Here is a 51,604-nt window from a genome sequence, read left to right as displayed (position 1 = left end):
AACAAAGTCGAAAGCCTCATGCGAAAGCATGGGGCTTTTTGCTATGGGGCCAGGAAATACCGGACGCAGCTACGCTGCGCCTCAGTAATCTACATTGTCACGATCCCCAACTGCTGTAATAACGTCAGATTATCCTCAATATGCCAATTGGCGGTTATTGAGCCTTGCTTGATCTGATAGATATCTGTCGCAATAAAATCAATGGGTTCTCCCTTTCCCTGTTTACCCTGAAAACGGCCGGTAAAATGCCCGCTAAAGCGCAAATGCGCCACGACGCGATCGCCGGTGACAATCATCTGCGCTACCTCGCAACGTAAATCCGGGACGGCCTGGCGGAAGGTTTTCGAGGCCTGTAACGCACCGCGGATGCCCTGTATTCTGCCGGCGGGTAAGGTCATATCGGTAAAGTCGCTGGCCAGCGCCTGTTTTGCCAGAGCTTCATCGCCGGTATTCCAGAAGCTGTCGTAGCGTTTGGCGGCAAGTATCTGCGCCTGCAACTGTGCGGTCGGCAGGGTGTGGTCGCTAATCAACTGCAGGGGCTCGATAAGCGGGGTTGCCAGTGCGTTGCCGGCAAAGGCCAGCAATAGTAATGCCGTAGGCTGTTTCATGATTCTGTCTCTTGTATTGTTCAGAGCATCTATCTTGATTCTTGCTGCTCGAATGAAAAACCCCGATATCAGCGATGAACCTTTAAAGATTATTTACAACTGACAGAACGAGAAAAGGCCCCGAAGGGCCTTTGATTAGGGGGTGTTTGCTTTTTCACTTATTATTCGGTTAATGCGAGCTACCCTGAGAGATGCCCAGTCCGGTTTGCGAACGTACAAACTGAGAGCGGAAGCGCTCGCGCTCCTGTTGCCCGGCTAGCGAACTGTCGGTGACTGAGAACAGCCAGGTGCCCACAAACGCCACCAACATGGAGAACAGCGCCGGATATTCATAAGGGTAGATCGGTTTTTCATGGCCAAGGATCTGCACCCAAATCGTCGGGCCCAGGATCATCAGGATCACTGCGGTCAGCAAGCCAAGCCAGCCGCCGATCATCGCTCCACGGGTGGTCAGGCGTGACCAGTACATTGAAAGAATGATAATCGGGAAGTTACAGCTGGCAGCGATAGAGAAAGCCAGCCCGACCATAAAGGCGATATTCTGCTTCTCAAACAAAATTCCCAGCGCGATTGCCACGATCCCCAGGATCACTACCGTGATTTTGGAAACCCGCAGCTCATCACGTTCGGTCGCCTTGCCATCTTTAACCACGCTAGCGTACAAGTCGTGAGATACCGCAGATGCCCCCGCCAGCGTCAGGCCGGCAACCACCGCAAGGATGGTGGCAAAGGCCACTGCCGAGATAAAGCCAAGGAAGAAGTTACCGCCAACTGCATTGGCCAAATGCACTGCCGCCATATTGGTGCCGCCCAGCAACGCACCGGTGGCATCTTTGAATGCCGGGTTAGGGCTGACCAGCAAAATAGCGCCAAAGCCGATAATAAAGGTCAGGATATAGAAGTAGCCGATAAAACCGGTGGCATAGAACACGCTCTTACGCGCTTCCTTGGCGTCACTCACGGTAAAGAAGCGCATCAGAATATGCGGCAACCCGGCGGTACCGAACATCAGCGCCAGCCCCAGGGAAAGTGCCGAAATAGGATCGGAGACCAAACCACCCGGGCTCATAATGGCGATGCCCTTCGGATGCACTTTCACGGCTTCGGCGAACAGGGTGTTGAAGTCAAAGTTGACTGATTTCATCACCATCAGAGCCATAAAGCTTGCACCGGCCAGCAGCAGCACCGCTTTGATAATCTGTACCCAGGTCGTGGCCAACATACCGCCGAACAGCACGTACAACACCATCAAAATACCGACCAAAATCACCGCCACGTGGTAGTTCAACCCGAACAATAACTGGATCAACTTGCCGGCCCCGACCATCTGAGCAATCAGATACAGCGCGACCACCACCAGTGAACCGCAGGCAGAAAGTGTGCGGATCGGTTTTTGCTTCAGACGATAAGAGGCTACGTCAGCGAAAGTATAGCGGCCAAGGTTACGCAGGCGTTCGGCAATCAGGAACAGAATGATCGGCCAGCCGATCAAAAAGCCGATAGAGTAAATCAGCCCGTCATAGCCAGAGGTATACACCAGTGCGGAAATACCCAGGAAAGAAGCCGCCGACATAAAGTCACCGGCGATGGCAAGACCGTTCTGCAGGCCGGTGATTTTCCCCCCTGCGGTGTAGTAGTCCTGGCGCGAGCGGGTGCGCTTGGAGGCCCAATAGGTGATATACAACGTGGCGCCAACAAACAACACGAACATGACGATCGCCTGAATATTCAACGGCTGGCGGTGTACTTCACCACCAATGGCATCGGCAAAGGCCAACCCCGGCAGAGCCAGCAGAGCGGCGGCGGACAATAAACGCTTCATTTCTGCACCTCACGCAGGATTTCTGCAGTCAGGCGGTCGAACTCGCCATTGGCGCGGAATACGTAGATCCCGGTCAGAACGAAAGAGATAACGATCAGGCCCACACCCACCGGGATCCCACGGGTAATGGTCGATCCGACGGCGATCGGCGTGCCAAGCCACTGTGGATCGAACGCGATCAGTAAAATGAAGCCAACGTAAAGCACCAGCGTAATCAACGAAAGCAGCCAGGCGAAACGGCCACGTTTTCGTACCAGCTCTTTAAAACGCGGGTTTTCCTCAATCCTTTGATAAATGGTGTCATTCATCAGTGCGTCTCCAGTAGGTATTGATCGAGAACGCCGCGCTGACAGCCGTCCATCGGGTGATTTCCTGATGAACGGCCGGAGACGGCGGAAATTACGACGGTACTTTCATGGATTGTTTTTCTTCCAACAGCTTGTCTACTACGGCCGGGTCCGCCAGGGTTGAGGTATCCCCGAGATTGCTGGTGTCACCCGCCGCGATTTTGCGCAGGATGCGGCGCATGATCTTGCCTGAGCGCGTTTTGGGCAGGGAGTCTGTCCAGTGCAGCACGTCTGGCGTGGCGATCGGCCCTATTTCCTTGCGTACCCAGTTACGAACTTCGGTATAAAGTTCCGGTGAAGGTTCTTCACCATGATTCAGCGTGATATAGGCGTAAATCGCCTGGCCTTTAATGTTATGCGGAATACCGACTACCGCCGCTTCGGCGATTTTCGGATGCGAGACCAGGGCTGATTCGATTTCTGCGGTACCCAGACGGTGCCCGGAAACGTTCAGCACATCATCGACGCGACCTGTTATCCAGTAATATCCATCTTCATCACGGCGTGCGCCGTCACCACTGAAATACATGCCTTTAAAGGTGGAGAAGTAAGTCTGCTCAAAGCGATCATGATCGCCAAACAGCGTACGCGCCTGGCCTGGCCAGGAATCGGTGATCACCAAATTGCCTTCGCAGGCACCTTCCTGCGGTGTACCGATGTTATCGACCAAGGCAGGCTGCACGCCGAAGAACGGGCGCGTGGCAGAGCCGGCTTTCAACTCGGTTGCACCCGGCAACGGGGTAATCATAAAGCCGCCGGTTTCGGTCTGCCACCAGGTGTCGACGATCGGGCATTTGCCGTTACCTATTTTGTTGTAATACCACTCCCAGGCTTCCGGGTTGATCGGCTCCCCGACCGAACCCATGATACGCAATGAATCGCGTTTGGTGCCTTCAATCGCTTTATCGCCTTCGGCCATCAGCGCACGAATGGCGGTGGGGGCGGTATACAGGATATTGACCTGGTGCTTATCAATCACCTGCGACAGGCGGTTGACGCCAGGGTAGTTCGGCACGCCTTCGAACATCAGGGTGATGGCACCGCAGGCCAGCGGGCCGTAGAGCAGATAGCTGTGGCCTGTAACCCAGCCGACGTCGGCCGTACACCAGTACACGTCACCGTCGTGGTAGTCGAAGACGTACTTGAAGGTCATGGCGGCATACACCAGATAGCCACCGGTGGTGTGCAGCACGCCCTTGGGTTTGCCGGTCGATCCGGAGGTATAAAGGATAAACAACGGGTCTTCCGCATTCATCTCTTCCGGTGGGCAGTCGGCGGAAACGCCGTTGGTCAGTTCATGCCACCATAAATCACGGCCTTCCTGCCAATAACCCGGCTTGCCGGTACGTTGGAAAACGACCACGTTAGTGATGCTTTTCACGCCAGGGTTTTTCAGCGCGTCGTCGACGTTCTTTTTCAGCGGTACGGCGCGCCCGGCGCGCAGGCCTTCGTCAGCGGTGATAACCAGCTTGGAATTGGAGTCGATAATGCGGCCGGCGACCGCCTCTGGCGAGAAACCGCCAAAGATTACCGAGTGCACCGCACCGATACGTGCACAGGCCAGCATGGCGACCGCGGCTTCCGGCACCATGGGCATATAGATAGCCACGACGTCGCCTTTTTTGACGCCCAACTTTTTCAGTACGTTGGCGAACTGGCAGACATCGTGATGCAGTTGTTTGTAGGTCACTTGTTTCGACTGGGTGGGATCGTCGCCTTCCCAGATAATGGCGGTCTGGTCACCGCGTTCGGCCAAGTGGCGGTCGAGGCAGTTGGCCGCCAGGTTCAGGGTACCGTCTTCAAACCAGCGGATACTGATATGGCCCGGGTCGAACGACGTGTTTTTTACCCGGCTATAAGGTTTGATCCAGTCCAGGATTTTTCCTTGCTCGCCCCAGAAAGCCTCTGGGTTTTGCACAGACTGTTGATAATATTGTTGGTATTGTTCTGGGTTAATCAGGGCGTGTTCTGCAATTGCAGAGGGAATAGCGTGTTTATGCACTTGGCTCATAGCTTTTCTCCTTGAAGTTGTTAATGATATGTCAACTGAAGGTTAAGTATAGTTTGCTATGATTCTTTGTTTCTTTTTTGCGCGGCAGATCACGCAACAAAGATATTGATTTGTAATAGTTCTGTCTCATTTGCGCTGTGTATCTATCTGCTTGACGGGAAAAAGGGACCAAATAGGTGGTTTTTGTCAGAAAAGGCTATCTAAAGAACCAAAAAGAATAAACAGTCCCAGATTAAACGCACTTCCTATAGAGCATAGCGAATATAAAACTTTGTGTATTAATTTCTGCTAAATCATTTATACGTATGCTGGCTATTAGTATGCCTGCCACTATTAATAGTAGAGTTATTATCACCACTATTAGCTTAATAAGCCTGCCTGGGCGTTGTCGAGTTTGATAAATACTTTGCTGAAGACTGGTTTTAGAAGAATAATTCTCATTTGTGTTCTCAACGAAAAAGATCAATAAAATAATTGCCAGGCGAAATATTTTTTGTTTTCATTTTAAAAACTTTTATGCAACATAATATAAACATCGTTAGTGGACTAAATATGCAGATTCTGCGAAAAATAACGCATTTTTATTATGGCTAAAAATCAATCGATCGGATTAATGTGTGATTTACTGCACATAAAATTATGTTTTTAATAACAAGTAATTATGCTATGTGACGCTGGATTGAATAATTTTTATGATTCGATTCAGCGCGCAAGCCTGATAAAACAAGGGTTGCAGACAAGGTCGCTCAAATGGTACTGATTTAAGCAACGTCACACTAAGGGCAGGTGGACGCTTTCTCGTAATGAACATAAGCCCGTATTAAATGATTAATTATTCTTTTCTTCGTGTTGCAATTAAATACGTTGAAAGGAGTCTTTTGAGGACTCTTTGGGTATGAAAAGTGTAAAAATTAGCCTTGCTTGGCAAATCCTGATAGCGCTGGTACTAGGTATTATCGTCGGCGCGGTACTTCATAATCAGACGGAGTCACGCGAGTGGCTGGTCAGTAATATTCTTAGTCCGGCCGGTGATATCTTCATTCGTTTGATCAAGATGATTGTCGTGCCCATCGTTATTTCTACGTTGGTGGTAGGTATCGCCGGAGTCGGTGATGCGAAAAAGTTAGGCCGCCTCGGATTGAAAACCATTATTTATTTCGAAGTGATTACCACTGTCGCCATTGTGGTGGGGCTGACGCTGGCTAATGTTTTTCAACCCGGTCACGGCATCGATATGTCGACGCTGACGGCGGTCGATATCTCCCAATATGAAAAAACTACCGAGCAAGTGCAAAGCGGTTCGCACAGCTTGGTGGGAACCATTCTGTCGTTGATTCCTTCGAACGTCTTTGCCTCCATGGCCAAAGGCGACATGCTGCCGATTATCTTCTTCTCGGTGCTGTTTGGCCTTGGCCTGTCGTCATTGCCGAAAGAAACCAAAGAACCGCTGCTGAAGGTGTTTAAAGCCGTTTCCGAAAGCATGTTCAAAGTCACCCATATGATCATGCGTTATGCGCCAATTGGGGTATTTGGTCTGATCTCAGTGACGGTAGCCAACTTCGGTTTCGCTTCGCTGTTGCCGCTCGCCAAACTGGTGTTATTGGTGTACTTCGCCATCGCCTTTTTCGCTCTGGTGGTGCTGGGTGTGGTCGCCCGCTTGTGCAACCTGCGTATCTGGACGCTAATCCGCATCCTGAAGGACGAGCTGATCCTGGCTTATTCCACCGCCAGTTCGGAAACCGTATTGCCACGCATTATTGAAAAGATGGAAGCCTACGGTGCACCGAAGGCGATCACCAGCTTTGTGGTGCCCACCGGTTACTCCTTTAATCTGGACGGTTCCACGCTGTACCAGAGCATTGCCGCCATCTTTATTGCGCAGTTGTACGGGATTGAGTTGTCTTTAGGCCAGGAAATCGTGCTGGTGGTAACGCTTATGGTCACCTCCAAGGGGATCGCAGGCGTACCCGGCGTTTCGTTCGTGGTGCTGCTGGCGACCTTGGGCAGCGTCGGTATTCCGCTGGAAGGGCTGGCGTTTATTGCCGGCGTCGACCGTATCCTGGATATGGCGCGCACCGCTTTGAACGTAGTGGGTAATGCGCTGGCGGTACTGGTCATTGCCAAATGGGAACATCAATTCGACAGTAAAAAAGCGCTGGCTTATGAGAAAGAGTTCTTGTCAGGCAATGCCAAACAGGCAAGCGAGTCTTAACAGTCTGCTTGTGTAATTATTAGGAAACCCGCCTTACGGCGGGTTTTTTTATGCCCGATTTCTGGCGGGCCAGGTAGCGAATGTAAAGAATGATCTCTTTGGAGTTACTTTAGTTTTTTAATATGCCTGCTGTGATTTATTAGCCAACAAAATCAGTGTGTTTACTTTTTTTTGTTAAAAGTTCCCGGCTGTTTTCCCTTGTCAGATTCGTTGCTGCTTCTATGGTTAATAAGGGCCTTTCCTGATGGAGGAACGGCGCTGTGCGTGTAAAAAATGCCCCATGCCAATTTTGGCTTTGGGATAAAACCATCATTTTGATTCATGTAATTGGCTCCTGGGCGGGTAGGCGAGAGCCTGTTTGTCCCCAACAGAGAGATGCATGCCGTGACGATACTTAAACCCCTGATAGCCAGAAACCGCAGTTGGGCGCTACAGCAGCGCCAGCGCAACCCGCATTACTTCCGCAAGCATGTCGCCGGTCAGCAGCCGCTGGCGTTGTGGATAGGCTGTTCCGACAGTCGTGTCCCGGCCGAGGTACTGACCGGCGCACACCCTGGTGAGCTTTTCGTTCATCGCAATATCGCCAATATGGTTCTTGAGGATGACGATAGTCTGATGAGCGTATTGCAATATGCGCTGGAATATCTGCACGTCTCCGCCATTGTATTGTGCGGCCATTACGGTTGCGGCGGCGTACAGGCCGCGGTGGCGCTACCGGAAATGCCGCTGTCGCGGGAGGACAGCGCGTTGGCGCGGCGGATGGCGCATTTGCGGTATTCGCTGGAACATAACTTGCAAGATTATCGGCAGGCAGAGGATGACGATGCTACGCGTCTGAACCGGCTTATCGACGCGCACGTAGTGACCCAGTTCACCCATTTGATTGCCAGCGAACCGGTGCGCCGACACTGGGAGCAGGGCAAGATGCTGGACGTTTTTGGCTGCGTGTACGATCTGCAAGAAGGGCATTTGAAGGAGCTCGTCCATCAGAACGCTGCGGAGGTGGGTCATGAACTTCAGCACTCTGCGTAATGATATTCCCGCCGGCATAGTGGTGTTTCTGGTGGCATTGCCGCTCAGCCTTGGCATTGCGCAGGCCAGTGGCTTACCTCCTTTTGTCGGGCTGCTGACCGGGGTCATCGGCGGAATCGTGGTCACCTTGTTGAGCCCTTCGCGCTACGCTGTCAGCGGGCCTGCGGCCGGCCTGGTCACCATTGTGACCGCTGCCATGGAAACGCTGGGTTCGTTTTCATTGTTGCTGGTGGCGCTGATGCTGGCGGGGGCGTTGCAGCTTATTTTCGGCCTGCTGCGCGCCGGACGGTGGATCGCGCTGGTGCCCGGTACGGTGATCCAGGGCATGCTGGTGGCCATCGGTATTTTGCTGATCATGCAGCAGGTGCCGGTAGCGTTGGGCGTACAGGGGGACGCGAGCCTGAAGGCGTTGCTGGCAGAGGGGGCCGAGCTGTTGTCGCCCGCCTCGGCGCTGGTTGCCTTGGGTGCCCTGTTGATCATGTGGCTGTGGACCACTGCACCCGTGAAACGGATCCCGTTGGCCCGTTATCTCCCTGGCCCGTTGGTGGCGGTGCTCTGGGGCAGCCTGGCCGTGGTCTTTGGCGAGCGGTGGATGCCGGAAAGCATCGGCGCCATGCCGCGCATTTCACTGCCTAAATTCGGTAGCGCCGAGGCGCTGGGCGAGCAGCTCAGCCGCCCGGACTGGCAAGGTGCCTGGCGCAACCCTTCGGTTTATCTCATCGCGCTGACGTTGGCGCTGGTGGCTAGCCTGGAAACCCTGCTGAGTCAGGAGGCGCTGAAAAAACTGAAATCCCAAACGCCGGCGCCTTCGCCGGACAAGGAAATGCGCGCGCAGGGCGTCGGGAATATGCTGAGCGGCTTTCTCGGCGGCCTGCCGATCACTGCGGTGATCGTCCGCAGCTCGGTGAACGTCAATGCAGGAGCGCGTAGCCGCATTTCGATTCTGCTGCACGGTGTGCTGTTGCTGTTATGCGGCCTGTTCTTCAGCGATGCGCTAAACACCATCCCGTTAGCCAGCCTGGCGGCGGTATTGCTGTATACCGGTTATAAGCTGGCCTCTCCGGCATTGTTTATCGCCCAGTGGCGCCAGGGGTTGCCGCAATTTATTCCCTTCATCCTCACTGTGTCCTGCATCATTATCTTCGGCATGCTGGCGGGCATTGCTATCGGGCTGATGGCGCAACTGCTGTGCAGTACCTACAAAAGCCACCGTAATGCGCTGCAACTGAGTTGTTACGACGATCATTATGTGGTGCGGTTTCACCAGAACCTGACTTTTCTGCATAATCCGCGGCTGCAAAGCCTGCTGGCACAGATCCCCGATAACTGCGTAGTGATCGCCGAGCATGATAACGCCGACTATATCGACCCGGATGTGAGGGCGGTGTTGGCTGATTTCGGCGCCGGGGCGGCCGAGCGGGGGATCCAACTGAGCCGTTGGCCCGTCGGGTGAGGCCTTCAGGCTGAATAATCGGATTCGTTCGATGGAGAGCCCATACCCCAGAAAGCAAAGAACCCGCCATAGGCGGGTTCTTTTAAATAGGGCGACCGGGCTCGGACAACCGGTGCTTGCGCCGGGTTGAACAACGTTTCAGCGTTGGCCCTCAAGCCCTGATATCACAGTGCGTTACTTGTCGCGAAATGCATTGTGCAGCAATTGCCACATATGATGAGCCGCCGGGGTAAAGCGCCGGTCAGAGCTGCGTAACAGATGGCACTGGGCGCTGCTGGCGATTGGGTGATCGAGCGGCACTGCCACCAGAGAACCCTGCCGGACAGGATCGGCGGCGGCAGAGGCAGTCATAAACGAAATCCCCAGCCCTGCCTGACTCAGTCCCATGGCGGTGGAAAACTGATTACAGCGATACGCCGGGTGAAATTGCAAGCCCAGACTTTTGAACATCGCATTCATATGCCGTTGAAGACCGAAATGTTCCGTCAGCGCAATCAGCTGATAATCGAGCAGCTCTTCAATGGTAATGCTACTGTGCCCGGCAATCGGGTGCTGCGGTGAGACTACCGCGCAGATTGGCCCCCACTGAAAGCTGTGTCGTTTAAGTTCCGGCGTGCCAATCGGTCCGAATGCCAGAGCCATATCCGCTTCGCCGCTGACAATATCGTTGAGCATCTCCTGCAGGCTGCCGACCACAATGTCGACAAAAACCTGAGGGTAAGACCGGGCAAACTCACGCATTACCCCTTCGATAAATGCGGTGATAAGCCCGCCGCCGATGCGCACGGATATTGTACCTCCGCGCATATGGCGCAGGTCTTTGAGCTGACTTTCCAACTTCTCACGTCTCTGGCGGCTCGTAAGATGGTCCTCTGCCAGCAGGCGGCCCGCTTCGGTCAATACCACATTTCGCCCACGCCGCTCCAGCAACGGCAACTGTAGCGCCCGCTCCAGTTGGGCGATCTGTCGGCTAATCACCGACGGGTTAACGCCAAGAATATCTGCCGCACGGCGGATACCTCCCTGGTTGCCCACTTCATACAGATAGCCGACCTGTCTGTCCTGATACATTTTACCTTCCTCCCCGATCGTTGACCTGAGGGCAACAATAATATCATTAATCGGATATTTATCATCATGATTGAATAGTGATAATCGAATTAACCGCTCACTTCTTGATATGAATGAAAATACATTTCTGAAAAGAAAACGATTTGCCCCAAAAGGGGGCCCGGTAATGGTGAAATGGCATTTTATTAGAGCGTGCTCGGGTTTTCTTTAAATAATTTTTCGTTAATTTTTATTTTTGTTCCCTGTATTTTATGGGAGGGGGTTGTCGCGTAAAAAATTTTAGCAAAAGGTTTTAATTTTATCTGCCAGCTATTCAGGCACGGATCCTGCTTAGTAACAGGGGATTGTCATCTGATTATTTTGAAGAGAGATGTTATGAGCGAATCGAAAATTTTGGAGAAGCCCGAGAAAGCGCTTGCTGATGAGTGGAGAGTCGGGCCTGGTGCCTGGCTCTCCCTGATTATTGTCCTGCTGGTTTTCTCCGGCTTCTTTTTTAAAGTCGACGGTATGGCGTGGCTGGGGGCGTTTGACTTCACTACGCTTGGCGGTGCATTCGGCACCATGAAGTCACCGGAAACCAACACCTTTATCGGCAGTGGCGGTATCAGCGCGAAAGCTGGTTTTCTTTTTGCGCTATCGTTGGTGCCCACGGTGATGCTGGCGCTGGGGTTGCTGGAAGTTTTTACCCACTACGGAGCGATCCGTGCGGCGCATAAATTGCTGACACCGCTACTGAAACCGCTGCTCGGTATTCCGGGTTATACCGGGCTGGCGTTGATCACCGATTTGCAAAGTACCGATGCCGGTGCGGCACTTACTAAAGAGCTGTATGACAGCGAAAAAATTACTCGTAAAGACGTGGTGATTATGGGGGCGTGGCAATATTCAGGTGCCGGGTTAATTAACAACTATTTCTCCATCGGTTCGGCTATGTTTGCTTCGCTGACCATCCCGATAATTATTCCATTGGTGCTGATGTTCGTTATGAAGTTTGTTGGTGCCGTAATAGTTCGCCTGACATTAAATACTGTGTATAAGAGGGATTTCGATAATGAGTAATACCACAAGAGTCTCTGGTAACCCGTTCGATATTTTCATTGTTGGTGCGCGTAAAGGATTTAATATCGCCATCAATAATCTGATGCCGAATGTATTAATGGCGTATGTGATTGCTGAAATGCTAAATTTACTCGGCGTGATGCAGGCCATTGGTCATATTTTTTCGCCGTTAATGGGGGTGTTCGGCCTGCCGGGCGAAGCTATCACCGTGTTGCTGACTGCCTGGCTCTCGTCGTCGGCAGGCACTGGCGTTGCTATCAGCCTACTGAGCAAAGGCACGCTGGATATCGGGCAAATCACCATCCTCGCACCAGCCATTTTTTTAATGGGTTCACAGCTACAGTATATGGGCCGTCTTTTGGGGGTAGCCGATGTCCCGAAGAAGTACTGGCCGCTACTGATGGTCGTCAGCATTCTCAACGCGGTTATCTCTATGCTGGTAATGCGAGTTATTGCTTGAATGAAGCACACTAAGGAGTAAGACGTGTCACGCACACTAGATCACTTTAATTACCTGCATCAGATCCCGGAACTCGGGTTCGAAGAGTATAAAACCTCCGCTTATATCGCGGGGGTACTGGAGGCAGTGGGCTACCAGGTCACGCGCCAGGTTAATGGAACTACCGGTATCATGGCCGTTCTGGATAGCGGCAAACCGGGGCCAGTGTTGGCGCTGCGTGCCGATATGGATGCGCTCGGACATATTATTGATGGCGAGCATGTGGCGCGCCATACCTGCGGCCACGATGGTCACTCCTCTGTGGTGCTGACCACCGCCCAGGAAGTGATGGCGGAGGGCCTGGTGAAAAAGGGTAAACTGAAGTTTATCTTCCAGCCGGCCGAGGAACTGGGCACCGGTGCAATAGCCCTGACCGAAGGCGGCGTACTGGAGGATGTTGATATGCTGCTCGGTTTCCACCTGCGCCCGTTGGAAGAGTGCTCTCTGGGGCAGGCGGTGCCGGCGATGTATTACTCAGCCTCAGCCACCGTTGAAGTTATATTCCATGGAAAAGCAGCGCACGCCGCGCGCCCTCATCTTGGCGTGAATGCGCTAGATGCTGCCGCTCACGCGGTACAGGCGGTCAACGGTATTCACCTTGCGCCATCGCTGACCTGGAGCGCGAAAGCCACGCGTTTTCTCTGCGACGCCGGGGTCACCAACTCTATTCCGGACAAAGCGCAAGTGTGCTGGGATCTGCGTGCGGCTGAAAACGAAGCCATGGATGCGTTAAAACCACAGGTGTTGCGCGCTATCGAGAGTAGTGCGGCAGCCTACGGCGCACGGGCTGAAATACGTATTATGAAAGAGATGCCGGCAGCGATCATTGATGACGAGGCAACCGAAGTTGTCTCCCGCGCTATTCGCAGCGTGTTCGGAGACGCCGGGCTGACCCCGCCAAAATCGACACCGGGCAGTGAAGATTTCTTCCACTACCTGCGTCTGCGCCCGCAGGTTAAGGGCGGTTTCTGGGGGCTGGGAGCCAACCTGACGCCAGGGCTGCATCACCCGGAAATGCACTTTGATCGCGACGCACTGGCGCTCGGCGTTAAAGTGTTTAAAGCCTGTGTTCAGGATGTGCTGGGGTGAGCCGGCGACGCTGCGTCGTTTGATGTCCATGGCACTTCGGCCGAATAATCGAACTTGTTCGATGGAGAGTCCATCCCCTGAAAAGCAAAAACCCAGCCATAGGCTGGGTTCTCTAAATAGGGCGACCGGACTCGGACAACCGGCGCTTGCGCCGTGTTGAACAACGCTTCAGCGTTGGCCCGCAGGGTGAGGCCTCAGACCGAATAATCGAACTCGTTCGATGGAGAGTCCATATCCCTGAAAGCAAAAAACCCGCCATAGGCGGGTTCTTCTAAATATGGTGACCGGACTCGGACAACCGGCGCTTGCGCCGTGTTGAACAACGCTTCAGCGTTGGCCCGCAGGGTGAGGCCTTCAGGCCGAATAATCGAACTCGTTCGATGGAGAGTCCATACTCTGAAAAGCAAAAACCCAGCCATAGGCTGGGTTCTCTAAATATGGTGCCCGGACTCGGAATCGAACCAAGGACACGGGGATTTTCAATCCCCTGCTCTACCGACTGAGCTATCCGGGCAACGCGCAGCATTAAACCGTATTGGGCGGGGGCCGTCAACGGCTTTATGCGTCAAATACCTGAAAAAGCATTCGGTTGCTGACTTTTCAGGCAAGGCGCGCAAAAGTACGCCCATTTTGGTTGCGAAAGTGCCTCGTCAGCCCAGCCTTTCGCCGTTCAATCAGCCTAAAGCACCGTTTCTGCGGCACTGCGCTACCTGCAAGATATCTTCCGCCAGCCGTTTGGCGACGGATACATCCTGGAGCTGGCGTTTTACCAGCAGTTTGCTCAGGCAGCCTTCCTGAATCAGCTCCATCTGCTGCGCCACCATATCGGCATCGTCGGCGTCCATTTGGCGCAGCAGGTCGCGGGTCAGCTCCAACGACGTCAGCTTTTGCTGCTCCGCCAATTGGTGTATCGGGTGATCCACCTCCGGGAAGAAGCTGCAGGCAGCAATAAACAGGCAGCCGGGATAACGATCGTGCCGGACGTACTCCGCCAGAACGTCATAGCGCGCCAGCAGCTTTTGCTGCGGGCTCAGGGTTTCGTCCAACAGCAGTTGGCGGCGCCAGGTGTCGATTTGCTGGCCGTGGTAGCGCAGACTGTCGTACAGCAGCGCCTCGCGATCCGGCCAGAAGCGTTTAAGGTCGCCCGGCTGCACGTCGAGTTTGTTTGCCAGCATTTCCAATGTGGTGGTCGCCAGGCCCTGTTGTTCCAACAGCCCCAGTGCCGTATCAAGGACGTGTTCGCGTTGCACTTGTGCTCCCTCCAAATTCGGTTCTGATCCACAGTGTCGTTTACCGCACTGTTTTCTGCAAATGCGCGCTGAACGCAGGCGCATTCATAAATCCGGTGACGCGTGCGGCCGGCACTTCCTGGCCCGCGCCGTTAAAGAACAGAATGGTCGGCAGCCCAAGGACCTTCAGGTGCTTGAGCAGCGCCGCCTGTTCGGCGTTGTTGGCGGTCACATCCGCCTGCAGCAGCACGGTATCGGCCAGCTTAGCCTGAACTGCCGCATCGCTGAAAGTATATTTTTCGAACTCCTTGCAAGCGACGCACCAGTCGGCGTACAAATCCAGCATCACCGGTTTCCCCTGTGCCTGCTGCAGCGCCAGATGGAGTTGTTCTACGTTATTAATCCGCGCGAAGTTCAGGTGCGCCGGCGCCCTCTGCTGGGCGTCATTGGTGCCGAAGGCCCAGTCTTGCAGCGGCCTTGCGGCGATCACCGCCGCTGCCAGCAATAGCAACTGCAATGCACGCGCCCAGCCGCGCGAGGTTTTCAGGCTCAGCGCGAATGCCCAACCGAAGAATGCCACCCCGAGCAGGCTCCATAACCGCAGTCCCCAGGCATCGCCGATTACCCGCTCCAACAAGAAGACCGGCAGCGCCAGGATCACAAAGCCGAAGGCTTCTTTTACATACTGCATCCACGGCCCGCTGCGCGGCAGAAGACGATTGCCGAACAGGGTGACGAGCACCAGCGGAATACCCATCCCTAGCGCGTACAAGTACAGCGTGCCACCGCCGGCCCACATATTGCCGCTCTGGGCGATGTAAAGCAGGATGGCGCTGAGCGGCGCGGTGGTGCAGGGCGAACAAATTAATCCGGCCAGCGCGCCCATCAGGAATACCCCGGGCAGCGAGCCGCCCTTTTGGGTGTTGCTCCAGCCTGCCAGCCGCGTTTGCAGCGAAGAGGGCAACTGCAGCGAATACAGGCCAAACATCGACAGCGCCAGCGCGATAAACAGCACCGACAGGCCGATCAGCACATACGGGTGCTGCAACGCCGCCTGGAACTGCAACCCGGCGGCCGCGACCACCAGACCAAGCAGGGTATAGGTTAGCGCCATGCCCTGTACGTAAACCACCGCCAGCGCCAGAATGCGTCCGCTGCTGTGTGGCTTTTCGCGGCCCAGAATGATGCCGGAAATCAATGGGTACATCGGCAGCACGCAAGGGGTGAAGGCAATGCCAATGCCAATCAACAGGGCCCAAAGTGGCGAAAACGGCAGGTTGGCTGGCGCGGGTTCCGTTGGCGCGTCAGCGGACGGGGTTGCGGCGGCACTCACCGCATCCAGTGGGATCACACGCGTTTCAGGCGGGTAACAGAAGCCGGCTTCCGCACAGCCCTGATAGGTCACGCTCAGGCTGGCCCCTTTGGCCGCCTGTTGCAGGGGAATATTCAGAGCGAGCTGTTGCTTGAAAATAGCGACTTCACCGAAGAACTCGTCCTTGTGGCTCAGCCCTTCGGGCAGCTCAACGGTGCCTAGCGTTGCCTGCTGCGGTACCAGTTTGATTTGCTGACGATAAAGGTAGTAACCGGGACGGATTTGCCAGCTCAGGGCCAACTGGCGATCTTGCTGCTTAAAATCAAAGGCGAATGCCTGATCGACGGGCACGAACTGGCTGCCGCCGCTTTGACCGAACAGCGATGCCTGAGCCGCCTGCGGCAAAAAAAACAGGCTGCAGATCAGGAAGATTAATTTAATGAGGCGTTGATCCATAACAGGTAGTCTTTATCTCCAGCCATCACCGGCAGCACCAACAGCTCGGGCGTTTGATACGGGTGATGTTGTTTCAGGGTGCTGAGCAGGGCATCTTGATGGCGGCGATCGCTTTTGAACAGCATCTGCACTTCGTACTCCTGTTCCAGTTTCCCTTCCCAGTAATATAGCGATGTCGCGCCGGGCAGCAGCGTGGCGCAGGCCGCCAGCTTTTCCCCTAAAACCCGGGCCGCCAGGTCTTGCGCGGTAGCCTCATCGGGCGCGGTACAGAGTATGACGACAGCTTCGCAATCAGACATCTTCAGCCCTCTCATCCAGATTATCAGTAGGCACTATACCCTGAAGGCGAGTTGGCTAGAAGGCGAGTTTATCGCCAGTGAGGCGAGGTTCGGGGGAGAACCGGGGCCGCAGCCCCGGTCAAAAGATTACAGCATCACGCTTCCCAGCAGGAAACCGAACAGCACCGCCAATACTACCCCGATGGTGCCGGGGATAAAGAACGGGTGGTTAAACACGAAACGCCCGATGCGCGTGGTGCCGGTATCGTCCATCTGCACCGCCGCGACCAGTGTCGGGTAGGTTGGCAGAATGAACAGGCCGGAAACGGCGGCGAAGGACGCGATGGCGGTCAGCGGCGAGACGTTCAGCGCCAGCGCCATCGGCATCAGCGCCTTGGCGGTGGCGGCCTGCGAGTACAGCAGCGCAGAACAGAAGAAGAAAATCACCGCCAGCAGCCACGGATGGGATTGAATCACAGCGCCTGCGGTCTCTTTGATCCAGTCGATGTTGGCCTGCACGAAGGTATCGCCCAACCAGGCCACGCCCAGGATACAGATACAGGCGCTCATGCCGGCTTTGAAGGTACTGGAGTTGAGCACCATATCGGTATCGACGCGGCACAGCAGAGTGGTCAGCGTGGCGACGCTCAGCATGATGATCAAAATGGCATTGGTGGTGTTCATCAAAGGTTTTGCCACCAACCCAAGGCCCGGGCTGTTGATGATGGCGTAGGCCACCACGCAGACCACGCCCAGCAGGAACAGCAGCACCGAGGCTTTGGCGCGTGGTTTGATGTCTATCGCCTTGTTGCCGCGCAGGGTAATCAGGCCTTCTTCCAGGCGTTTCAGGTAAACCGGATCGTCAGACAGTTTGGAGTCAAACAGCCAGGACACCAGCAGCGACATCAACAGCACGGCGCAGAAGGTGGACGGCATCACCACCATCAGCATATGCAGATAGCTGACGCCATGACCTTCCATCACCGAAGACATATACACTACGGCGGCGGAAATCGGCGAGGCGGTGATGGCGATTTGCGCAGCTACTACGGCGGTAGACAGCGGTCGGCAAGGCTTGATGCCCTGTTCTTTCGCCACTTCGGCGATGACCGGCAGGGCGGAGAGGGAGATATTGCCGGTACCGGCGAAGATAGTCAGGAAATAGGTGACGATCGGCGCCAGAATCGTGATGTGTTTAGGGTTCTTGCGCAGCAGTTTTTCCGTTTGCTGGACCAGATAATCCATACCGCCGGCCACCTGCATGGCCGAGATCGCGGCAATCACCGCCATGATGATGGAAATCACGTCGAAAGGGATGCTACCCGGCTTAACGCCAATCAACGCCAGGACCAAAACCCCCAACCCGCCTGCAAATCCGATACCGATACCGCCCAATCTGGCCCCTAAAAAAATGGCCAGCAGAACGATAACCAATTCTACGGCTAACATAGTGTCTACTCCTTAAAATAAGATTATTTGAAAATGAAAAGTTAAAAATTTGTGGGCGACAGAAAGTAAAAAGGCACGCTATCCAGAGGATTTAGCGTGCCTTTTAGGGCTACCGGGTGTATCTGTTATTGTTCATTTTCATCCGTATAGCGTTTGGCTTTATAGGCCGGGTGCATCAGGTTCTCCACGGAGAAGATGTCATCCAGCTCGGCTTCGGTCAGCAGGCCGCGTTCCAGTACCACTTCACGTACGCTTTTGCCGGTTTCGGCGCAGATCTTCCCGACGATGTCACCGTTGTGGTGGCCAATGAACGGGTTGAGATAGGTGACGATACCGATAGAGTTGAACACGTAGTGTTCGCACACTTCTTTATTCGCGGTAATGCCGTTAATGCATTTTTCCAGCAGGTTATAGCAGGCGTTGGTCAGGATGTGGATTGACTCAAACATCGCCTGGCCAATCACCGGCTCCATCACGTTCAACTGCAGCTGGCCCGCTTCGGCGGCCATGGTAACGCAAGTGTCGTTGCCAATCACCTTGAAACACACTTGATTGACCACTTCAGGTATTACCGGGTTCACCTTGGCCGGCATGATGGAGGAGCCGGCCTGCAGTTCCGGCAAGTTGATTTCGTTCAGGCCGGCGCGCGGGCCAGAGGACAGCAGGCGCAGGTCGTTACAGATCTTGGACAGTTTCACCGCCAGGCGTTTCAACGCGCTGTGCACCATCACGTAGGCGCCGCAGTCGGAGGTGGCTTCGATCAGGTCTTCGGCCGGTACCACCGGCAGGTTGCTGACTTCCGCCAGCTTTTGCACCGCCAACTGTGGGTAGCCTTCCGGCGTGTTCAGCGCAGTACCAATCGCCGTGGCCCCCAGGTTCACTTCCAGCAGCAGTTCTGCCGTGCGATGCAGGTTGCGGGTTTCTTCTTTCAGCAGCACGCTGAACGCGTGGAATTCCTGACCCAGAGTCATAGGCACGGCATCCTGCAACTGCGTGCGGCCCATTTTCAGAATGGTTTCGAACTCTTTCGCCTTGCGATCAAAGCCTTCACGCAACTGGTTAATGGCGTCGATCAGTTTCTGGTTGGAGGCGTAAACCGCAATGCGGAAACCGGTGGGGTAGGCGTCGTTGGTGGATTGGCATTTATTAAGGTGATCGTTAGGGTTCAGATACTGATATTCGCCTTTCTGATGGCCCATCAGTTCCAGACCGATATTCGCCAGCACTTCGTTGGTGTTCATGTTCAGCGAGGTACCTGCGCCGCCCTGGAACACATCGACCGGGAACTGGTCCATGCATTTGCCTTTATCCAGCACTTCGTCACAGGCTTGAATGATGACATCAGCGATTTTACGCGGAATGGTTTTCAGTTCTTTATTCGCCATCGCTGCGGCTTTTTTTACCATTACCATGCCACGGACAAACTCGGGCACATCGCTGATTTTGCTGTTACTGATATAGAAGTTTTCAATCGCACGCAGGGTATGAACACCGTAATAGGCTTCTGCGGGGACTTCACGTGTTCCTAACAGGTCTTCTTCGATACGAATGTTGTTTGACATGAGAACCTTCTTTATATTGCTGCCGAATTAATTAATAGTCAGGGAATCAAATTATGTTGCCGAAGGCTTCAGGCATGAAACGATTAACCATAGCGCCCGTTGCAGCCCAGATCATATGCTGGTTAGTAATAAATGACTGAATCCAGATCACCTTCTGAGCCTTCTGGAATCACGCTTTTCCTGTTCTGTGATCTCATTCACGTTTGTTAACTTTAGCAATAAAAAAGGCCGTTGGTTGAAATGACGGCGGGATGACCCCATTGTAATGGTGTCGGCCGTTTACCGGCCCCCCTTTTCACCTTGCCGCCACCGTGCGGGAACGTGCCGTTACTTATAGGAGAACCAGGTGCGCTGGTTACCGTTACTGCTGATATTTCTGTTGGCTTACATCGAAATATCTCTATTTATCAAAGTCGCCGCCGTATTGGGCGTGGCGATAACCCTGTTGCTGGTGGTATTCACTTCCTGCGTCGGCATCTCGTTGGTGCGCAACCAGGGCATGAAAACCTTCGTGCAAATGCAACAGAAACTGGCCGCCGGAGAAAGCCCGGCTGCGGAAATGGTGAAAAGCGTTTCACTGGTACTGGCGGGCTTCCTGCTGTTGGTGCCGGGATTTTTCACCGATTTCCTTGGCCTGCTGTTGCTGCTGCCGCCGGTGCAAAAATCGCTGACGCTGAAATTGATGCCGCATCTTTCGGTCTACCGTCCCGGTGGCTGGAGCCAGGGCGGCGATGCCGCCAACGGCAACACCTTCGATGGCGAGTTTCAACGTAAGGACGACGATCGTTATACGTTGGATCATCAGCCGGACGATCATGACAAGCGCAACGATCGTTGAAAAAACGCGGCCTCGGCCGCGTTTTTCACATTTTGCTCCTCTGGATTGCCGTCAAAAGCGAAAATTTTTTTGACTGGCCCCTTGAAGGGGGATGGAATGCCCCCATTTCAAATCCCACGAGGCCGGTAACAACAATCCGGTGACAACCCTAAATCTGATAGAAACCTTCTTACAGGAGAGCGTTCAATGAGTATTCGTCCATTGCATGACCGCGTTATCGTCAAGCGCAAAGAAGTTGAATCAAAATCTGCTGGCGGCATCGTTCTGACTGGCTCTGCAGCGGGTAAATCTACTCGTGGTGAAGTTGTGGCAGTGGGTAAAGGGCGTGTTCTGGAAAGCGGCAACATCCAACCGCTGGATGTGAAAGTTGGCGATATCGTGATTTTCAACGACGGCTACGGCGTGAAAGCAGAGAAGATCGACAATGAAGAAGTGTTGATCATGTCCGAAAGCGACATTCTGGCAATTGTTGAAGCGTAATTACGCTTTATCTTCTGAACTGAACGAAACGAGTTGAAGGGAAATACCAATGGCAGCTAAAGACGTAAAATTCGGCAATGACGCTCGCGTGAAAATGCTCCGCGGCGTGAATGTTCTCGCTGATGCAGTAAAAGTGACCCTGGGCCCGAAAGGCCGTAACGTAGTGCTGGATAAATCCTTCGGCGCTCCTACCATCACTAAAGATGGCGTATCCGTTGCCCGTGAAATCGAACTGGAAGACAAGTTTGAAAACATGGGTGCGCAGATGGTGAAAGAAGTGGCCTCCAAAGCGAACGACGCTGCGGGCGACGGCACCACCACTGCAACCGTACTGGCTCAATCCATCATCACCGAAGGCCTGAAAGCAGTAGCTGCCGGCATGAACCCGATGGATCTGAAGCGCGGTATCGACAAAGCGGTTATCGCCGCTGTTGAAGAGCTTAAAAAACTGTCCGTACCTTGCTCTGACTCCAAAGCTATCGCTCAGGTAGGCACCATCTCTGCAAACTCCGACGAAACCGTGGGTAAACTGATTGCAGAAGCCATGGAGAAAGTGGGCAAAGAAGGCGTCATCACCGTTGAAGAAGGCACTGGCCTGCAAGACGAGCTGGACGTTGTTGAAGGTATGCAGTTCGACCGCGGTTACCTGTCCCCGTACTTCATCAACAAACCAGAAACCGGCTCTATCGAACTGGAAAGCCCGTTCATCCTGCTGGCTGACAAAAAAATCTCCAACATCCGTGAAATGCTGCCGGTACTGGAAGCCGTGGCGAAAGCCGGCAAACCGCTGCTGATCATCGCTGAAGATGTTGAAGGCGAAGCGCTGGCTACCCTGGTGGTCAACACCATGCGCGGCATCGTGAAAGTGGCTGCGGTTAAAGCACCTGGTTTCGGCGACCGTCGTAAAGCCATGCTGCAGGATATCGCTACCCTGACTGGCGGTACCGTTATCTCTGAAGAGATTGGTCTGGAGCTGGAAAAAGCGACTCTGGAAGACCTGGGTACGGCTAAACGCATCGTTATCAACAAAGACACCACTATCATCATCGATGGCAATGGTGAAGAACCTGCGATCCAGGGCCGCGTGTCCCAGATTCGTCAGCAGATCGAAGAAGCAACTTCTGATTACGACCGTGAAAAACTGCAAGAGCGCGTAGCTAAACTGGCTGGCGGCGTTGCGGTAATCAAAGTCGGTGCTGCTACCGAAGTTGAAATGAAAGAGAAGAAAGCTCGCGTTGAAGATGCTCTGCACGCAACCCGTGCAGCGGTAGAAGAAGGCGTAGTTGCTGGTGGTGGTGTTGCGCTGATTCGCGCTGCGTCCAAACTGAGCGATCTGCGTGGCGTGAACGAAGATCAGAACGTGGGTATCAAAGTTGCGCTGCGCGCAATGGAATCACCACTGCGTCAGATCGTTCTGAACTGCGGCGAAGAGCCATCTGTTGTTGCCAACACCGTGAAAGCGGGCGAAGGTAACTACGGTTACAACGCAGCAACTGAAGAATACGGCGACATGATCGCGATGGGTATCCTGGATCCAACCAAAGTAACCCGTTCTGCTCTGCAGTACGCGGCTTCTGTGGCTGGCCTGATGATCACCACCGAGTGCATGGTGACCGACCTGCCGAAAAGCGATGCGCCTGATTTAGGCGGCGCTGGCGGTATGGGCGGCATGGGTGGCATGGGCGGCATGATGTAATCATCCCCCACACTGTCTGTGTGCTGAGAACCCCGGTCAATTGGCCGGGGTTTTTTTATTCTGTGCTCTTTGCCGCACTGTATTTGATGATATTTTTGCAGCCCGGAGTGATTTAGCTGGTAAACTGATATTTCATCAGCTGTCGCTCAAGGCGTTGACCCGGTACCCGTGGCAACGGATGCTTAAGAGATAGCAACGCTTTCTGATAAGCTTGTGCAGAATTCTCAATATCATATGGGGAACAAGATGCGGATTAAAGCCTTACTGGGTCTTTCGGCAGCTATGCTGCTGGCAGGTTGCAGCAGCACCAACGAACTGTCCGCCGCAGGCCAGCAGGTCAAATTTACCGACACCAAACCGGCGGCTGAATGCCAACTGGTGGGCGAAGTGACCGGCACCCAGAGCAACTGGTTGTCCGGTAACGGCGGCGAAGGCAGCTCTATGCGCGGTGCGGCAAACGACCTGCGTAACAAGGCAGCGGCAATGGGTGGCAATGTCATCTATGGCGCAACCAGCCCGACGCAGAACCTGCTTTCAAGCTTTGCCCCGCTGGACAGCAAAATGATTGGCCAGGTTTACAAGTGCCCCTAACGCAGTAACGAGCAGGGTATAACACAAAAAAGAGGCATGCCTGGGCATGCCTCTTTTTGTATCTGGAACGGGCAGTCGATCAGCTTTGCATCAGATGCAGATCGAGGGGGGTTTTGCTTGGCTTGCCGCCGACTTCACGCGTCAGACGCGGCACCATGTAGCCGGAAACCTTGCTCAGCAGCGCCTGCATGATCGCGCGCGCTTCGTCGTCGCTGACCATAAAGTGCGCCGCGCCCTGCACCTTATCCAGTACGTGGATGTAATAGGGCAGAATGCCGGCATCAAACAGTGCGTTGCTCAGTGTCGCCAGCGTGTCGGCGTTGTCATTGATACCGCGCAGCAGCACGCTTTGATTCAGCAACGTGACACCTGCCAGACGCAGTTGCGCCATGCTGGCCTGCAGCTCGCGGTTAATTTCATTGGCGTGGTTGATGTGCGTCACCATCAGCACCTGCAGGCGCGAAGCGGACAGCCGACGGCACAGCTCCGGCGTAATGCGCGCGGGGATCACTACCGGCAGGCGGGTGTGGATACGCAGGCGTTTCAGGTGCGCAATGGCCTCCAACTCACCGATTAGCCAGTCGAGTTCATGATCTTTCGCCATCAGCGGATCGCCGCCGGAGAAAATAATCTCATCCAGTTCCGGGTGTTGGCGGATATAATCCAGCGCCTGACGCCAGTTGGCCTTGTTGCCCTGGTTGTCCTGATACGGAAAATGGCGGCGGAAACAGTAGCGGCAGTTGACCGCACAGCCACCCTTGACCAGCAGCAGAGCGCGATTGCGGTATTTATGCAGCAGACCTGGCACCACGCTGCGCTGTTCGTCCAGCGGATCGGTAGTGAAGCCGGGGGCATTGATGAATTCTTCGCTGGCGGTCAGCACCTGGCGCAACAGCGGGTCATTGGCATCGCCGGGGCGCATGCGCGCTGCGAAGGCGCGAGGAACGCGCAGCGCGAACAATCGACGGGCTTCGCGGCCCTGCGGCAGGTCCGGATGCGTATTCAGTGATAAAAGCTGCAGTAATTCATCAGGATCGGTAATAACATCGGCGAGTTGATGCAACCAATCTTCTCTATATGCCGTATTTTGGGTTATAATGTGTGCCATTTTTTTGGCTAAGCTACCAGTTTAAATATTCAGAGGGGCCATCATGGCGACTTATTCTAGCAACGATTTCCGTCCGGGTCTTAAAATCATGTTCGAAGGCGAGCCTTATGCCATCGAATCCAGCGAGTTCGTTAAACCGGGCAAAGGCCAGGCGTTTGCGCGCGTTAAAATGCGCCGTCTGCTGACCGGCAGCCGCGTAGAAAAAACCTTTAAATCTACCGACTCTTGCGAAGGCGCAGACGTTGTAGATACCAACATGAACTACCTGTACAACGACGGTGAGTTCTACCACTTCATGCACCCTGAGACTTTCGAGCAACACGGGGTTGAAGAAAAAACCGTTTCTGACGCGGCAAAATGGCTGCAAGATAACGCGGAATGTATCGTTACGCTGTGGGACGGCCGCCCAATCGCCGTTCAGCCACCGAACTTTATCGAAGCAGAAATCACGGATACCGATCCTGGCCTGAAAGGCGATACTGCCGGTACCGGCGGCAAGCCTGCGACCCTGAGCACTGGCGCCGTGGTAAAAGTGCCATTGTTCGTACAGATTGGCGAAGTTGTCCGTGTTGATACTCGCTCTGGCGAATACGTTTCACGCGTAAAATAAGTTTCCAAACAAAGGAGCCCTGAGTGGCTCCTTTGCTTTATCCCTTTCCGCATATCGTTGGCAGACTCTGCATGATGAAGAAAACTCTGTTGGCCGTGATCTCCCTGTTGTTACTTGTCTCCCTTAGCGGTTGTAATACTTTCCGTGGTTTCGGTGAGGATGTTCAGCACCTCGGCGGCGCTATTTCACGGACGGCCAGCTAAAATCATTAATTTCAGTAATGTAATTGTGCAAAATAAACGCGTTTTAAACAGCAACTCTCGTTAATATTTACTAAGCTTAGAAAGCCGTACTTTTTCGTCACTGACAAATAAGGACTTTCATATGCTGAAGAAAAGTATTATCGCGATTTTCTCTTTGATGATCCTGACCTCATTGACCGCATGCAACACCACCAAAGGCGTAGGTAAAGACGTGCAGGCCGGCGGGGAAGCCATCCAGCGCAGTGCAGAATAACCTGCCTTTTTGCCTCTTGTGGTATTCCACGTAACCCTCCCACCGTGGGATACCGCTTCACCTCCGACCTTGGCAAACGCCACCTTTGTGCTGCTATCCTTCCCAGGCGCGGGTATAATTCCCGGGCATTTTCACAAGGCTAAACGGGACGACCTGTTTACGCATCAGCTTCCGGGGACGACCCCATCGTAACGGAGCCTGTTCATGGCTTGGATTATTCTGCTTATTGCCGGTTTGCTCGAGGTGGTGTGGGCTATCGGCCTGAAATATACCCACGGCTTTACCCGCCTGACACCCAGCATTATCACTGTCGCCGCCATGGTGGTCAGCATGCTGCTGTTGGCGCATGCCATGAAAACGCTGCCGGCCGGCACGGCTTATGCGGTTTGGACCGGTATCGGCGCGGTAGGGGCGGCAATTATGGGGATGGTGCTACTCGGCGAATCGACCAATATCGCGCGTATTCTCAGTCTGTGCCTGATTGTCGTCGGCATCCTCGGGCTGAAGTTCAGCAGTCACTGAGTCGTGGCTTGTTGCACCCAGATTAGTTTATCGGTAGCAAACCCGTAACTCCTGGCGGTTTGCACCAGCCTGTCGCGCGTGGTGGCGTCCAATGTCGGCGTGCGCGACAGGATCCATAAATAATCTCGGTTAGGGCCGCAGACCAGCGCGTAGCGATATTCCGCATCCAGTTCAATCACGTTATAGCCGCCATAAAAGGGGCCGAAGAACGAAACCTTCAGAGCGGCCACCTGCGGCGAACCTATAAAATAGGCTTTGCCTTCGCTTTCTTGCCATTGCTGTTTTTGCACATTAAAGCCGCGGTTGATCACCTTCAGGCCACCGTCAGCCCGTGGACTGTAGTTGGCGGTAACCTGTTGCAGGCCACGCTCAAAGCGGTGATCGAGACGGGCGATTTCATACCAGGTGCCCAGATAGCCTTTGCTATCGAAAGGGGTCACTACCTTGACGTCTTTGGGGGGCGTGACGCTGCAAGCGACGGAAAGAAGGGCGGAAAAAATCACGCAAAGCTTTGACCATAAACGCATTGGTTACTCCTGTATTACCGGGGTCAGATAAACAGTGTAGCCGAAAGCGAAGGTTGGCGGCCAACGTGGGCCGGCCGCCAAGGGGCTTACAGAGTGACTACCCCAATCAGCGTCACCACGCTGAGAATGGCCGCCAGACCGTAGAACACCCATTTACCGGCCGGCACGTGAATTTTCAAATCGTGCATCGCATGGTGGATTCGGTGCAAACCGCACCACAGCGGCAGGATAATCATCAGCAGCAAGAACAGGCGGCCGATCAGGCTTTGGCAAAACGCCAGCACGCGGTCATAGCCCAGCGCGTCGCCGGGGAACAGGCCCAGCGGCAGCAGAATACCGACCAGCAGCACGATGGCGGGCGCGACAATGGCTCCCCACATGCCGCCTGCGCCGAATAACCCCCAGAAAACAGGTTCGTCGGAGCGTTTAGGTGTTTGATTTATCATATTTCCTCCGGGTTACACCAAGGCTACGGCCAAAATGATCGCGCTGGCGACCAGCGTCACCACCCACAGTGCTTTCACTATCGGTCCTGGCCCCATTTTCTCGTTGTTGACCACGATATTGGCGGCTTTCGGCGCCAGATCGAACCAGGTCTTGGTATGCAGCAGCGCCGCCAGCAGGGCGATAACGTTAATCAGCAGCACCAGCGGGTTTTGCAGAAAACCGACGAAGCCGGCCCAGCTATCCACACCACCTTTCAGCGAAAAAATACCGTAAATCAGTACGATGCTGAACCACACCGCCAGCACCGAGGTGCTTTCACGCAGCATATAGAAGCGGTAGAAACCGAGCTTTTGCCACCAGGTCGGCGTCATGGTGCGCACATAAGGCTTACGTTGTGTTGTCATTGCGGTTCTCTCCCTTATTGCGGCTTCAGCATGGCGATCATGAAGTCTTTGGCGCTTTCCACCTTGCCCTGCTGGATGGCAGCGGCCGGGTCGACGTGCTTTGGACACACTTCAGAGCAGTAACCGACAAAGGTACAGCTCCAGACGCCGTTCTGGCCGTTGAGTTGCGCCATGCGCTGCTTCTTGCCATGATCGCGGTTATCCAGGTTATAGCGGTGCGCCAGGGTGATCGCCGCCGGGCCGATAAATTCCGGGTTCAGACCGAACTGCGGGCAGGCGGCATAGCATAGACCGCAGTTGATGCAGCCGGAAAACTGGTGATATTTGGCCATTTGCGCCGGGGTTTGCACGTTAGGGCCATCTTCCGGCTTGCGGTTGTTGCCGATGATATAGGGCTTAATCGCCTCCAGGCTTTCGATAAAGTGGGTCATATCGACCACCAAATCGCGCTCGATCGGGAAGTTGCCCAGCGCTTCCACCTTCATGCCGCCGGTGTATTCGCGCAGGAAGGTTTTGCAGGCCAGTTTCGGCACCCGGTTAACCATCATGCCGCACGAGCCGCAGATCGCCATGCGGCATGACCAGCGGTAGGAAAGGTCGGGCGCCAGGTTATCCTTGATGTAGCCCAGCGCATCGAGCAGCGAGGTTTGCTCGTCATAAGGCACTGCAAAGGTCTCGAAATGCGGCTCGGCGTCGCGTTCCGGGTTATAGCGCATGACCTCGATTTTCAGGGTGTTCATCTCAGCCATTTGCCTGCTCCTTGTCCTTTTTATCCTGCGCGTCGGCTTCAGCGCCGTACACACGTTTGGCCGGTGGCAATTTGGTGATCTTCACGTCGCTGTATTCCAGTCGCGGCGCACCATTCGGGTTATGGAACGCCAGCGTATGCTTCAGGAAGTTCACGTCGTCGCGTTCGGTACAGCCTTCGTCCAGGCGCTGGTGCGCGCCGCGCGATTCTTTACGGTTGAAGGCGGAGTGCGCCATGCATTCCGCCACGTCCAGCCCGTAGCCCAATTCGATGGTGTACAGCAGGTCGGTATTGAACACGCTGGATCTGTCGGCGATTTTGACGCGCTTGAAGCGCTCTTTCAGTTCTGCCAGTTTATCGATGGTCTTTTGCATCAACTCCGGCGTACGGTAGATGCCGCAACCTTCTTCCATCGACAGGCCCATTTCATCGCGGATTTTTGACCAGTTTTCGTTGCCTTCCTGCTTCATCAGGTTGCTCAACCGGGCTTCGACATCACGGCCCTGAGCATCCAGTGCGCTCCCATTGGCCGGGTTGCTTTCCAGCGCGCGGCGGGCGGCGTTCTCGCCGGCTACGCGGCCGAACACCACCAGTTCCGCCAGCGAGTTAGAGCCGAGGCGGTTGGCGCCGTGCAGACCGACGGAAGAGCATTCGCCGACGGCGAACAGCCCTTTAATGCGGGTTTCGCAGTTCTGATCGGTTTCAATGCCGCCCATGGTGTAGTGCGCGGTCGGGCGTACCGGGATCGGCTCTTTCACCGGATCGACACCGACGTAAGCCTTCGCCAGCTCGCAGATGAACGGCAGACGTTCCAGCAGTTTCTTTTCCCCCAGGTGGCGCAGATCCAGATAGACCACGTCGCCGCGCGGGGTGGCGATGGTGCGGCCGGCGCGCCATTCGTGCCAGAAGGCCTGCGAAACCTTGTCGCGCGGACCGAGCTCCATATATTTGTTTTTCGGTTCGCCCAGCGGTGTTTCCGGGCCCATGCCGTAATCTTGCAGGTAACGATAGCCGTCCTTGTTCACCAGAATGCCGCCTTCGCCACGGCAACCTTCGGTCATCAGGATGCCGGAGCCCGGCAGGCCGGTAGGGTGATACTGAACGAACTCCATATCACGCAGCGGAATGCCGTGGTGGAACGCCATGCCCATGCCATCACCGGTGACGATGCCGCCGTTGGTGTTGTAGCGGTATACGCGCCCGGCGCCGCCGGTAGCCATGATCACCGCATTGGCGCGGATCTGCACGCGGGTGCCTTCCATCATGTTCATCGCCACCAGACCACGGACCTGGCCGTCATCCACCAGAATGTCCAGCACGAAGTGTTCGTCGAAACGCTGGATTTGCGGGTATTTGAGCGAGGTCTGGAACAGGGTGTGCAGCATATGGAAGCCGGTCTTGTCGGCGGCGAACCAGGTGCGTTCAATCTTCATGCCGCCAAAGCGGCGTACGTTGACCGAACCGTCCGGTTTACGGCTCCACGGGCAGCCCCACTGTTCAAGCTGCGCCATTTCACGTGGGCAGTTGTGGACGAAATGATCGACCACGTCCTGCTCGCACAACCAGTCGCCACCGGCAACGGTGTCGTGGAAGTGGTAATCGAAGCTATCATGATCCTGAGTGACGGCGGCGGAGCCCCCTTCGGCGGCCACCGTATGGCTGCGCATCGGGTAGACTTTTGAAATCAGGGCAATTTTCAGTTGAGGGTTGGCTTCCGCTGCGGCTATTGCTGCACGTAAACCAGCACCCCCGGCCCCAATAATGGCAAGATCGGCGTTAAAGGTTTGCACTGCATTCCTCCAATATTCTTGTTAAGAACGGCAAATTAAATATCTATGCTTAATATTTATAAAAACGCTTCGGGTACTAACTAATTGAACCGATTGATATTGCATAAAGACTGAGGATAGATATCTCCCACCAATTATGTGGAATTAACTATACCTAAAGTTAAGTAGAAGAAATTTGATGTGATCGATTGTTTTGTCTTTTAGCTATTGGCTAGAAGAATTATTGCCTTCAAGGGATATTTAACGTTTATTCACCTTTTATTAACCTTATGGCTACGCGTTTGTGAGGAATTGCGGCCGTTAAAGGTGCCCGGCTGTTAAGAATTTGTTTGCATGCCTGGATACGAGTAGACTGCATCCCCTGTTTGATTTCGGAGTAATTACCATGAGCGAAACGGCAAGCTGGCAGCCAAGTGCACCCATCGCCAATTTGTTGAAGCGCGCAGCGATCCTGACTGAGATCCGGCGTTTCTTCGCCGATCGTGGCGTATTGGAAGTTGAGACGCCAACCATGAGCCAGGCGACGGTTACCGATATCCACCTGTTCCCGTTCGAGACGCGTTTTGTCGGCCCGGGTGCGGCGGATGGCCTGACGCTGTACATGATGACCAGCCCGGAATATCACATGAAGCGGCTGCTGGCGGCGGGTAGCGGCCCGATCTATCAGATGGGGCGCAGTTTTCGTAATGAAGAGGCCGGTCGCCATCACAACCCGGAATTCACCATGCTGGAGTGGTACCGCCCACATTACGACATGTACCGGCTGATGAATGAGGTGGATGATTTGCTCCAGCAGGTGCTGGATTGCGGCAGCGCGGAAACCTTGTCCTATCAGCAGGCTTTCCTGCGCCATCTGGATATCGATCCGCTGTCGGCAGAGAAAGCGCAACTGCGTGAAGCGGCGGCCAAACTCGATCTGAGCAACATTGCCGATACGGAAGAAGACCGCGATACGCTGCTGCAATTGTTGTTCACCGTCGGCGTGGAGCCTTACATCGGGCGTGACAAGCCGGCGTTCGTTTATCACTTCCCGGCCAGCCAGGCGTCATTGGCGGAGATCAGCACCGAAGATCACCGCGTGGCGGAGCGTTTTGAGGTGTATTTCAAGGGGATCGAACTGGCGAATGGCTTCCGCGAGCTGACCGACAGCCGCGAACAGCGCCAGCGTTTTGATCAGGATAACCGCAAACGTGCGGAACGCGGTCTGCCGCAGCACCCGATCGATAACAATCTGCTGGACGCTTTGCAGCACGGTATGCCGGAGTCTTCCGGTGTGGCGTTAGGGGTTGATCGGCTGGTCATGTTGGCCCTGGGTGCCGAGAGCCTGAGCGAAGTGCTTGCCTTCCCGGTAGGACGTGCGTAACCGCTAACTTGCGCTATCGTGAAAACAAAAGGGTTCGGCTAATGCCGAACCCTTTTTGCATTACGCGCTTACAAGCCGCCCGATTCGCGCTTGGTGTTTGGCGGCGGCGTTGACGGTGGGGTGCGGCCATTGCTGGTCAGGCGCGACAGCGTTTCGCTGCGAACCTGGAACGGCGGGTACGGCAGGGTAATGCCGTGTTCGCGGTAGCCTGCCAGGATCAATTGGTGGATCTCGTGGCGCAACGGCATGCGATGGCCCATCTCGGCCGCGTAAATACGCATTTCGAAGATCTGAATACCCTGTTGCAGGTCGACCAAATAAACCTCCGGCGCCGGGGTGTCCAGCACCAGCGAGCAGCGTTCGGCGGCGTTGAGAAGGATCTTGGTCACCTCTTCGCTGTTGGCCTCGCCCGGGGCAGGCACGGTCAGCACCACACGGGTCAGGTTATCCGACAGCGACCAGTTGACGAACTGCTCGGTGATGAACGCCTTGTTCGGCACGATGATCTCTTTGCGATCCCAGTCCGAAATGGTGGTGGCGCGAGTGTTGATCTTGGTGACGGTGCCGGTCAGGTTTCTGATCGTCACGGTATCGCCGATGCGGATCGGTTTCTCGAACAAAATGATCAGGCCGGAGATGAAGTTGGAGAAAATCTCCTGCATGCCGAAGCCCAACCCGACGCTGAGCGCGGTCACGACCCACTGCAGCTTCGACCATTCGATACCGATCCAGGAAAAACTGAGGATGGCGCCGAACAGCAACAACAGATACTTGGTAATGGTGGTGATGGCGTAGCCGGTGCCTGGTGTCAGATCCAGATGCTGCAACACCGCCAGCTCCAGCAGCGCCGGCAGGTTACGCACCAGCTGCATGGTGACGATCAGCACCAAAATGGCGATCAACACCGCGCCCAAAGTGATCGGATGCGCCGTTTCCACCCCGTTGACCGTCGAGGTCACGTCCCACAGGGAGATATTTTCCAGGAAGGCGAAGGCGGAGTGGATCTCTGACCACAGCACAATCACCGACACCAGCGCGATCATCGTCAGAATCGAACGCACCAACCGCAGCGACTGGGCGCTGATGGTATCCAGATCGATCTCCGAATCATCCACATCCATCGATCCTTCGGTGCTGTTTGGCGTGTGCGTCGTTTCCTCCTCGCCGCGTGCGCGCTGGGCCAGGATGTCGGCACGGCGCTGTTTGGCGCGGTCAAAGGCGATGCGTCGCCGTTGGATTAACATCCAGCGGCGAATAATATGGTAAACCACCAACAGGAAGAACCAGATCGCCACCGAAGTTTCCAACCGCGCCAGCAGCGCCTGTGAGGTGGTCAGGTAACCGACGGCGGAGGCCAGCGCGGCCAATAGCGGCGCTGAAAGCAGCAAACCCCACAGCGCGGTGTTGACCATGTTCTCGCCGGAGCCTTTCTTGTCCAGATACAACGGAATGCCGGCGCGTTTGAGGCTCTTGGTGACGATGGCCAGCGCCAAACACAGCAAGATAAAGCACAGCCGCCCCAGGGTATTGGCAAACTCGCGCTCTTTCAGGCTGTCGAAGGTGATCAATGCCATGATCAACGGCACAATCAGCCAGATCGACATCTTGTAGTACCGCATGGCGCGCGAAACCTGTTTCACCGGCCAGCGGAAGTGCACGATAAACAGCCCTTGCGGATGGGCGAAGGCGGCGCAGATCATGCAGATCCACAAGATCGGCAGCGTTGCGGTGACCCCCTTGCCAATCGCCTCCGCCACGGGGTAGTTCCAGGCGCTCTGCAGGCCAAAACCGAGCGCGGCCCACAATACCGGCAGCGGTAATGCCACCAGAATCGACCAGAACACGGTGCGCATTGTCAGGAAGAATTCGTCCTGCGTTACCTTGCCGACCCGGCTGTTGGCGCGTTCCAGGAAGGCGTGATAGTGCTTGCGTGAGCTGATGCTGAAAATCACCAGTAGCAGGGCGCCGAAAATCGGGATCAACGTTTCTTTGCTGGTCACCATCATCATGAAGGCACCGCCCAGCTGTGCCAGCGTATCCAGCGACAGCAGACGTGTCAGATCGTGCGCCACGTTAATCGGATAAGACAGGGTGATCGGGTTGACGTCCGGGACCCAGAATAGATAACGGTGGGTGGCGTCTTTGATCTCGTTCAACGCCTCAATCAGCTGGGTGTTGGCCACTTTCAGCTTGGTCAGCTCGAGGATCTGGGTATCGCAGCCGGAAAGCAGCGAATTAAGCAGCTCACGCTGGGTGCGCAGCTGTGCCTCAACGATACGCCGTTCCGCGCTGGTCAGTTCGCTGCCGTCGTCACGTTTAAACTCGCGCTGCGACAGTTTCTCCAACTGGCTTTCAAACTGCAGGCGCTGTACACGCAGCTGGGCCATATCGCCATCCAGCTGCTGCGGCTTTGGCATTTCCGGCAGCGTCGCCACCTGGGCGCGCAGGGTTTCCCCCAACGCCGACGACGAACCGAGCCACTGAGCTTGTTCGATAATGGTGCTCAGCGCCTGACGTACCTGCAGCGTTTGCGCGGCGGCCTGGCGCTGCTGCGATGAGATCAGATCCATACGCTGCGCCTGATTGTTCAGGGCAGCGGAGAGTTCACGGTTGATCTGCAATTGTTGGCTGATGCTTTTCGGCAGGTCGCCGTTTTGTTCGGCCAATTGCTCGGTTTTTTCGAGCGCCAGTTCGGCTTCGCGCTGGCGCTGGGCGTTAAGGTTGTTGCGCAGGGCCTGCAACTGAACGTCGATCTTCTCGTGGCGCTTTTTGTATACCTCGGCGCGCATCCGCGCCAACTCCTGGCGGTTGTTGGCCGACAGTTGCGCCAATTCCAACTCATCTACCTTGGCTTTGCGCGCCGCGGCTTCTGCCTGCAACAGCGCCAGAGCCGCCTGGGCATGCGGGGTCGTAGGGTTGGCGGGTTGGGCTTGCAGACGACGCTGTACTTCGGTGAGCGAGCGGCGGGCGTCGGTCTGCTGCTGCGGCAACTGGCCGAGCGAATCGCTGATCTCCCGCGTGCGCTCCTGTTCCTGTTGCAGCAGACGCGCCTGTTCCAGCAACAGGCTGCTGGTTTGCAGGATCTGTTGTTCCAGATCGCTGGCGGGCAGGTTGTCGCCATTTGGCAGGATTTTGTTGTCTTCCAGCGTCAGTTGGCGGCGCAGTTCCTGCGTCATCTTCGGGAAATCATCGATCACCCGCTGATACTGTTCGGAGCGCGTCATCGACTCCTGGCGCTCCGACAGCCAGTTGAGGGCGCTTTGCAGCGCCTCGGTGGTTTCCGCCTGATTAGGCGCGTTTTTGTTGCTCTCTGCCTGCTTCAGCTCCTGTTTGAGCTGAGTCTCTGTGGGCACCGCAGCGGCCAGCACCGGTTGAGACAGTAAACAACCGAGCAATAGCGTGATAATCAGGCGCACGGCGTCAATTCCTTTAGATCTGCGGTGTTTCAGTGGCAGTTGGCGCAGCCGGGATTTCGGCGAAGGCTTCACCCATGCGGGTGACGGTACCGTTATTCAGCTGTGGAGCGAACTGCACGCTGCCTGGGGTAAACAGGTTGATGACCGTGGAACCGAGCTTGAAGCGGCCCATTTCAGCGCCTTTTTCCAGTGCGATTGCGCCTTCAGCGCCTTCTGCCGGATAGGTCCAGCGTTTGATGATGCCTTCTCGCGGCGGCGTTACGGTGCCGGCCCAAACGGTTTCAATGCTGCCGACAATGGTGGCGCCCACCAGGATCTGCACCATTGGCCCAATGGCGGTATCAAATACGCAGATCACGCGTTCATTGCGCGCGAACAGGTTCGGCACGTTGGCGGCGGTCAGCGGGTTCACGGAGAACAGATCGCCCGGCACGTAGATCATTTCACGCAGCACGCCAGCGCACGGCATGTGGACGCGGTGATAATCACGTGGTGCCAGGTAAGTGGTGGCGAACAGACCGTTACGGAAGGGTTCCGCCAGCATGTAGTTGCCGGCCAGCAGCGCTTCCAGGCTGTAATGATGGCCCTTGGCCTGGAAGATCTGGTCTTCGCGGATCGGGCCGAGCTGGCTGATAGCGCCATCGGCAGGCAGCGCCAACCAGTTGGCTTCGCCGATGATGGGACGTGCGCCGTCACGCAACGGGCGAACGAAGAATTCGTTAAAGGTGGCATAGGAGGACAGCTCTGGCTGTTGCGCTTCCTGCATATTCACGCGGTAGTAGCGGGCGAACCCCTTCAGGACAAGCTGGGTGAGCCAACCGGCCTGTTTGTCTGCGCCCCAGCCGGCCAGACGGGTCAGCGCCAGCTTCGGCAACCAATACTGCAATTTAATTTTGATGCTATCCAGCACGTTAACCTCTTGAATCAGGATAAAGGGCGCGCATTGTAACGGTGGCGCCGCCACTGTCAACGCCCGCCCGCAACGATCAGTCTGCGGCGTCCGTGAGGTTTTTGCGAACCTTCACTTGCGCCATGCTTTCCAGAATGCGGTGGTAGTTGTCGAAACGCTCTTTTGCGATATCGCCTTTTTCCACCGCCGCGCGGATGGCGCAGCCTGGGTCGGTGTCGTGGCGGCAGTCGCGGAATTTACAACCGCCTAAATAGTCACGGAATTCGACATAGGCTTGGGTGATTTGTTCCGGATCCAGATGCCACAGACCAAATTCACGGACACCCGGCGAGTCGATCACATCGCCGCCGTGCTGGAAATGGTACAGCCGCGCGGCGGTGGTGGTATGTTGCCCCAGGCCGGAGACATCGGAAACCTGATTTACCAGAATTTGCTTATCGCTTGGCGGCAGCAAGGCATTCAGCAGGCTGGATTTGCCCACACCGGACTGGCCGGCGAAGATACTGATACGATCGGCCAACGCCTGTTCAAACGCTTCCATGCCTTCGCGCGTCTGGCTGGAGACTTCCAGCACTCGATAACCGATATGGCGGTAAATCGCCATCATGCCGTCGACCACCTTGCGTGCCGGCGGATCCAGCAGATCGATTTTGTTCAGAACGATCAGCGGTTCGACCTCGAGCGTTTCGCACGCCACCAGGTAGCGATCGATCATATTCAGCGAAAGCTCCGGCAGGATCGCCGAAACGATAACGATCTGATTGATATTGGCGGCGATCGGCTTCACGCCGTCGTAGAAATCGGGGCGGTTCAGCACCGAGGTACGTTCATGCACCGCCTCGACGATGCCCTTGACCCCTTCATGGGCCCCCACGCCTGGACGCCACACTACGCGATCGCCGGTTACCAGCGAACGTAACGTGCGGCGAATGTTGCAGCGATGCTGGGTGCCATCCGCGGCTTCAACATCGGCGTGCATGCCGAAACGGCTGATAACGATGCCGTCTTGCGGCTCGCCCAGTTGGGAATCATCCAGTTCCGGTTTGTTATCAGTGCGCTTCAGGCGACGCTGATGGTTCGCCTGTACGCGGCGTTGTTGACCTTTGGACAGTTTGTTCTTAGTCACTGCGCCTCACTTGAATCGGCTTTTATCGCTCGTGGCGACCAAAAAGGCTATGATACACGCTATTTTATATTAAATAACCGTTGTTAGCCGCTACGCACCGCGTATCGCCGCCGGCAAACAGCCAGCGCCGGTCGCCGCCTTGCCCACGCTTTGTTTATCTTTCGGCTTTTACGCAGGAAATATCATGACAGGAAACGAAAACAACCTGATTTGGATCGATCTGGAGATGACCGGGTTGGATCCGGAGCGCGATCGCATTATCGAGATCGCCACGCTGGTCACTGACGCCAATCTGAACATTCTTGCTGAGGGGCCGACCATCGCCGTCCATCAATCCGACGAACAGCTCGGCCTGATGGATGACTGGAACGTGCGTACCCATACCGGCAGCGGGCTGGTGGAGCGGGTGAAGGCCAGTCGCTTCGACGATCGCGCCGCCGAACTGGAAACCATCGCTTTCCTCCAGCAATGGGTGCCGGCGGGCAAATCGCCAATCTGCGGCAATAGCGTCGGTCAGGATCGCCGTTTCCTGTTCCGCTATATGCCTGAGCTTGAAGCCTACTTCCATTACCGTTATCTGGACGTCAGTACGCTGAAAGAGCTGGCACGCCGCTGGAAACCGCAAATTCTCAGCGGCTTTAAAAAGCAGGGTACTCACCAGGCGATGGATGATATCCGCGAGTCCGTGGCTGAACTGGCCTATTACCGCGAGCATTTCATCCAATTGTGATGGCGGCTCGGGCCCCTTTGGGGGCCCTATACTGTGAAAGCACTCGATTCCGCCGCTTAATTAGCCAGTTTGACGCTTTAATCGGCAATCAAACAAAAATCGCGTTTTTTTGCTTTTAGGGGCTTGCGACAAAAAGGATTTCTCGTATAATGCGCACCCCGTACCGATGAAGAATTTCGTTTAGTTCCGACATCGATACGCCGGGCGGGAATAGCTCAGTTGGTAGAGCACGACCTTGCCAAGGTCGGGGTCGCGAGTTCGAGTCTCGTTTCCCGCTCCAAATTCAACAATGCTGCTTATGCGGCGTGATGAATAAAAAAAGTATCAAGCAGTACCCATGCGACGCGGGAATAGCTCAGTTGGTAGAGCACGACCTTGCCAAGGTCGGGGTCGCGAGTTCGAGTCTCGTTTCCCGCTCCAAAAAATTCAAAGGCCATGTCGTTGTTTGATGGCCAGGTGCTCAAAGCATCTCAATGCGGGAATAGCTCAGTTGGTAGAGCACGACCTTGCCAAGGTCGGGGTCGCGAGTTCGAGTCTCGTTTCCCGCTCCAATTTTATCTTCGATTAAACTCAGTTCAACGCCTTTGCCGGCGGGGCTCTTTGTCTCTCCATACACACCCTGTCGAAATGTTGTGAACAGAGTTATCCACAGATAGCGCTCATAATACCCTCAGTTCAAAAAATCAACACCACCGAAATGAAATATGTAATTTATTGATTTATAGCTATATTTTTTTATAAGAAAACGTTATGCCGATCACTTGCTCTTTTTGTTGCAGTTGAAAGACAAAGCATTTTTATTTTTATGCACAAATCCACAGAGCGACTATCGGGGTCTGGACAACGGATCCGGCAGGGGCTTTACGCATCCCTCGGTAATCCTTTTTCCACCGCCCGTATCAATCGTTTTTTCTGCGTTGTCTGCACTTCTATGCCCTGCGCTTCACGTCGCGCCAACTGCTGCTCAAGCGCCCAGTCAATATGCTCGTCCAGCATGGGGTCCTGGCTCAGCCTGGAGCGTAGCGCTATCACCACGGCATCCTGATAAGGGGCATTGCCCAGCGCTACGGCGATATTGCGCAGCCAGCGCAAATGGCCGATACGCCGAATGGCGGAACCTTCGGTAATGCGCAGGAATTTCTCTTCCGTCCAGCCGAACAGTTCAATCAACTGAGGCGCATGCAGCGCAGCGCGCGGGCTGAAATCATCTTCGTCGGTGAGCTGGGAGAAGCGATTCCACGGGCAGATAAGCTGGCAGTCATCACAGCCGTAAATGCGGTTACCCAGCAATGGGCGGAACTCTTCCGGGATGGCGCCCTCAAGCTCGATAGTCAGGTAGGAGATACAGCGGCGCGCATCCACGGTGTAAGGCGCGACAATCGCACCGGTTGGGCAGGTGGTGATGCAGGCGACGCAGCGGCCACACTGTTCCGGCTGTGGTTCATCCACCGGTAGCGGCAGATCGATCAGCAGTTCTCCGAGAAAGAACCAGGAACCGGCTTCGCGATTGAGAATAAGTGAGTGTTTACCAACCCAGCCAATGCCAGCCTTGGAGGCCAATGCACGCTCCATCACCGGCGCCGAATCGACAAAGGGACGAAAGTTCAGCTCGCCGCAGTAGGCCTGGATCTGGTCGCCGAGCTTTTTCAGCCGCTGGCGCAGCAATTTATGATAGTCCCGCCCCAGCGCATAGCGGCTGACGTAACCCAATTGCGGATTATTCAGGGTGCTGGCAAAGGCCGCTTTCGCCGGCAGGTAGTTCATGCGCACGCTGATCACCCGCAGCGTACCGGGCAGCAACTCATGCGGCCGTGCGCGCAGCATGCCATGGCGCGCCATCCACTCCATTTCGCCGTGGTATTGCTTGTCCAGCCATGCCTGCAACTTGGGTTCTTCGGCGCTCAGATCGGTATCACAAATGCCTACCTGCTGGAATCCTAGCGATTGCCCCCATTGCTTGATATGTTGGGCGAGTTGATTGAGATCGAGGGGGTGTGTCATGACGGGCCACAGTGAAAAACAATACACCGACAGTTTATCACACTCTGTCTGGTCTGCGGACGGGATCCGACAGGCAGAACCTGCCGCCGCCGCCTCGCTCGGCATTTCACTCTACGATTTGATGCAGCGTGCCGGTGAGGCGGCTTACGCCCTGGCACGCGACCAATACCCGGCAGGCAGCCATTGGCTGGTACTGTGCGGCCACGGCAACAACGGCGGCGACGGTTACGTGGTCGCCAGACTGGCTGCCGCAGCCGGTGTAAAGATTACGTTGATTGCCTGCGAGGGCACGCGGCCCTTACCCGTTGAGGCTGCCGCCGCCCGGCAGGCCTGGTTGAACGCCGGGGGTGAAATTCATCCGGCTGACAGCCGCTGGCCGGAAAGTATCGATCTGATTATCGATGGCCTGCTCGGCACCGGGTTGGGTACCGCACCGCGAGCGCCTTACAATGCCTTGATTGAGGCCGCTAACCGCAGTTCAGCGCCGGTTATCGCACTTGATATCCCCTCAGGCCTGCTGGCCGAAAGTGGCGCTACGCCTGGTGCGGTCATCCGCGCTACGCACACCGTCACCTTTATCGCCCTAAAACCGGGCCTGTTAACCGGCCAGGCCCGCGATTGGGTCGGGCAACTTCATCAGAGTACGCTAGGATTATCTGGCTGGCTGGCGAGGCAACCGGCGCAGATTCATCGGGTTACCGCAGAGTCTCTGGCGTTGTGGCTGAAGCCGCGCCGCCCTTGTTCGCACAAGGGTGAGCAAGGGCGTTTACTGTTGGTGGGCGGCGATCACGGCTTTGGCGGGGCGATACGTATGGCGGCAGAGGCCGCACTGCGCAGCGGCGCAGGCCTGGTGCGAGTGCTTACTCACATTGAGCATGTCGGGCCGCTGCTTACCGCCCGTCCTGAGCTGATGGTGCAACGTCTGAGCGACGATACGCTGCAACAGGCGCTCAATTGGGCGGATGTGGTGGTGGTGGGGCCGGGACTGGGCCAGGGCGAATGGGGTCGGAATGCACTGAAAGTGCTGCAAGCCAGTGATAAACCGGCGTTATGGGATGCCGATGCGCTGAACTTGCTGGCATTAAATCCCGAGAAGCGTCAGAATCGCGTGATTACCCCGCACCCTGGGGAGGCTGCACGCTTATTGGGGTGCAGTACCGCTGATATTGAGAGTGATCGCTTACTTGCAGTGCGCAAACTGGCGGCGCATTACGGTGGCGTGGCGGTGTTGAAAGGCGCCGGTACGCTGATCGCGGATGAGCAGGGCCAGATGGCGATCGCGGACGTCGGTAATGCGGGCATGGCCTCTGGTGGCATGGGCGACGTGCTGTCGGGCATTATCGGTGGTTTGCTGGGGCAAAAGCTCTCGCTGTATGATGCAGCCTGCGCGGGGTGTGTCGTGCATGGTGCTGCGGCCGATCGCGTGGCGGCAAGACAAGGAACAAGAGGGATGCTGGCGAGCGATCTATTGCCGGAAATCCCTTATTACGTTAATCCTGAGTTGGCATAAATAGAAACTATCGAATGAAAGAACTCGTTTTACCTCTGCCGGATGAGGCAGCGACTGTCGCATTGGGCGCCGCCTTAGCCAAGGCGTGCGATCGCGCCAGCGTAATTTATCTTTACGGTGACTTGGGCGCCGGTAAAACCACCTTCAGCCGTGGTTTCCTGCAGGCTTTGGGGCACCAGGGCAATGTTAAAAGCCCAACCTATACGCTCGTGGAGCCGTATGCGCTGTCGCCACTGGCGGTATACCATTTTGATTTGTATCGGTTAGCCGATCCGGAAGAACTCGAATTTATGGGCATTCGCGATTATTTTGCGCAGGATGCCATTTGCCTGGTGGAATGGCCGCAGCAGGGCACTGGCGTGTTGCCGGATCCGGATCTGGAGCTGCACCTCAGCTATCAGGATCAGGGACGAGAGGCAAAAATTCAGGCGGTTTCCGCCTACGGTAGCCAGCTTTTAGACCGTATCCACGGGCCACAGGAATGACGCCGCAATGACGTATGCGTTGAAGAAATTACTCGTAATCACCCTGATCGCCGTATTGGGGTCTTTTGGTGTGGCCAGTGCGCTGGCGGCATCGTCGCTGTCTGATATCAAAGTGTCCAATGCCCAGCGAGAAGCCACGGTATCGGTGAGCTTCAATGGTCCGCCGGATTACGCCTTCTTTCCGCTGCATGGCCCGGACCGCGTGGTCTTGGACGTTAACCAGAAAGGCAAGGTTGGTGGCCTGCCGCTGAGTTTTAGCGGACAGAACCTGGTAAAAAGCATCCGTTCCAGTACGCCGAAAGACGCTCAGAGCGTGCGGTTGGTGTTTGATCTGACTCAGCGTTCGAAAACTCGCGTCGCTACGCGCCAGAACGGCGGCATTTATACCGTCGTATTTACCATTGCCGCCGAGGGCAGCACCAACACCAATGTGGTGCGCAGAACGCCGGCGGCCATTCCCGCGCCGGCCCCTGTAGTGGTCCGCGACCCGGTACGCAAAGCGCCGGTGATGAGTGAACCTGAATCTGAATCCGAAGCTGAATCGGCACCGGTGCGAAGAGCGCCGAGCGGCTCGAATCCTTTCACCAATAAGCCGACTGTAGTATCGGGCACCGCATCGGAAATTACGCCGCGCAGCAGCCGCGTTTCCGTGGGTTCCGGCGATCGGGTGGTGGTGGCGATTGATGCCGGTCACGGCGGGCAGGATCCGGGCGCTATCGGCCCGAACGGCCTGAAAGAGAAAAATGTTACCATCGGCATCGCGCGCCGTTTGCAGGCCATGTTGGATGCCGATCCGCAGTTCAAACCGGTGCTGACGCGTACCGGCGATTACTTCATCTCGGTGATGGGGCGTTCTGACGTGGCGCGTAAACAGGGTGCCAACGTGCTGGTCTCCATTCATGCTGACGCCGCGCCAAACCGCAGCGCCAACGGTGCCTCGGTTTGGGTGCTGTCCAATCGCCGGGCCAACAGTGAGATGGCAGGCTGGCTGGAACAGCATGAGAAACAGTCTGAGCTGCTTGGTGGTGCGGGTGATTTGCTGGCCAACAGCCAGGCCGATCCTTACCTGAGCCAGGCGGTGCTGGATTTGCAGTTCGGCCACTCGCAGCGAGTGGGCTACGATGTTGCGGTAAAAGTCTTGCAGCAATTGCAAAGCGTGGGTTCATTGCATAAACGCCGCCCGGAACACGCCAGCCTTGGCGTGCTGCGTTCGCCGGACATCCCATCACTGTTGGTGGAAACAGGGTTTATCAGTAATAGCACGGAGGAGCGGCTGCTGGGTAGTAGCGCGTATCAGGATAAAATTGCCAGGGCGATCCACAATGGCCTGCGCAGTTATTTCCTGGCGCATCCGCTACAAGCCGACCCAAAGGTGGAAAACCGTCCGCTGGACGTCGCAGCGGCGGTTAACACTTCAGCCCCGGCCCCAACCCGCACGGTCGCCAAGGCGAAACCCAGCGTGAAGAAAGCGTCAAAACATAAAGTGACGCGCGGTGATACGTTGTCATCCATTGCTTCCCGTTATGGTGTCAGCGTCAGCGATCTGAAGCGCGTGAATAAACTGAAGTCGGACGTCGCGCCGCTGGATCGGACGCTGACCATTCCGCAGGCCTAGCGCCAACATGACAGGAGCCAGTATGCCCATCCAGGTATTACCGCCACAGCTCGCCAACCAGATTGCCGCCGGCGAAGTGGTCGAGCGGCCTGCGTCGGTGGTGAAAGAGCTGGTGGAAAACAGCCTGGATGCCGGGGCGACGCGCATCGATATCGACATCGAACGCGGCGGCGCCAAGCTGATCCGCATCCGCGATAACGGCTGCGGTATTGGCAAGGAAGATCTGGCCCTGGCGTTGGCTCGTCACGCCACCAGTAAGATCAGTACCCTCGACGATTTGGAAGCGATTGTCAGCCTTGGTTTCCGCGGCGAAGCGCTGGCCAGCATCAGCTCGGTTTCCCGTTTAACGCTCACCTCACGCACGGCAGAACAAAGCGAAGCCTGGCAGGCTTATGCCGAAGGCCGCGATCAGGCGGTGACGGTCAAGCCGGCGGCTCACCCGATAGGCAGCACGCTGGAAGTGCTGGATTTGTTCTACAACACCCCGGCGCGCCGCAAGTTTATGCGCACCGAGAAAACCGAATTTGGTCATATTGATGAAGTCGTGCGGCGCATCGCGCTGGCGCGTTTCGATGTGGCGATAAACCTCAGCCACAACGGCAAACTGATCCGCCAATACCGCGCAGCGAAAGACGAGAGCCAGCATGAACGCCGTCTGGGCAGCATTTGTGGGCCGGCATTTTTGCAGCATGCGTTGAACATCTCCTGGCAACACGGCGATCTGACCATTCGCGGTTGGGTGGCCGATCCCGCCGGCACCCGCCAACTGGGCGAAATGCAGTATTGTTACGTCAACAGCCGCATGATGCGCGATCGCCTGATCAACCACGCCATTCGTCAGGCTTATCAGGATCAATTAAAAGATGAGCAGCAGCCCGCTTATGTGCTGTATCTCGAAGTAGATCCTCATCAGGTCGACGTGAATGTTCATCCGGCCAAGCATGAGGTGCGTTTCCATCAGGCGCGGTTGGTACATGATTTTATCTATCAGGCGGTCACCACCGTGCTGCGGCAGGTTGGCACTGCGCCGTTGCCGTTGGCGGATGAACAGGACCAGGAACCCGCTCCGGCCTGGCAGCCGGAAAACCGCGTCGCTGCCGGCGGCAACCATTTCTCGCAGCCTGCGCCACGCCGCGAGGTTCAACCGGCTGCACCTGCGGTTGCGCGCGAACCTGCGCCGCAGCCGGCCTATCACGCGGGCAGCGGTTATCAAAAGCGCGAAGGTGAGCTGTATGGCAAGCTGCTGCAGGCCGCTCCCGCCGCCGAACCGCACCAGGAAACGCCGAAACAGCCGCTGTTCCCACCGGTGAAAATCGAGCGGGAAACACCGCTGGCGGGCAGCCAGCACAGCTTTGGTCGGGTACTGATGATTCACCCGCCGTGCTACGCGCTGATAGAAAGCCGCCAGCAACTGATGTTGCTGAACCTGCCGGTGGCTGAACGCTGGCTGCGTCAGGCGCAGCTTAGCCCATCGGAAGATGGGCTGCGGCCACAGCCGTTGCTGATTCCCATCAAGCTGACGTTGAACAAAAACGAGGTGGCTGCCTGCGTACGCCACCAGCCGCTGCTGGTCAAAATGGGGCTGGATCTGCAGTCGGATCATGGGCGTGTGACGCTGCGCGCAGTACCTTTACCATTACGCCAACAAAATTTACAAAAACTGATACCCGAACTGTTAGGCTATCTGGCCGAGCATCAGGAGATGTCGCCCGCGGTGTTAGCCACCTGGATCGCCCGCCATTTAGGCAGCGAGCACGAACAGTGGAACACCTCGCAAGCGATACAATTGCTGACCGACGTTGAACGACTTTGCCCGCAGCTGGTCAAATCACCTCCGAGCGGACTTTTACAACCTGTTGATTTACAGGCTGCACTGACAGCCCTTAAGCATGATTGAAACTGAAATGACACCACGTCCCCCGGCTATTTTTATCATGGGGCCGACCGCCTCCGGCAAAACCGCTCTGGCGATCGCGCTGCGTGAGCGCCTGCCTGTGGAACTGATCAGCGTGGATTCCGCTCTGATTTATCGCGGTATGGATATCGGCACCGCCAAGCCGAGCGCCGAAGAGCTGGCGCAGGCTCCGCACCGGCTGATTGACATCCGCGATCCCGCAGAAGCCTACTCCGCAGCGGATTTTCGTGCTGACGCGTTGAAAGAGATGGCCGCGATTACCGCCGCAGGCCGCATCCCGCTGCTGGTGGGGGGCACCATGCTCTACTTCAAGGCGCTGTTGGAAGGATTATCGCCGCTGCCCTCCGCCGATCCGGCAGTGAGAGAACGCATCGAACAGCAGGCGGCTGAGCAGGGTTGGGACGTTTTGCACCGTCAGTTACAAGAGATTGACCCGGTTGCGGCAATGAGAATTCATCCGAATGATCCGCAGAGACTGTCCAGAGCACTGGAAGTTTTTTTTATTTCGGGTAAAACTTTAACGGAACTGACTAAAATTTCGGGTGAATCGTTGCCGTATCATGTTCACCAATTTGCGATAGCGCCGACCAGCCGTGAGTTGATCCATCAACGAATCGAGCTGCGGTACCATCAAATGTTGGCGGCAGGTTTTGAGACGGAAGCGCGTGCACTTTTTGCACGGGGTGATTTGCATACGGATTTGCCTTCCATTCGCTGTGTCGGTTATCGCCAGATGTGGTCATATTTGTCTGGCGAAATTAGTTACGATGAGATGGTTTATCGTGGTATTTGCGCAACGCGTCAGTTGGCCAAGCGCCAAATGACCTGGTTACGGGGCTGGAACTCGGTACATTGGCTGGACAGCGAGAAGCCGGGAGAGGCTTTGGACTCGGTAATACAGGTTGTTAGTGCATAGGTTGAGTGATTGTGTACAATTGATGAGTATTCAGCGCGCAAATTTTTTAGGTCGTTTATTTTAGAGCCGACAGGTTCTTAGTTACAAACAACAAGCAAATAAGGAAAAGATAGAATGGCTAAGGGGCAATCTTTGCAAGATCCGTTCCTGAACGCATTGCGTCGTGAACGTGTTCCGGTTTCTATTTATTTGGTGAATGGTATTAAGCTGCAAGGCCAGATTGAGTCTTTTGACCAGTTTGTCATCCTGTTGAAAAACACGGTGAGTCAGATGGTTTATAAGCACGCTATCTCTACCGTTGTTCCGTCACGCCCGGTTTCGCACCATAGCAACAATCCGAGCGCCGGCACCAGTAACTATCACCATGGTAACAACCCGTCTGCGCCGCAACAGCCGCAGCAGGAAAGCGATGACGCTGAATAAAGCGCGTTGCGAGTCAACCATGACGGGGAGCATAAGCAGCCATGGGCTGTTTATGTCCCCCAAACTCGCGGTATATGTCCGTTTGAGAGGTTGCACGCTTGTTTGACCGTTATGAAGCCGGTGAGCAGGCCGTCCTGGTTCATATCTATTTCTCGCAAGACAAAGATACGGAAGATCTCAGTGAGTTCGAATCCCTGGTGTCCTCCGCGGGTGTTGAAGCTTTGCAAGTGGTTACTGGTAGCCGCAAAGCCCCACATCCCAAGTACTTTGTAGGCGAAGGAAAGGCCGAAGAAATTGCAGATGCGGTAAAAGCCAGTGGCGCATCTGTTGTCCTGTTTGATCATTCCCTTTCCCCGGCGCAGGAGAGAAATCTTGAACGCCTGTGTGAATGCCGGGTGATCGATCGCACCGGGTTGATTCTAGACATCTTTGCCCAGCGTGCCCGTACCCATGAAGGTAAGCTGCAGGTAGAGCTGGCGCAGTTGCGTCATATCGCCACGCGTCTGGTTCGTGGCTGGACGCACCTTGAACGCCAAAAAGGGGGGATTGGCCTGCGCGGGCCGGGGGAAACCCAGTTAGAGACCGACCGTCGTCTGTTACGCGACCGTATCAGCTTGATTTTACGCCGCCTGGAGCGGGTAGCCAAGCAGCGTGAACAGGGCCGACGTGCGCGTACCCGTGCTGAAGTGCCGACCGTATCGCTGGTGGGTTATACCAACGCCGGCAAATCTACCCTGTTTAACCGAATAACGTCTGCCGATGTGTATGCGGCGGACAAGCTATTTGCCACCCTGGATCCCACTCTGCGCCGTATTGACGTGGTGGACGTGGGCGATACCGTGTTGGCGGATACCGTAGGCTTTATCCGGCACCTGCCGCACGATCTGGTAGCCGCCTTCAAGGCGACGCTGCAGGAAACGCGCCAGGCGTCTCTGCTGTTACATGTAATCGACGCCGCGGATACTCGCGTCGATGAAAACATTGAAGCGGTAAACACCGTGCTGGCAGAGATTGAATCGGATGAGATCCCTACACTGTTAGTGATGAACAAAATAGATATGCTGGATGATTTTGTCCCGCGTATCGACCGCAACGATGAAAACTTACCGATCCGGGTGTGGCTGTCCGCCGCCAGCGGTGAAGGTATCCCGTTGTTGTATCAGGCGTTGACGGAGCGCTTATCGGGGGAAATTGCGCAATATGAGCTGCGCTTACCGCCACAGGCAGGCCGTCTTCGTAGCCGTTTTTACCAGCTTCAGGCAATTGAGAAAGAGTGGAACGAAGAAGACGGCAGCATCGGCATGGTGATTCGTATGCCAATTGTCGAATGGCGTCGCCTCTGTAAACAGGAACAGGACCTGATTAACTTTATAGTATGATCATATCCTGTTACATTTGAGCTTCGCGTAAGCCTGAAGTACCCAATCACAGAATATGGAGCTAAAACATGGCGTGGAATCAGCCCGGTAATAACGGACAGGACCGCGACCCGTGGGGGAGCAGCAATAATAATGGCGGCAACTCTGGCGGTAACAATAAAGGCGGTCGCGAGCAAGGACCTCCTGATTTGGACGATATCTTCCGCAAGCTGAGCAAAAAACTGAGCGGCTTGGGCGGGGGCAAAGGTTCCAACAGCAATAACGGTGGCGGCACCGGTACCTCAGGTCCGGGTTTCAGCAGCCGTATTATCGGCATTGCTGCGGTTGCGGTGGTGGTGATTTGGGCCGCCAGCGGCTTCTACACCATCAAAGAAGCCGAACGCGGCGTAGTCACCCGTTTTGGCAAGTTCAGCCACCTGGTGCAACCGGGTCTGAACTGGAAACCGACCTTCATCGACGAAGTTCGTCCGGTCAACGTGGAGTCCGTGCGTGAACTGGCGGCTTCCGGCGTGATGCTGACTTCCGATGAGAACGTGGTGCGCGTGGAAATGAACGTGCAGTACCGCGTGACCAACCCGGAAGCGTATCTGTTCAGCGTGACCAGTGCCGACGACAGCTTAAGCCAGGCCACCGACAGTGCCCTGCGTGGCGTTATCGGCAAGTACACCATGGACAAGATCCTGACCGAAGGCCGTACTATCGTACGTAGCGATACCCAACGCGTACTGGAAGAGACCATTCGTCCGTACAACATGGGGATCACGCTGCTGGACGTCAACTTCCAGGCAGCCCGTCCGCCGGAAGAGGTGAAAGCCGCATTTGACGATGCGATTGCCGCGCGTGAGAACGAGCAGCAGTACATCCGTGAGGCAGAAGCTTACGCCAACGAAGTTCAGCCACGTGCTAACGGCCAGGCGCAGCGTCTGTTGGAAGATGCCAAGGCGTATAAAGATCGTACCGTCCTGGAAGCTCAGGGTGAGGTAGCGCGCTTTGCCAAACTGTTGCCGGAATACAAGTCCGCACCGGAAATTACCCGTGAGCGTCTGTATATCGAAACCATGGAAAAAGTCCTGAGCCATACCCGCAAGGTGCTGGTCAACGACAAAGGCAACAATCTGATGGTGTTACCGCTTGAGCAAATGCTGCGTGGCCCGGCCGGCACGGCGGGTGAAGGCAATAAAGACACCAGCCTGATTCGTCTCAACCCCGCTCCGTCCGCCAGCAGCGGCGCCAGCTCGAACAGCCAGCGTAGCAATAGCGGCTCGGTCATGGACCAACGCCGGGCGAATGCGCAGCGTGACGACACCACTCGCGTAGGGAGAGAATAATCAATGCGTAAGTCTTTTATAGTTATCGTCCTTGCGGTGCTGGTGGCGCTGTACGCTTCTCTGTTCGTGGTGCAGGAAGGCCAGCGCGGCATCGTACTGCGTTTCGGCAAGGTACTGCGTGACAGCGACAACAAACCGCTGGTGTATGCGCCGGGTCTGCACTTCAAGATCCCGTTTATCGAATCAGTGAAAACGCTGGACGCGCGTATCCAGACCATGGACAACCAGGCTGACCGCTTCGTAACCAGCGAGAAGAAAGACCTGATCGTCGATTCTTACCTGAAATGGCGTATCAGCGATTTCAGCCGTTACTATCTGGCAACCGGCGGCGGTGACGTTTCACAAGCCGAAGTGTTGTTGAAACGTAAATTCAGTGACCGTCTGCGTTCCGAGATTGGTCGTCTGGATGTGAAAGACATCGTGACCGACTCGCGCGGCAAGCTGATGTCTGACGTACGTGACGCGCTGAACACCGGTACCGTCGGTGATGGCGAAGAAGTGGTGACTACTGAAGCTGATGATGCCATTGCTTCCGCGGCGGCTCGCGTTGAGAAGGAAACCACCGGCAATCTGCCGAAGGTTAACCCGAACAGCATGGCTGCACTGGGTATTGAAGTGATCGACGTGCGTATCAAGCAGATCAACCTGCCGGCGGAAGTGTCTGACGCAATCTACCAGCGTATGCGCGCCGAGCGTGAAGCGGTAGCTCGTCGTCACCGTTCACAAGGCCAGGAAGAAGCTGAGAAGCTGCGCGCAACGGCGGACTACGAAGTGACCCGTACGTTGGCGGAAGCCGAGCGTACGGCGCGTATCACCCGTGGTGATGGCGATGCCGAAGCGGCCAAACTGTTTGCTGCCGCATTCAGCCAGGATCCGGACTTCTATGCCTTTATCCGTAGCCTGCGTGCTTATGAAACCAGTTTCAGCAGCAACAACCAGGACGTGATGGTACTGAGCCCGGACAGCGATTTCTTCCGCTACATGAAGTCGCCTGATTCCACGCGTAAGTAACAGCGACAGGTAAATTATTGGGGGCCCGTTTAATCGCGGGCCCTTTCTTTTTTGGGGTGAGGCATGAATTCAACGATTTGGCTGGCGCTTGGGCTGGTGTTGGTGCTGGAAGGGCTGGGGCCAATGCTGTTTCCACAGGCCTGGCGTAAAATGATACTGGCGATGACCCAGTTGCCTGACGCTACGCTGCGGCGATTTGGCGGTGGAATAGTGGTTGCGGGCTGCGTGATCTACTACATGTTGCGTAGCCGCGCGGGGGTTTAAAGTTTAGTCTAAAAAAGACGCAATCGTGTGCTGAAAGTGCTGAAAATCGAAAATTACGGTGGTAGAATCCATTTTTAAGCAACCGGTGATTTTGAAAATGGGTAAGAACGTCGTCGTACTGGGCACCCAATGGGGTGACGAAGGTAAGGGCAAGGTCGTAGACCTGCTGACTGAACGGGCTCAATATGTTGTGCGCTACCAAGGTGGCCATAACGCTGGCCACACTCTGGTTATTAACGGTGAGAAAACCGTCCTTCATTTAATTCCTTCAGGCATTCTGCGTGATAACGTGACCAGCATCATCGGCAACGGTGTAGTTCTGGCGCCAGACGCATTGATGAAAGAAATGGGTGAACTTGAAGCGCGCGGCATCCCGGTACGCGAACGTCTGTTACTGTCCGAAGCCTGCCCGCTGATCCTGCCTTATCACGTTGCGCTGGATAACGCGCGTGAGAAAGCGCGCGGTGCGAAAGCTATCGGCACCACCGGTCGCGGTATCGGTCCGGCTTACGAAGATAAAGTTGCCCGCCGCGGTCTGCGCGTTGGCGATCTGTTCAATAAAGAAACCTTCGCCGTTAAGCTGAAAGAAATCATCGATTACCATAACTTCCAGCTGGTTAACTACTACAAAGTCGAAGCCGTCGATTACCAGGCGACTCTGGATTACGTGCTGTCCATCGCCGATATCCTGACTGCAATGGTTGTTGATGTTTCCGAACTACTGGACGGCGCGCGCAAGCGTGGCGATCTGATCATGTTCGAAGGCGCTCAGGGTACCCTGCTGGATATCGACCACGGTACTTATCCGTATGTAACCTCTTCCAATACCACTGCTGGCGGCGTTGCTACCGGTTCAGGTATTGGTCCGCGTTACGTGGATTACGTGCTGGGCATCGTTAAAGCCTACTCTACCCGTGTAGGTGCAGGCCCGTTCCCGACCGAACTGTTCGACGAAACCGGTGAATACCTGTGCAAACAAGGTAACGAGTTCGGTGCCACCACAGGCCGTCGTCGTCGTACCGGTTGGCTGGACGCCGTAGCGGTTCGCCGCGCAGTGCAGATCAACTCCCTGTCCGGCTTCTGCCTGACCAAGCTGGACGTGCTGGACGGCCTGAAAGAAGTGAAGATCTGCGTGGGTTACCGCATGCCTGACGGCCGCGAAATGGACACCACGCCGCTGGCTGCAGAAGGTTGGGAAGGCATTGAGCCAATCTACGAAAGCCTGCCTGGCTGGAGCGATACCACTTTTGGCGTGAAAGAACACAGCAAACTGCCACAGGCGGCGCTGGACTACATCAAGCGTATTGAAGAATTGACTGGCGTACCGGTAGACATTATCTCTACTGGCCCAGATCGTAGCGAGACCATGATCCTGCGCGACCCGTTCGACGCATAATCCGGCTTTGCTACACCAAAACAAACCGGGCATGTCCCGGTTTGTTTTTATCATTATTCTCCCCGATTGCGGTTTCACGTCAAAAAATCCTTTCTTTAACCCGCTCCAGA

General features: G+C 55.5%; 48 protein-coding genes and 4 tRNA genes. 30 read left to right on the top strand and 22 right to left on the bottom strand.

The features are described from left to right. Positions 1–89 precede the first annotated feature (89 nt). The 4 genes from ACUTSW_RS17280 to acs all read right to left on the bottom strand — a co-directional run bounded on the left by ACUTSW_RS17280 (position 90) and on the right by acs (position 4,788). Positions 90–608 (bottom strand): ester cyclase, encoded by a 519-nt coding sequence (locus ACUTSW_RS17280; RefSeq protein WP_445584951.1) that lies wholly within the window; start codon positions 606–608, stop codon positions 90–92. Positions 609–777: 169 nt separating this feature from the next. Then, on the bottom strand, positions 778–2,430 hold the full coding sequence (gene actP, locus ACUTSW_RS17275; protein ID WP_062869261.1) for a cation/acetate symporter ActP: 1,653 nt from the start codon (positions 2,428–2,430) through the stop codon (positions 778–780). After that, positions 2,427–2,738 (bottom strand): DUF485 domain-containing protein, encoded by a 312-nt coding sequence (locus tag ACUTSW_RS17270; protein WP_062869262.1) that lies wholly within the window; start codon positions 2,736–2,738, stop codon positions 2,427–2,429. Before ACUTSW_RS17270 ends, actP begins: the two co-directional genes overlap by 4 nt. A 91-nt stretch (positions 2,739–2,829) precedes the next feature. Continuing rightward, the gene (gene acs, locus ACUTSW_RS17265) at positions 2,830–4,788 is read right to left on the bottom strand and encodes an acetate--CoA ligase (protein WP_062869263.1); all 1,959 of its coding nucleotides are present in this window, start codon (positions 4,786–4,788) and stop codon (positions 2,830–2,832) included. An 895-nt stretch (positions 4,789–5,683) separates the two neighbouring features. Here acs and gltP point away from each other — a divergent pair. Further along, entirely contained in the window at positions 5,684–7,000 is a 1,317-nt protein-coding gene (gene gltP, locus ACUTSW_RS17260; protein ID WP_062869264.1) for a glutamate/aspartate:proton symporter GltP, read from the top strand. A 161-nt stretch (positions 7,001–7,161) separates the two neighbouring features. Here the strand turns inward: gltP and ACUTSW_RS17255 are convergent, their stop codons facing one another. Beyond that, complete coding sequence (locus ACUTSW_RS17255) at positions 7,162–7,323, bottom strand: hypothetical protein (protein WP_161941314.1); 162 nt, start codon at positions 7,321–7,323, stop codon at positions 7,162–7,164. Between the two features lie 52 nt (positions 7,324–7,375). On the opposite strand from ACUTSW_RS17255, the gene ACUTSW_RS17250 reads away from it, so the two are divergent. Then, positions 7,376–8,032 carry a carbonic anhydrase gene (locus tag ACUTSW_RS17250; protein WP_445584950.1) on the top strand — a complete coding sequence of 219 codons (657 nt, stop codon included), beginning with the start codon at positions 7,376–7,378 and terminating at the stop codon, positions 8,030–8,032. Further along, positions 8,010–9,485 carry a SulP family inorganic anion transporter gene (locus ACUTSW_RS17245; RefSeq protein WP_062869265.1) on the top strand — a complete coding sequence of 492 codons (1,476 nt, stop codon included), beginning with the start codon at positions 8,010–8,012 and terminating at the stop codon, positions 9,483–9,485. Before ACUTSW_RS17250 ends, ACUTSW_RS17245 begins: the two co-directional genes overlap by 23 nt. A gap of 174 nt (positions 9,486–9,659) precedes the next feature. On the opposite strand, the gene ACUTSW_RS17240 is transcribed toward ACUTSW_RS17245, so the two are convergent. Beyond that, a complete protein-coding gene (locus ACUTSW_RS17240) occupies positions 9,660–10,556 on the bottom strand; it encodes a LysR family transcriptional regulator (RefSeq protein WP_445584949.1) in 897 nt (298 codons plus the stop codon). Positions 10,557–10,931: 375 nt separating this feature from the next. Between ACUTSW_RS17240 and ACUTSW_RS17235 the strand changes: the two genes are divergently transcribed. Genes ACUTSW_RS17235 through ACUTSW_RS17225 form a run of 3 tightly spaced genes read left to right on the top strand, consistent with a single transcriptional unit; the run spans position 10,932 to position 13,203 of the window. After that, positions 10,932–11,615 (top strand): nucleoside recognition domain-containing protein, encoded by a 684-nt coding sequence (locus ACUTSW_RS17235; RefSeq protein ID WP_434462116.1) that lies wholly within the window; start codon positions 10,932–10,934, stop codon positions 11,613–11,615. Then, positions 11,608–12,075 (top strand): YjiG family protein, encoded by a 468-nt coding sequence (locus ACUTSW_RS17230; RefSeq protein ID WP_445584948.1) that lies wholly within the window; start codon positions 11,608–11,610, stop codon positions 12,073–12,075. Before ACUTSW_RS17235 ends, ACUTSW_RS17230 begins: the two co-directional genes overlap by 8 nt. 24 nt (positions 12,076–12,099) lie before the next feature. After that, positions 12,100–13,203, top strand: coding sequence for a M20 peptidase aminoacylase family protein (locus tag ACUTSW_RS17225; RefSeq protein WP_445584947.1), 1,104 nt, complete (start codon positions 12,100–12,102; stop codon positions 13,201–13,203). 438 nt (positions 13,204–13,641) lie between these two features. Here ACUTSW_RS17225 and ACUTSW_RS17220 read toward each other — a convergent pair. The 6 genes from ACUTSW_RS17220 to aspA all read right to left on the bottom strand — a co-directional run bounded on the left by ACUTSW_RS17220 (position 13,642) and on the right by aspA (position 19,489). Next, positions 13,642–13,717: transfer RNA gene (locus ACUTSW_RS17220), tRNA-Phe, on the bottom strand. 160 nt (positions 13,718–13,877) lie between these two features. Beyond that, a complete protein-coding gene (dicD, locus tag ACUTSW_RS17215; RefSeq protein ID WP_006323175.1) occupies positions 13,878–14,453 on the bottom strand; it encodes a division control transcriptional repressor DicD in 576 nt (191 codons plus the stop codon). A gap of 40 nt (positions 14,454–14,493) precedes the next feature. Then, positions 14,494–16,200, bottom strand: a complete 1,707-nt coding sequence (locus ACUTSW_RS17210) for a protein-disulfide reductase DsbD (RefSeq protein WP_445584946.1) — start codon at positions 16,198–16,200, stop codon at positions 14,494–14,496. Continuing rightward, a complete protein-coding gene (gene cutA / locus ACUTSW_RS17205; RefSeq protein ID WP_062869269.1) occupies positions 16,176–16,499 on the bottom strand; it encodes a divalent cation tolerance protein CutA in 324 nt (107 codons plus the stop codon). Before cutA ends, ACUTSW_RS17210 begins: the two co-directional genes overlap by 25 nt. A 126-nt stretch (positions 16,500–16,625) precedes the next feature. Beyond that, positions 16,626–17,927 (bottom strand): anaerobic C4-dicarboxylate transporter, encoded by a 1,302-nt coding sequence (locus tag ACUTSW_RS17200; RefSeq protein WP_004952626.1) that lies wholly within the window; start codon positions 17,925–17,927, stop codon positions 16,626–16,628. A gap of 125 nt (positions 17,928–18,052) precedes the next feature. Beyond that, positions 18,053–19,489 (bottom strand): aspartate ammonia-lyase, encoded by a 1,437-nt coding sequence (aspA, locus tag ACUTSW_RS17195; RefSeq protein ID WP_062869270.1) that lies wholly within the window; start codon positions 19,487–19,489, stop codon positions 18,053–18,055. Positions 19,490–19,835: 346 nt separating this feature from the next. Between aspA and ACUTSW_RS17190 the strand changes: the two genes are divergently transcribed. From ACUTSW_RS17190 to ACUTSW_RS17175, 4 genes are all read left to right on the top strand, one after another. After that, positions 19,836–20,327: an FxsA family protein gene (locus ACUTSW_RS17190; protein WP_062869271.1), complete on the top strand. Its 492-nt coding sequence runs from the start codon at positions 19,836–19,838 to the stop codon at positions 20,325–20,327. Positions 20,328–20,513: 186 nt separating this feature from the next. After that, a complete protein-coding gene (locus ACUTSW_RS17185) occupies positions 20,514–20,807 on the top strand; it encodes a co-chaperone GroES (RefSeq protein WP_004952634.1) in 294 nt (97 codons plus the stop codon). A 49-nt stretch (positions 20,808–20,856) separates the two neighbouring features. Further along, positions 20,857–22,503 carry a chaperonin GroEL gene (gene groL, locus ACUTSW_RS17180; RefSeq protein WP_004952637.1) on the top strand — a complete coding sequence of 549 codons (1,647 nt, stop codon included), beginning with the start codon at positions 20,857–20,859 and terminating at the stop codon, positions 22,501–22,503. Positions 22,504–22,749: 246 nt separating this feature from the next. After that, positions 22,750–23,094 carry a DUF4156 domain-containing protein gene (locus ACUTSW_RS17175; protein WP_006322050.1) on the top strand — a complete coding sequence of 115 codons (345 nt, stop codon included), beginning with the start codon at positions 22,750–22,752 and terminating at the stop codon, positions 23,092–23,094. Positions 23,095–23,173: 79 nt separating this feature from the next. Here ACUTSW_RS17175 and epmB read toward each other — a convergent pair whose 3' ends face one another. After that, positions 23,174–24,202: an EF-P beta-lysylation protein EpmB gene (gene epmB / locus ACUTSW_RS17170; protein ID WP_445584945.1), complete on the bottom strand. Its 1,029-nt coding sequence runs from the start codon at positions 24,200–24,202 to the stop codon at positions 23,174–23,176. Positions 24,203–24,245: 43 nt separating this feature from the next. On the opposite strand from epmB, the gene efp reads away from it, so the two are divergent. From efp to sugE, 4 genes are all read left to right on the top strand, one after another. Then, positions 24,246–24,812 (top strand): elongation factor P, encoded by a 567-nt coding sequence (efp, locus tag ACUTSW_RS17165; RefSeq protein WP_004952647.1) that lies wholly within the window; start codon positions 24,246–24,248, stop codon positions 24,810–24,812. A 71-nt stretch (positions 24,813–24,883) separates the two neighbouring features. After that, positions 24,884–25,015, top strand: coding sequence for an entericidin A/B family lipoprotein (locus ACUTSW_RS17160; protein ID WP_006323186.1), 132 nt, complete (start codon positions 24,884–24,886; stop codon positions 25,013–25,015). A gap of 121 nt (positions 25,016–25,136) precedes the next feature. Further along, complete coding sequence (locus ACUTSW_RS17155; RefSeq protein WP_006323187.1) at positions 25,137–25,268, top strand: entericidin A/B family lipoprotein; 132 nt, start codon at positions 25,137–25,139, stop codon at positions 25,266–25,268. A 204-nt stretch (positions 25,269–25,472) separates the two neighbouring features. Next, positions 25,473–25,790, top strand: coding sequence for a quaternary ammonium compound efflux SMR transporter SugE (gene sugE / locus ACUTSW_RS17150; RefSeq protein WP_006323188.1), 318 nt, complete (start codon positions 25,473–25,475; stop codon positions 25,788–25,790). On the opposite strand, the gene blc is transcribed toward sugE, so the two are convergent. The 5 genes from blc to frdA form a co-directional block, all read right to left on the bottom strand. Continuing rightward, positions 25,784–26,317: an outer membrane lipoprotein Blc gene (gene blc / locus ACUTSW_RS17145; protein WP_445584944.1), complete on the bottom strand. Its 534-nt coding sequence runs from the start codon at positions 26,315–26,317 to the stop codon at positions 25,784–25,786. The two genes, sugE and blc, sit on opposite strands and share 7 nt — an antisense overlap. Before the next feature lie 86 nt (positions 26,318–26,403). Next, positions 26,404–26,763, bottom strand: coding sequence for a fumarate reductase subunit FrdD (gene frdD / locus ACUTSW_RS17140; RefSeq protein WP_004952659.1), 360 nt, complete (start codon positions 26,761–26,763; stop codon positions 26,404–26,406). A 12-nt stretch (positions 26,764–26,775) separates the two neighbouring features. After that, positions 26,776–27,168, bottom strand: coding sequence for a fumarate reductase subunit FrdC (gene frdC, locus ACUTSW_RS17135; protein WP_004952662.1), 393 nt, complete (start codon positions 27,166–27,168; stop codon positions 26,776–26,778). Between the two features lie 14 nt (positions 27,169–27,182). Beyond that, complete coding sequence (locus ACUTSW_RS17130) at positions 27,183–27,917, bottom strand: succinate dehydrogenase/fumarate reductase iron-sulfur subunit (RefSeq protein WP_006323190.1); 735 nt, start codon at positions 27,915–27,917, stop codon at positions 27,183–27,185. Next, positions 27,910–29,706: a fumarate reductase (quinol) flavoprotein subunit gene (gene frdA, locus ACUTSW_RS17125; RefSeq protein WP_063202772.1), complete on the bottom strand. Its 1,797-nt coding sequence runs from the start codon at positions 29,704–29,706 to the stop codon at positions 27,910–27,912. The genes ACUTSW_RS17130 and frdA overlap by 8 nt, the downstream gene beginning before the upstream one ends. A gap of 385 nt (positions 29,707–30,091) precedes the next feature. On the opposite strand from frdA, the gene epmA reads away from it, so the two are divergent. Further along, entirely contained in the window at positions 30,092–31,069 is a 978-nt protein-coding gene (epmA, locus tag ACUTSW_RS17120) for an elongation factor P--(R)-beta-lysine ligase (protein WP_445584943.1), read from the top strand. 68 nt (positions 31,070–31,137) lie between these two features. Here the strand turns inward: epmA and mscM are convergent, their stop codons facing one another. The 3 genes from mscM to rsgA all read right to left on the bottom strand — a co-directional run bounded on the left by mscM (position 31,138) and on the right by rsgA (position 36,521). Continuing rightward, complete coding sequence (gene mscM, locus ACUTSW_RS17115; RefSeq protein ID WP_445584942.1) at positions 31,138–34,485, bottom strand: miniconductance mechanosensitive channel MscM; 3,348 nt, start codon at positions 34,483–34,485, stop codon at positions 31,138–31,140. Positions 34,486–34,498: 13 nt separating this feature from the next. After that, on the bottom strand, positions 34,499–35,395 hold the full coding sequence (gene asd / locus ACUTSW_RS17110; protein ID WP_006323217.1) for an archaetidylserine decarboxylase: 897 nt from the start codon (positions 35,393–35,395) through the stop codon (positions 34,499–34,501). Between the two features lie 76 nt (positions 35,396–35,471). Further along, positions 35,472–36,521 (bottom strand): small ribosomal subunit biogenesis GTPase RsgA, encoded by a 1,050-nt coding sequence (rsgA, locus tag ACUTSW_RS17105; RefSeq protein WP_004952676.1) that lies wholly within the window; start codon positions 36,519–36,521, stop codon positions 35,472–35,474. A 184-nt stretch (positions 36,522–36,705) separates the two neighbouring features. On the opposite strand from rsgA, the gene orn reads away from it, so the two are divergent. The 4 genes from orn (at position 36,706) to ACUTSW_RS17085 (ending at position 37,802) form a co-directional block, all read left to right on the top strand. After that, entirely contained in the window at positions 36,706–37,251 is a 546-nt protein-coding gene (gene orn, locus ACUTSW_RS17100; RefSeq protein ID WP_004952679.1) for an oligoribonuclease, read from the top strand. Between the two features lie 204 nt (positions 37,252–37,455). Next, positions 37,456–37,531 (top strand) — tRNA-Gly (locus tag ACUTSW_RS17095). 64 nt (positions 37,532–37,595) lie between these two features. Further along, a tRNA-Gly gene (locus ACUTSW_RS17090) sits at positions 37,596–37,671 on the top strand. Positions 37,672–37,726: 55 nt separating this feature from the next. Next, positions 37,727–37,802 (top strand) — tRNA-Gly (locus ACUTSW_RS17085). Positions 37,803–38,112: 310 nt separating this feature from the next. Here the strand turns inward: ACUTSW_RS17085 and queG are convergent. Continuing rightward, positions 38,113–39,252: a tRNA epoxyqueuosine(34) reductase QueG gene (queG, locus tag ACUTSW_RS17080; protein WP_006323223.1), complete on the bottom strand. Its 1,140-nt coding sequence runs from the start codon at positions 39,250–39,252 to the stop codon at positions 38,113–38,115. On the opposite strand from queG, the gene nnr reads away from it, so the two are divergent. The 11 genes from nnr (at position 39,251) to ACUTSW_RS17025 (ending at position 51,494) form a co-directional block, all read left to right on the top strand. After that, complete coding sequence (gene nnr / locus ACUTSW_RS17075) at positions 39,251–40,762, top strand: bifunctional ADP-dependent NAD(P)H-hydrate dehydratase/NAD(P)H-hydrate epimerase (RefSeq protein ID WP_445584941.1); 1,512 nt, start codon at positions 39,251–39,253, stop codon at positions 40,760–40,762. The two genes, queG and nnr, sit on opposite strands and share 2 nt — an antisense overlap. A gap of 14 nt (positions 40,763–40,776) precedes the next feature. Further along, on the top strand, positions 40,777–41,247 hold the full coding sequence (gene tsaE / locus ACUTSW_RS17070; RefSeq protein WP_062869277.1) for a tRNA (adenosine(37)-N6)-threonylcarbamoyltransferase complex ATPase subunit type 1 TsaE: 471 nt from the start codon (positions 40,777–40,779) through the stop codon (positions 41,245–41,247). 7 nt (positions 41,248–41,254) lie between these two features. Then, positions 41,255–42,862 (top strand): N-acetylmuramoyl-L-alanine amidase AmiB, encoded by a 1,608-nt coding sequence (amiB, locus tag ACUTSW_RS17065; protein ID WP_445584940.1) that lies wholly within the window; start codon positions 41,255–41,257, stop codon positions 42,860–42,862. Positions 42,863–42,884: 22 nt separating this feature from the next. Further along, on the top strand, positions 42,885–44,759 hold the full coding sequence (gene mutL / locus ACUTSW_RS17060) for a DNA mismatch repair endonuclease MutL (protein ID WP_445584939.1): 1,875 nt from the start codon (positions 42,885–42,887) through the stop codon (positions 44,757–44,759). Beyond that, positions 44,752–45,693, top strand: a complete 942-nt coding sequence (miaA, locus tag ACUTSW_RS17055) for a tRNA (adenosine(37)-N6)-dimethylallyltransferase MiaA (RefSeq protein ID WP_006323238.1) — start codon at positions 44,752–44,754, stop codon at positions 45,691–45,693. Before mutL ends, miaA begins: the two co-directional genes overlap by 8 nt. A 114-nt stretch (positions 45,694–45,807) precedes the next feature. Beyond that, positions 45,808–46,116, top strand: a complete 309-nt coding sequence (hfq, locus tag ACUTSW_RS17050) for an RNA chaperone Hfq (protein WP_004952704.1) — start codon at positions 45,808–45,810, stop codon at positions 46,114–46,116. 98 nt (positions 46,117–46,214) lie between these two features. Beyond that, a complete protein-coding gene (hflX, locus tag ACUTSW_RS17045) occupies positions 46,215–47,495 on the top strand; it encodes a ribosome rescue GTPase HflX (RefSeq protein WP_063202778.1) in 1,281 nt (426 codons plus the stop codon). A gap of 68 nt (positions 47,496–47,563) precedes the next feature. Then, positions 47,564–48,823: an FtsH protease activity modulator HflK gene (gene hflK, locus ACUTSW_RS17040; RefSeq protein WP_004952710.1), complete on the top strand. Its 1,260-nt coding sequence runs from the start codon at positions 47,564–47,566 to the stop codon at positions 48,821–48,823. A gap of 3 nt (positions 48,824–48,826) precedes the next feature. Continuing rightward, positions 48,827–49,834, top strand: a complete 1,008-nt coding sequence (gene hflC / locus ACUTSW_RS17035) for a protease modulator HflC (RefSeq protein WP_004952713.1) — start codon at positions 48,827–48,829, stop codon at positions 49,832–49,834. Between the two features lie 63 nt (positions 49,835–49,897). Next, the gene (locus ACUTSW_RS17030) at positions 49,898–50,098 is read left to right on the top strand and encodes a DUF2065 domain-containing protein (RefSeq protein ID WP_020438320.1); all 201 of its coding nucleotides are present in this window, start codon (positions 49,898–49,900) and stop codon (positions 50,096–50,098) included. 97 nt (positions 50,099–50,195) lie between these two features. Further along, entirely contained in the window at positions 50,196–51,494 is a 1,299-nt protein-coding gene (locus ACUTSW_RS17025) for an adenylosuccinate synthase (RefSeq protein WP_063202799.1), read from the top strand. The last annotated feature ends 110 nt before the right edge of the window (positions 51,495–51,604 follow it).

The organism is Serratia sp. TSA_198.1, assembly GCF_052686505.1.
Note: the sequence above shows the minus strand (reverse complement) of the source record. Positions and strands in the feature narration are given on the sequence as shown.

What these genes read in the sequence shown, in the direction of transcription:
- ACUTSW_RS17185 (WP_004952634.1), top strand. Translation starts at nt 20,514, where the DNA reads ATGAGTATTCGTCCATTGCATGACCGCGTTATCGTCAAGCGCAAAGAA.
- aspA (WP_062869270.1), bottom strand. Translation starts at nt 19,489, where the DNA reads ATGTCAAACAACATTCGTATCGAAGAAGACCTGTTAGGAACACGTGAA.
- ACUTSW_RS17025 (WP_063202799.1), top strand. Translation starts at nt 50,196, where the DNA reads ATGGGTAAGAACGTCGTCGTACTGGGCACCCAATGGGGTGACGAAGGT.
- ACUTSW_RS17175 (WP_006322050.1), top strand. Translation starts at nt 22,750, where the DNA reads ATGCGGATTAAAGCCTTACTGGGTCTTTCGGCAGCTATGCTGCTGGCA.
- ACUTSW_RS17155 (WP_006323187.1), top strand. Translation starts at nt 25,137, where the DNA reads ATGCTGAAGAAAAGTATTATCGCGATTTTCTCTTTGATGATCCTGACC.
- ACUTSW_RS17245 (WP_062869265.1), top strand. Translation starts at nt 8,010, where the DNA reads ATGAACTTCAGCACTCTGCGTAATGATATTCCCGCCGGCATAGTGGTG.
- miaA (WP_006323238.1), top strand. Translation starts at nt 44,752, where the DNA reads ATGATTGAAACTGAAATGACACCACGTCCCCCGGCTATTTTTATCATG.
- ACUTSW_RS17255 (WP_161941314.1), bottom strand. Translation starts at nt 7,323, where the DNA reads ATGAATCAAAATGATGGTTTTATCCCAAAGCCAAAATTGGCATGGGGC.
- ACUTSW_RS17240 (WP_445584949.1), bottom strand. Translation starts at nt 10,556, where the DNA reads ATGTATCAGGACAGACAGGTCGGCTATCTGTATGAAGTGGGCAACCAG.
- tsaE (WP_062869277.1), top strand. Translation starts at nt 40,777, where the DNA reads ATGAAAGAACTCGTTTTACCTCTGCCGGATGAGGCAGCGACTGTCGCA.
- ACUTSW_RS17210 (WP_445584946.1), bottom strand. Translation starts at nt 16,200, where the DNA reads ATGGATCAACGCCTCATTAAATTAATCTTCCTGATCTGCAGCCTGTTT.
- hfq (WP_004952704.1), top strand. Translation starts at nt 45,808, where the DNA reads ATGGCTAAGGGGCAATCTTTGCAAGATCCGTTCCTGAACGCATTGCGT.
- groL (WP_004952637.1), top strand. Translation starts at nt 20,857, where the DNA reads ATGGCAGCTAAAGACGTAAAATTCGGCAATGACGCTCGCGTGAAAATG.
- hflK (WP_004952710.1), top strand. Translation starts at nt 47,564, where the DNA reads ATGGCGTGGAATCAGCCCGGTAATAACGGACAGGACCGCGACCCGTGG.
- mutL (WP_445584939.1), top strand. Translation starts at nt 42,885, where the DNA reads ATGCCCATCCAGGTATTACCGCCACAGCTCGCCAACCAGATTGCCGCC.
- ACUTSW_RS17250 (WP_445584950.1), top strand. Translation starts at nt 7,376, where the DNA reads ATGCATGCCGTGACGATACTTAAACCCCTGATAGCCAGAAACCGCAGT.
- nnr (WP_445584941.1), top strand. Translation starts at nt 39,251, where the DNA reads ATGACGGGCCACAGTGAAAAACAATACACCGACAGTTTATCACACTCT.
- ACUTSW_RS17270 (WP_062869262.1), bottom strand. Translation starts at nt 2,738, where the DNA reads ATGAATGACACCATTTATCAAAGGATTGAGGAAAACCCGCGTTTTAAA.
- efp (WP_004952647.1), top strand. Translation starts at nt 24,246, where the DNA reads ATGGCGACTTATTCTAGCAACGATTTCCGTCCGGGTCTTAAAATCATG.
- epmA (WP_445584943.1), top strand. Translation starts at nt 30,092, where the DNA reads ATGAGCGAAACGGCAAGCTGGCAGCCAAGTGCACCCATCGCCAATTTG.
- frdD (WP_004952659.1), bottom strand. Translation starts at nt 26,763, where the DNA reads ATGATAAATCAAACACCTAAACGCTCCGACGAACCTGTTTTCTGGGGG.
- frdC (WP_004952662.1), bottom strand. Translation starts at nt 27,168, where the DNA reads ATGACAACACAACGTAAGCCTTATGTGCGCACCATGACGCCGACCTGG.
- ACUTSW_RS17235 (WP_434462116.1), top strand. Translation starts at nt 10,932, where the DNA reads ATGAGCGAATCGAAAATTTTGGAGAAGCCCGAGAAAGCGCTTGCTGAT.
- actP (WP_062869261.1), bottom strand. Translation starts at nt 2,430, where the DNA reads ATGAAGCGTTTATTGTCCGCCGCCGCTCTGCTGGCTCTGCCGGGGTTG.
- blc (WP_445584944.1), bottom strand. Translation starts at nt 26,317, where the DNA reads ATGCGTTTATGGTCAAAGCTTTGCGTGATTTTTTCCGCCCTTCTTTCC.
- hflC (WP_004952713.1), top strand. Translation starts at nt 48,827, where the DNA reads ATGCGTAAGTCTTTTATAGTTATCGTCCTTGCGGTGCTGGTGGCGCTG.
- cutA (WP_062869269.1), bottom strand. Translation starts at nt 16,499, where the DNA reads ATGTCTGATTGCGAAGCTGTCGTCATACTCTGTACCGCGCCCGATGAG.
- ACUTSW_RS17230 (WP_445584948.1), top strand. Translation starts at nt 11,608, where the DNA reads ATGAGTAATACCACAAGAGTCTCTGGTAACCCGTTCGATATTTTCATT.
- acs (WP_062869263.1), bottom strand. Translation starts at nt 4,788, where the DNA reads ATGAGCCAAGTGCATAAACACGCTATTCCCTCTGCAATTGCAGAACAC.
- orn (WP_004952679.1), top strand. Translation starts at nt 36,706, where the DNA reads ATGACAGGAAACGAAAACAACCTGATTTGGATCGATCTGGAGATGACC.
- ACUTSW_RS17030 (WP_020438320.1), top strand. Translation starts at nt 49,898, where the DNA reads ATGAATTCAACGATTTGGCTGGCGCTTGGGCTGGTGTTGGTGCTGGAA.
- sugE (WP_006323188.1), top strand. Translation starts at nt 25,473, where the DNA reads ATGGCTTGGATTATTCTGCTTATTGCCGGTTTGCTCGAGGTGGTGTGG.
- queG (WP_006323223.1), bottom strand. Translation starts at nt 39,252, where the DNA reads ATGACACACCCCCTCGATCTCAATCAACTCGCCCAACATATCAAGCAA.
- gltP (WP_062869264.1), top strand. Translation starts at nt 5,684, where the DNA reads ATGAAAAGTGTAAAAATTAGCCTTGCTTGGCAAATCCTGATAGCGCTG.
- ACUTSW_RS17130 (WP_006323190.1), bottom strand. Translation starts at nt 27,917, where the DNA reads ATGGCTGAGATGAACACCCTGAAAATCGAGGTCATGCGCTATAACCCG.
- epmB (WP_445584945.1), bottom strand. Translation starts at nt 24,202, where the DNA reads ATGGCACACATTATAACCCAAAATACGGCATATAGAGAAGATTGGTTG.
- amiB (WP_445584940.1), top strand. Translation starts at nt 41,255, where the DNA reads ATGACGTATGCGTTGAAGAAATTACTCGTAATCACCCTGATCGCCGTA.
- ACUTSW_RS17200 (WP_004952626.1), bottom strand. Translation starts at nt 17,927, where the DNA reads ATGTTAGCCGTAGAATTGGTTATCGTTCTGCTGGCCATTTTTTTAGGG.
- ACUTSW_RS17280 (WP_445584951.1), bottom strand. Translation starts at nt 608, where the DNA reads ATGAAACAGCCTACGGCATTACTATTGCTGGCCTTTGCCGGCAACGCA.
- ACUTSW_RS17160 (WP_006323186.1), top strand. Translation starts at nt 24,884, where the DNA reads ATGATGAAGAAAACTCTGTTGGCCGTGATCTCCCTGTTGTTACTTGTC.